General features: G+C 73.0%; 42 protein-coding genes and 1 pseudogene. 18 read left to right on the top strand and 25 right to left on the bottom strand.

Annotated elements, in window-relative coordinates; translation table 11 throughout:
- Positions 1 to 98 precede the first annotated feature (98 nt).
- Positions 99 to 863 carry an EF-hand domain-containing protein gene (locus LH62_RS13305; RefSeq protein ID WP_043361939.1) on the bottom strand — a complete coding sequence of 255 codons (765 nt, stop codon included), beginning with the start codon at positions 861 to 863 and terminating at the stop codon, positions 99 to 101.
- On the bottom strand, positions 848 to 1,402 hold the full coding sequence (locus LH62_RS13300) for a hypothetical protein (protein WP_144404474.1): 555 nt from the start codon (positions 1,400 to 1,402) through the stop codon (positions 848 to 850). Before LH62_RS13300 ends, LH62_RS13305 begins: the two co-directional genes overlap by 16 nt.
- Before the next feature lie 202 nt (positions 1,403 to 1,604).
- Here LH62_RS13300 and LH62_RS13295 point away from each other — a divergent pair, with 202 nt between their 5' ends.
- The 4 genes from LH62_RS13295 (at position 1,605) to LH62_RS13280 (ending at position 4,011) form a co-directional block, all read left to right on the top strand.
- Positions 1,605 to 2,312 carry an RluA family pseudouridine synthase gene (locus LH62_RS13295; RefSeq protein ID WP_082012554.1) on the top strand — a complete coding sequence of 236 codons (708 nt, stop codon included), beginning with the start codon at positions 1,605 to 1,607 and terminating at the stop codon, positions 2,310 to 2,312.
- The gene (locus tag LH62_RS13290) at positions 2,300 to 2,671 is read left to right on the top strand and encodes a hypothetical protein (protein ID WP_043361934.1); all 372 of its coding nucleotides are present in this window, start codon (positions 2,300 to 2,302) and stop codon (positions 2,669 to 2,671) included. The genes LH62_RS13295 and LH62_RS13290 overlap by 13 nt, the downstream gene beginning before the upstream one ends.
- A 213-nt stretch (positions 2,672 to 2,884) precedes the next feature.
- Positions 2,885 to 3,319 carry a GFA family protein gene (locus LH62_RS13285; RefSeq protein ID WP_043361932.1) on the top strand — a complete coding sequence of 145 codons (435 nt, stop codon included), beginning with the start codon at positions 2,885 to 2,887 and terminating at the stop codon, positions 3,317 to 3,319.
- Between the two features lie 419 nt (positions 3,320 to 3,738).
- Entirely contained in the window at positions 3,739 to 4,011 is a 273-nt protein-coding gene (locus LH62_RS13280) for a hypothetical protein (RefSeq protein WP_043361929.1), read from the top strand.
- Between the two features lies 1 nt (position 4,012).
- On the opposite strand, the gene LH62_RS13275 is transcribed toward LH62_RS13280, so the two are convergent.
- Genes LH62_RS13275 through LH62_RS13265 form a run of 3 tightly spaced genes read right to left on the bottom strand, consistent with a single transcriptional unit; the run spans position 4,013 to position 11,555 of the window.
- A complete protein-coding gene (locus LH62_RS13275; RefSeq protein ID WP_043361928.1) occupies positions 4,013 to 4,507 on the bottom strand; it encodes a YaiI/YqxD family protein in 495 nt (164 codons plus the stop codon).
- Positions 4,504 to 6,453, bottom strand: coding sequence for a penicillin-binding protein 1C (gene pbpC, locus LH62_RS13270; RefSeq protein ID WP_052214392.1), 1,950 nt, complete (start codon positions 6,451 to 6,453; stop codon positions 4,504 to 4,506). Before pbpC ends, LH62_RS13275 begins: the two co-directional genes overlap by 4 nt.
- Positions 6,453 to 11,555, bottom strand: coding sequence for an alpha-2-macroglobulin (locus LH62_RS13265; protein WP_043361926.1), 5,103 nt, complete (start codon positions 11,553 to 11,555; stop codon positions 6,453 to 6,455). Before LH62_RS13265 ends, pbpC begins: the two co-directional genes overlap by 1 nt.
- Before the next feature lie 295 nt (positions 11,556 to 11,850).
- Here LH62_RS13265 and LH62_RS13260 point away from each other — a divergent pair, with 295 nt between their 5' ends.
- The 3 genes from LH62_RS13260 to LH62_RS13250 are packed head-to-tail and all read left to right on the top strand — an operon-like array spanning position 11,851 to position 16,421.
- Positions 11,851 to 12,978: an efflux RND transporter periplasmic adaptor subunit gene (locus LH62_RS13260; protein WP_236552542.1), complete on the top strand. Its 1,128-nt coding sequence runs from the start codon at positions 11,851 to 11,853 to the stop codon at positions 12,976 to 12,978.
- 21 nt (positions 12,979 to 12,999) lie between these two features.
- A complete protein-coding gene (locus LH62_RS13255) occupies positions 13,000 to 16,092 on the top strand; it encodes an efflux RND transporter permease subunit (protein ID WP_043361924.1) in 3,093 nt (1,030 codons plus the stop codon).
- The gene (locus LH62_RS13250) at positions 16,089 to 16,421 is read left to right on the top strand and encodes a DHCW motif cupin fold protein (RefSeq protein WP_043361921.1); all 333 of its coding nucleotides are present in this window, start codon (positions 16,089 to 16,091) and stop codon (positions 16,419 to 16,421) included. Before LH62_RS13255 ends, LH62_RS13250 begins: the two co-directional genes overlap by 4 nt.
- Before the next feature lies 1 nt (position 16,422).
- Here the strand turns inward: LH62_RS13250 and LH62_RS13245 are convergent, their stop codons facing one another.
- The 3 genes from LH62_RS13245 to LH62_RS13235 are packed head-to-tail and all read right to left on the bottom strand — an operon-like array spanning position 16,423 to position 19,838.
- On the bottom strand, positions 16,423 to 17,862 hold the full coding sequence (locus LH62_RS13245) for an MDR family MFS transporter (RefSeq protein WP_043361918.1): 1,440 nt from the start codon (positions 17,860 to 17,862) through the stop codon (positions 16,423 to 16,425).
- Positions 17,863 to 17,871: 9 nt separating this feature from the next.
- A complete protein-coding gene (locus LH62_RS13240; RefSeq protein ID WP_043361916.1) occupies positions 17,872 to 18,876 on the bottom strand; it encodes an NADPH:quinone oxidoreductase family protein in 1,005 nt (334 codons plus the stop codon).
- Positions 18,876 to 19,838, bottom strand: coding sequence for a tripartite tricarboxylate transporter substrate binding protein (locus LH62_RS13235; protein WP_043361914.1), 963 nt, complete (start codon positions 19,836 to 19,838; stop codon positions 18,876 to 18,878). Before LH62_RS13235 ends, LH62_RS13240 begins: the two co-directional genes overlap by 1 nt.
- 65 nt (positions 19,839 to 19,903) lie before the next feature.
- On the opposite strand from LH62_RS13235, the gene LH62_RS13230 reads away from it, so the two are divergent.
- The 3 genes from LH62_RS13230 to LH62_RS13220 all read left to right on the top strand — a co-directional run bounded on the left by LH62_RS13230 (position 19,904) and on the right by LH62_RS13220 (position 23,710).
- The gene (locus LH62_RS13230) at positions 19,904 to 21,022 is read left to right on the top strand and encodes a CaiB/BaiF CoA-transferase family protein (RefSeq protein WP_043365774.1); all 1,119 of its coding nucleotides are present in this window, start codon (positions 19,904 to 19,906) and stop codon (positions 21,020 to 21,022) included.
- A complete protein-coding gene (locus LH62_RS13225; protein ID WP_043361913.1) occupies positions 21,019 to 22,254 on the top strand; it encodes a hydantoinase/carbamoylase family amidase in 1,236 nt (411 codons plus the stop codon). Before LH62_RS13230 ends, LH62_RS13225 begins: the two co-directional genes overlap by 4 nt.
- A 103-nt stretch (positions 22,255 to 22,357) precedes the next feature.
- Positions 22,358 to 23,710, top strand: a complete 1,353-nt coding sequence (locus LH62_RS13220; RefSeq protein WP_052214390.1) for a tetratricopeptide repeat protein — start codon at positions 22,358 to 22,360, stop codon at positions 23,708 to 23,710.
- On the opposite strand, the gene LH62_RS13215 is transcribed toward LH62_RS13220, so the two are convergent.
- The 10 genes and pseudogenes from LH62_RS13215 to LH62_RS13175 all read right to left on the bottom strand — a co-directional run bounded on the left by LH62_RS13215 (position 23,702) and on the right by LH62_RS13175 (position 38,471).
- Entirely contained in the window at positions 23,702 to 24,478 is a 777-nt protein-coding gene (locus LH62_RS13215) for a fumarylacetoacetate hydrolase family protein (RefSeq protein ID WP_043361911.1), read from the bottom strand. The genes LH62_RS13220 and LH62_RS13215 overlap by 9 nt on opposite strands.
- 12 nt (positions 24,479 to 24,490) lie before the next feature.
- Positions 24,491 to 25,426: an SMP-30/gluconolactonase/LRE family protein gene (locus tag LH62_RS13210; RefSeq protein WP_043361909.1), complete on the bottom strand. Its 936-nt coding sequence runs from the start codon at positions 25,424 to 25,426 to the stop codon at positions 24,491 to 24,493.
- Between the two features lie 68 nt (positions 25,427 to 25,494).
- Positions 25,495 to 27,036 (bottom strand): glycosyltransferase family 39 protein, encoded by a 1,542-nt coding sequence (locus tag LH62_RS13205; RefSeq protein WP_043361907.1) that lies wholly within the window; start codon positions 27,034 to 27,036, stop codon positions 25,495 to 25,497.
- Between the two features lie 48 nt (positions 27,037 to 27,084).
- Positions 27,085 to 27,555: a cellulose biosynthesis protein BcsD gene (gene bcsD, locus LH62_RS13200; protein ID WP_052214388.1), complete on the bottom strand. Its 471-nt coding sequence runs from the start codon at positions 27,553 to 27,555 to the stop codon at positions 27,085 to 27,087.
- 35 nt (positions 27,556 to 27,590) lie between these two features.
- Positions 27,591 to 31,382 carry a cellulose biosynthesis protein BcsC gene (locus LH62_RS13195; RefSeq protein ID WP_043361904.1) on the bottom strand — a complete coding sequence of 1,264 codons (3,792 nt, stop codon included), beginning with the start codon at positions 31,380 to 31,382 and terminating at the stop codon, positions 27,591 to 27,593.
- A pseudogene (gene bcsA / locus LH62_RS32715) lies at positions 31,382 to 35,548 on the bottom strand (UDP-forming cellulose synthase catalytic subunit); the annotation flags it as partial. The gene LH62_RS13195 and the pseudogene bcsA, both read right to left, overlap by 1 nt.
- A gap of 18 nt (positions 35,549 to 35,566) precedes the next feature.
- Complete coding sequence (locus LH62_RS28375; protein WP_052214383.1) at positions 35,567 to 35,845, bottom strand: hypothetical protein; 279 nt, start codon at positions 35,843 to 35,845, stop codon at positions 35,567 to 35,569.
- Entirely contained in the window at positions 35,842 to 36,651 is an 810-nt protein-coding gene (locus LH62_RS13185) for a cellulose synthase operon protein YhjQ/BcsQ (protein WP_043361902.1), read from the bottom strand. Before LH62_RS13185 ends, LH62_RS28375 begins: the two co-directional genes overlap by 4 nt.
- Before the next feature lie 110 nt (positions 36,652 to 36,761).
- Positions 36,762 to 37,190, bottom strand: coding sequence for a hypothetical protein (locus LH62_RS13180; protein WP_043361900.1), 429 nt, complete (start codon positions 37,188 to 37,190; stop codon positions 36,762 to 36,764).
- A gap of 201 nt (positions 37,191 to 37,391) precedes the next feature.
- Positions 37,392 to 38,471 carry a glycosyl hydrolase family 8 gene (locus tag LH62_RS13175; protein ID WP_052214381.1) on the bottom strand — a complete coding sequence of 360 codons (1,080 nt, stop codon included), beginning with the start codon at positions 38,469 to 38,471 and terminating at the stop codon, positions 37,392 to 37,394.
- 176 nt (positions 38,472 to 38,647) lie between these two features.
- On the opposite strand from LH62_RS13175, the gene LH62_RS13170 reads away from it, so the two are divergent.
- Positions 38,648 to 39,535 carry a fumarylacetoacetate hydrolase family protein gene (locus tag LH62_RS13170; protein ID WP_043361898.1) on the top strand — a complete coding sequence of 296 codons (888 nt, stop codon included), beginning with the start codon at positions 38,648 to 38,650 and terminating at the stop codon, positions 39,533 to 39,535.
- Positions 39,536 to 39,687: 152 nt separating this feature from the next.
- Here the strand turns inward: LH62_RS13170 and LH62_RS13165 are convergent, their stop codons facing one another.
- Entirely contained in the window at positions 39,688 to 40,578 is an 891-nt protein-coding gene (locus tag LH62_RS13165) for a LysR family transcriptional regulator (protein ID WP_043361896.1), read from the bottom strand.
- 153 nt (positions 40,579 to 40,731) lie between these two features.
- On the opposite strand from LH62_RS13165, the gene LH62_RS13160 reads away from it, so the two are divergent.
- The gene (locus tag LH62_RS13160; RefSeq protein ID WP_043361893.1) at positions 40,732 to 41,802 is read left to right on the top strand and encodes a nitronate monooxygenase family protein; all 1,071 of its coding nucleotides are present in this window, start codon (positions 40,732 to 40,734) and stop codon (positions 41,800 to 41,802) included.
- A gap of 15 nt (positions 41,803 to 41,817) precedes the next feature.
- Entirely contained in the window at positions 41,818 to 42,723 is a 906-nt protein-coding gene (locus tag LH62_RS13155) for a hypothetical protein (RefSeq protein ID WP_144404473.1), read from the top strand.
- On the opposite strand, the gene hemA is transcribed toward LH62_RS13155, so the two are convergent.
- Both hemA and LH62_RS13145 read right to left on the bottom strand, forming a co-directional pair.
- Positions 42,704 to 43,930, bottom strand: coding sequence for a 5-aminolevulinate synthase (gene hemA / locus LH62_RS13150; protein WP_043365768.1), 1,227 nt, complete (start codon positions 43,928 to 43,930; stop codon positions 42,704 to 42,706). The two genes, LH62_RS13155 and hemA, sit on opposite strands and share 20 nt — an antisense overlap.
- 101 nt (positions 43,931 to 44,031) lie before the next feature.
- The gene (locus LH62_RS13145; RefSeq protein ID WP_043361887.1) at positions 44,032 to 44,631 is read right to left on the bottom strand and encodes a hypothetical protein; all 600 of its coding nucleotides are present in this window, start codon (positions 44,629 to 44,631) and stop codon (positions 44,032 to 44,034) included.
- Positions 44,632 to 44,727: 96 nt separating this feature from the next.
- Here LH62_RS13145 and LH62_RS13140 point away from each other — a divergent pair, with 96 nt between their 5' ends.
- Both LH62_RS13140 and LH62_RS28370 read left to right on the top strand, forming a co-directional pair.
- A complete protein-coding gene (locus LH62_RS13140; RefSeq protein ID WP_043361886.1) occupies positions 44,728 to 46,203 on the top strand; it encodes an ATP-binding protein in 1,476 nt (491 codons plus the stop codon).
- A gap of 135 nt (positions 46,204 to 46,338) precedes the next feature.
- Positions 46,339 to 48,336 (top strand): HWE histidine kinase domain-containing protein, encoded by a 1,998-nt coding sequence (locus tag LH62_RS28370; protein WP_052214379.1) that lies wholly within the window; start codon positions 46,339 to 46,341, stop codon positions 48,334 to 48,336.
- Here the strand turns inward: LH62_RS28370 and map are convergent.
- Positions 48,317 to 49,093, bottom strand: a complete 777-nt coding sequence (gene map / locus LH62_RS13125) for a type I methionyl aminopeptidase (protein ID WP_043361883.1) — start codon at positions 49,091 to 49,093, stop codon at positions 48,317 to 48,319. The two genes, LH62_RS28370 and map, sit on opposite strands and share 20 nt — an antisense overlap.
- Positions 49,094 to 49,129: 36 nt before the next feature.
- Positions 49,130 to 49,702: a TetR/AcrR family transcriptional regulator gene (locus LH62_RS13120; RefSeq protein WP_160299835.1), complete on the bottom strand. Its 573-nt coding sequence runs from the start codon at positions 49,700 to 49,702 to the stop codon at positions 49,130 to 49,132.
- Positions 49,703 to 49,968: 266 nt separating this feature from the next.
- Here LH62_RS13120 and radC point away from each other — a divergent pair, with 266 nt between their 5' ends.
- Positions 49,969 to 50,688, top strand: a complete 720-nt coding sequence (radC, locus tag LH62_RS13115; protein ID WP_043365760.1) for a DNA repair protein RadC — start codon at positions 49,969 to 49,971, stop codon at positions 50,686 to 50,688.
- On the opposite strand, the gene LH62_RS28365 is transcribed toward radC, so the two are convergent.
- On the bottom strand, positions 50,660 to 52,114 hold the full coding sequence (locus tag LH62_RS28365; protein ID WP_052214377.1) for a CHASE3 domain-containing protein: 1,455 nt from the start codon (positions 52,112 to 52,114) through the stop codon (positions 50,660 to 50,662). The genes radC and LH62_RS28365 overlap by 29 nt on opposite strands.
- Before the next feature lie 118 nt (positions 52,115 to 52,232).
- Here LH62_RS28365 and LH62_RS13105 point away from each other — a divergent pair, with 118 nt between their 5' ends.
- Both LH62_RS13105 and LH62_RS13100 read left to right on the top strand, forming a co-directional pair.
- Positions 52,233 to 53,144 (top strand): sensor histidine kinase, encoded by a 912-nt coding sequence (locus LH62_RS13105; protein WP_043361878.1) that lies wholly within the window; start codon positions 52,233 to 52,235, stop codon positions 53,142 to 53,144.
- Positions 53,145 to 53,191: 47 nt separating this feature from the next.
- Entirely contained in the window at positions 53,192 to 53,590 is a 399-nt protein-coding gene (locus LH62_RS13100; RefSeq protein WP_052214375.1) for a response regulator, read from the top strand.
- Between the two features lie 40 nt (positions 53,591 to 53,630).
- Here LH62_RS13100 and LH62_RS13095 read toward each other — a convergent pair whose 3' ends face one another.
- Entirely contained in the window at positions 53,631 to 56,408 is a 2,778-nt protein-coding gene (locus tag LH62_RS13095; RefSeq protein ID WP_043361876.1) for a phosphoenolpyruvate carboxylase, read from the bottom strand.
- Between the last annotated feature and the right edge of the window lie 349 nt (positions 56,409 to 56,757).

Here is a 56,757-nt window from a genome sequence, read left to right as displayed (position 1 = left end):
CGCGCGGCGCGGCCCGTGGCTGTCCTCCGACGACATCCGTTCGCGCTGGCTCACGGACGCCGCTCCGGCCTGATGATCCCACCCGGCCGGCGGTTGCCCTAGCGAGGCCTTGTCGGGGCCGCCGGGCGCGATGGGGCTTGGCCGAGTTCCTGCCGGCTCAGCGTGCCGTCGCGGTCGAGGTCCCGGTTGCGAAACCAGGCCTCTGAGCCGGAGCGCAGCTCGCCTGCCGTCAGCCTGCCGTCGCGGTCGGTATCCATGGCGCGGAAATCCTCGGCACGGTCCGGGCGCACGCCGGACTCCGGCAGGGTCACCACGCCGTCCCGGTTCTGGTCATGCTGCCCCAGGCGCTGGCGCAGCCATTGCCAGACCTCGTCATGCGAGACGCGCTGGTCGCGGTCGAGATCGGCATCCATCGGGTCGCCGCCGAGGAGCCCGCCCGGGCTGTCCGGCCCGCCCCAGGGCGACCGCTGCGCCAGCAGGGACGCCGGTTGCAACAAGACGATAAACCCCAGCGCGGCCAAGATACGGGCCCCCATCCTTCCCCTCCGGACATGTCCGGCGCGACCCTTACCATGCCGCGTCCCGGCAGGAGAGCCCCGCACCCCGGCCATGAGGTCAGCCGGCGGCCTTCCGATGGCCAGCCGCGGCGAGTACGTGACGAAGCGCTGCGGCCCGACGCGATAGGCCGAGACCTCGAACCAGCGACCGCGGGCGGCGCCCTGGTGCTCGGCATGGACCGGCTCCCCGGCCTCGACAACCCGCGCGAAGCTTTTCGCCCCGAAGGGCTCGATGCCAGGCACCGCCTCGCTGATGAGGCGGCCGACGAGCCGGTCGGGGGTAAGGCCGGTCAGGCGCTCCACCACGGCATTGACCTCGACGTAGCGGCAATCGGGCGGGCAGCCCCCAGCGCCTCGACGATCTCGCCGATGAAGCAGCCCTCCTGCATGCGGTCGACGAGGTCGCGCCAGCGCGCCTCGCGCCGAATGCGGGCGAGAAACAACAGCAAGCTCTCGTCCCAGGTCGACTCGCCGGTCGAGAGGACGCGCTCGATCCGCGGGCCGATATCGGGCCAGATCCCTTCCCTGACCCGGTCGGACCGGGCGCCGAGCACCCAGTCACGCTTGGTGCCGACGGTGGGCGGGTAGGCGCCGTCGCAAAGGAAGGTCAGCTCCAAGCCCCAGGCCATCCACATGGCGTAGCGCGAGCCGAGCATCGTGCGGACGGTGGTGCGGAGCGCGACGGGCCAGCGCTCCGGCGGGCCGAAGGGGCTCGCCGCCCAGTCATGCGCGCATGCGCTCTGAGCGGGAGGCCGGCGACGGATGCCGCAGCACGTCACTGGTTTGGCCGAGATGGACATGCCAAGCCAGACCTGGCTGTCGCCACGGCCTCCATTCTTCGTCATGCCAGGGCGGCAAGGCGGGGCGAGGCGCTGCAGGACATTGGCGTCCGGGACCCCGGCGGCGCTCCGCGGCTTCCCAACGGGCTGGCGGCGTGGGAGGCATGTCGGCAGCGCCCGCGATCGCCACGGACCGGCCCAGCAGCCCGTCTGCGGCGACCGGGCGCCTGGCACCGAACCCACCGGCACCGAGCGGGACGCCTGACGGATGGACAGCAAGGACAAGCGCGGCCGTGGCCGCCCGTTGCCGGCCCTGCCGCCGGCGGGCCCGGCCGGGCTCGTCCTGCACCGGGACGAGGCCGTCCTCGTCCTCGACAAGCCGGCCGGGCTGCCGGTGCATGCTGGGCCGCGCGGCGGCGCCTCGGTGGAGGACTGGCTGCCGGGCCTCGCCTTCGGGAAGCGGCGGCCGCCGCAGCCGGCGCACCGGCTGGACCAGGACACCGCCGGGTGCCTGGTGCTCGGACGGACCAGGCCGGCGCTGGCGGCGCTCGGGGGTCTTTTCGCAGCGGGACGGGCGCGCAAGACCTATTGGGCGGTGGTGCGGGGCGGGCCGGCCGGCGAGGCCGGCGAGGTCGATGCGCCACTGCTGAAGCGCAGCACGGCGCGGGACGGCTGGTGGATGGCGGTCGATCCCGCCGGGCAGCCGGCGCGGACCGCCTGGCGGGTGATGGGGCGTGGGCCAGGGCTCGCCTGGCTGGAGTTGGCGCCGCGGACCGGGCGGACGCATCAGATCAGGGTTCATTGCGCGCATCTCGGCTGCCCGATCCTGGGCGATGGGCGGTATGGCGGCGGCGAGGGCGCGATGCATCTGCTGGCGCGGGCCATCGCCCTGCCGCTGGAGCCGCCGGTGGCGGCCACGGCGCCGGTGCCGGGGCATATGCGCAGGGCGATGGAGGCCTGCGGATGGCGGGGGTGATTCTGCTGGTTCTGCTGCTGGCGGGGCCGGCGGCGGCGCAACGTGGCGGCTGCGGGCTGGGGCTCGGGCTGGAAGCGCTGCGGGGGGCGGACGGGGCGTTGCGGGCGGGGGCGGAGGCGCCATCGCTGCTCGTGGGGCGGGAGGCGGCCGGACAGGCCGCCGACCGGCTGGCGGAGGCGGCGAGGCGGCTTGGCGGCTGCGGCTGCGCACGGGCAGCCGGGGAGGCGCAGGAGGCGGCCGGGCTTGCCGAGGAGTTGCGCGGGGCCGCGGAGCTGGAGCGGATTCGCCGCGGCATGGACCGGGCGCGCTTCTCCGCCCGGCTGGCGCGGGAACGGTTGGATCGGCAGGGCTGCTCTTAAGGCAAACTCCGCACAGGTGGCATCACCTGAGCGAAGGTATTTGCTTGCCGATGCAACAGGCTAGAGCGGCCTCGGTGAGCCAGCGCGATCGGAAACCGCTCCAGGGTGAAACCCAACCATAGAAGACGACAATGGTTGGGAAGCGGACCACCGCCGCTTGACCATCCAAGTCCCTGCGGATGGGATACGGCCCGCGCGAGGAGAAGTCGGGCCATGGAACTGCCATTGAAGGGCGGCTGCCTGTGCGGAGCGGTCCGCTACGAGATCACCTGCGAGCCCACCCGCGTCTATGCGTGCCACTGCACCGACTGCCAGCGAGCGACGACCAGCGCCTTCTCGATCGGCGTCGCGGTTCCGGCGGATGCGTTTCGGCTGTCGGGCAAGGAGCTGCGGGGCGTTCCCGGGGGCGTCACTGACAGCGGGCGGGCCAAGACGCGCTGGGTCTGCCCCGATTGCGGGATTTGCATCTACGGCGGCGTGAAGCCGGGAACCGAGCCGCCCGGCTCCGCGCGCGTGGTCCGGGGCGGCACGCTTGACGATTCATCGTGGCTACGGCCGACGACACACTTCTACGTGCGGAGCAAGCAGCCCTGGGTCGTCCTGCCGGAGGACGTCACGGTGTACGAGACGGCGCCGAACCGCGGCTGATGCCGCGGGGACATGTGCCGAAGTAGCGGGCGCGTCCCGGTGCAGCCGCTTCGGATCGAGAGCAGCCCTCCTGATCGGGTTTTCACCCAGCGTCCTACCCGTGAAGTTCGTGGGTTCACCCATGGGCTTCACGGATCAGCAGGCCACTGAACGCAACAGCGAGTGGTTTGAGACGGAAACCCGAAGCATTTCGAGATCAGGACATTAGAGCAAACTCCGCTCAGGTGGCGTCACCTGAGCGGAGGTATTTGCTCGCCGATGCAACAGGCTGGAGCAGGTCCGTGAGCCGGTGCGAACGGAGACCGCTCCAGCTTGGTGTTTGGTCGGGCAAGTCATCCCTCCCGGGCGCTTCCACCCGTCCGGGGTTCGCTCTGAACGCGGCGCCCGGAGCGGCGTTTTCGTTCCGAAGGAGCCCTGCGATGCGTCACGTCCTGATTCTCGGTGTCATCCTGCTGGCCGGCCCGGTGGCGGCGCAGGACCAGCCGCGAGCACAGCCCGACCGGGTGCCGAGCCTCGGCGGGCGGGTCTTTCCCTCGGGCCAGGTGGAGCGGGAGGTGCGGCCGCAGGAGGGTGCTGCCGCCGAGCGCGACCGGCAGCAGCTACGGGAGCTGAACGAGCTGTCGCGGCAGCTGACGCCGCCGGGCACGCCGGTGCCGGCGCCGCATGTCGAGCCGCCGCGGCGCCAGAACTGAGCTATTCGAAGGATACCCAAGGGCGGGGCGGCGGAGCGGCGGCCTCGCGCCGGGCGGCGGCGACCTCGGCATCGAGGGCGGCGAGGAAGCGGGAGCGGTCGGCCTTGGTCAGCGGCGCGGGGCCGCCGGTCATCTGGCCCATGTCGCGCATTCCCTGCGAGATAGTGCGGCCGACCAGGGCGCCGCCGATGTTGTCCGTCGTCCAGGGGCGGCCCTTGAAGGAGAGGGCGCGGGCGCCCTTGGCCAGGCAGCGAGCGGCGAGCGGGATGTCGGCGGTGATGCAGACATCGCCGCGGGTGGCGCGCTCGGCGATCCAGTCGTCGGCGGCGTCGGCGCCCTCGGGGACGAGGACCATCTCCACATTCGGCAGGCCGGGCGGGCGGACGGGGCGGCTGCCGTTGGAGACGACCTTCACCGGCAGGTTCAGGCGGGTGGCGACGCGGAAGGCCTCGTCCCGCACCGGGCAGGCATCGCCGTCGATATAGAGTGTCGTCACCGCACCCGCACCTCCGCCCGTGCCGCGCTGCCGGCGGCGTCCAGCACCGTCACGCGGTAGAAGCCGGGGCCTTCGGGGACCCAGGCGGCCTCCCGCTTGGCCGGCTCGGCGGGCAGAGGGCGGCCATCGACGAGGAAGGTCAAGGGGCGGCGGCCGCCGGAGGCGCGGAGGGTGACGTGGCCCTCGCCTTCCTCGAGCACGGCGCCGGGCGGGGGGAAGGTGAGGCGGAGGCGGTCGAGCATCTCCGCTATGGGGGGCGTGGCGGCGCGGACCGGCAAGCCCTGGCGGGGGGCGGGGGGCAGGCGCTCGAAGATGCGGGCGAGGATGGGGAGCGCGGTGCGGGCGCCGGTGGCGCCGGGGAGCGGCGTGCCGTCCGGGCGGCCGACCCAGATGCCGGCGACGTGGCGGGCATCGATCCCCATCGCCCAGGCGTCGCGGCCGCCCCAGCTGGTGCCGGTCTTCCAGGCGATGCCTTGGGGGCCGCCGCCCGGGAAGGGGTTGACCAGGATGGCGGCGGCGAGGCCGGCCGAGCGGGCATCGAGCACGCGGCGGGGGGTGGGGTCGGGGCCCGGTCGCAGGCGGAGGGGGACTGCCTCGCCGCCCTGGCCGAGCGTGGCGTAGAGGCCGGCCATCTCGCGGAGGGTGATGCCGAGGCCGCCCAGGGCGAGCGGGAGGGATGGGTCGGCGCCCGGCGGCAGGCGTGGCGGGGCGCCGGCGGCCTTCAGCGCAGTCGCGAAGCGGAGGGGCCCCAATTCGCTGAGGAGGGCGACGGCGGGGAGGTTCAACGAATGGCGGAGCGCATCGGCGACGGTGACGCGGCCGGCGAAGCCGCCGTCGAAATTCTCAGGGGCGTAGCTGCCGAAGCGGCGGGGCAGGTCGGCGAGCAGGGTCTCGGGGGCGCCGATGCCGGCCTCGAAGGCCAGCGCATAGAGCATCGGCTTCAGTGCCGAGCCGGGGGAGCGGGTGGCGCGGGTGAGGTCGAGGGCGCCGGCCCTTCCCTCCGCCCCGAAGGCGCCGCCGTACAAGGCACGGATTTCATGGGCCTCGGCATCGGCGACGAGGATGGCCAGCGAGGCGCGGTCGGGCAGGCCCGAGAGGGCGGTGGCGGCGACATCCTCCACGGCGCGCTGGAGGGAAAGGTCGATGGTGGTCGGGATGCGGCGGGCGGGGTCCGTGCGGGCCAGCTCGCGCGCCAGGTGCGGGGCGAGGCGGGGCATGGGCTGGCGGGCGACGGGGACCGGGGTGGCCAGGGCGTAGTCGGTATCGGCCGGGGTGATGCCGGGGGCGCCGGCGGCGCGGGCGGTCAGCAGGGCGTTGCGGGCGAGGCGCGCGCGCTCCGGGTGGCGGTCGGGGCGGGTCGCCTCCGGGCGGCGGGGGATGGCGACGAGGAGGGCGGCCTCGGCCGGGTCGAGCTGGCGCGAGGGGCGGCCGAACCAGGCGAGCGCGCCGGCGCGGACGCCCTCGATGTTGCCGCCCATGGGGGCGAGGGTCAGCCAGATGCCGAGGATCTCGTCCTTCGAGTAGCGGGCTTCCAGCTGCAGGGCGCGGAGGATCTCGATCGCCTTGCTGTGGAGGGTGCGCGGGCGCGGCTCCAGCAGGCGGGCGGCCTGCATGGTCAGCGTCGAGCCGCCGGAGAGGATGCGGCCGGCGCGGGCCCATTGCCAGGCGGCGCGGGCGAGGGCCAGGGGATCGACGCCCGGGTGCCAGCGGAAGCGGCGGTCCTCGGCAGTGATCAGCAGCTCGGTGAGGTGGGGCGGGACATCGGCGGTGGTGGTGGCGAGGCGCCAGGTGCCGCCGGGGGCCGGGAGGGTGGAGAGGGCGCGGCCGTCGCGGGCCAGCACCTCCTGCCCCACCGCCTCAAGCCGGGAGAGGTCGGGGGGGAAGGCGCGGTCGAGCGCCCACCCTGCCCCGGCCAGCAGCGCCAGCGCGGCGAGCAGGCGGCGCATCAGTCGGCCGGCAGCACCGCAATCCGCCCGGTGTTCTGCCGGGCGAAGACCTGCGGCCGGTACATGTCCTCGACCTGGGCGCCAGGCAGCTCGAACCGGCCGGCGGTGACGGCGCGCAGGCGGACGGCGATGCGGAAGTCGGGGGCTTCCGGCGTCAGGTCCAGCGCCGCGGCGAGGCGGTCGTCGAGGGCGGGGGTGGCCGTCGTCTCGCTCAGGGTGCCGAGCCAGGGCATGCCCGCCACCTCGCCGGCCGAGAGGCGGCCAACGATCTCCCAGCCGGCGGGCAGGCCCTGCTGGAGGATGGCGCGGTGGGCCTCCCGCGTCTCGGCCCGGCCTTCCAGCAGCAGGACAAAGACGGCGTTCTGCTTCAGCGTATCCAGGTTGAGCGGCTGGCCGCTGAGGTCGAAGAAGCGGCGGGCGATGCGCATGCCCGCGCGCCCGGCCGGGGCCGGCTGGGCCGGGATGCCGGTGACGGAGAGGCTGGCCCAGACCGGCGTGTCGGAGAGGTTGCGGGCGGTGCCCGGCGCCTGGAGGGCGACGGCGAGGATCGGCGCCGGCGCCTGCGGCGCGCCGTTGACCGCGACGCGGACGGGGCGGCCGTCGCGGCCGAGGGCGGCGGCGGCGGTAACGCCCCAGGCCTGTTCCTGGGTATTGGTGGATTGCGGCGTCAGCTCCGGGCCGGGCAGCGTCGCCTGCAAAGCCGAGAGGCGGTCGGGGAGCAGGCCGCTCTCCTTCAGCAGGGTGGCGACGGCGAGCGCGTCGCGGGCGGCGGTGCCGTAGTCGTAGATCCAGGCGCGGCGGGCCGGCGTCGCTAGGGCGGCGGCGAAGGCGGCCTCGGCGCGGGGGCGGTCGCCGGCCCTGGCGAAGGCGGCGGCGAGCTGGGCCTTGGCGAGCGGCGTCGGCAGCTGGTCGAGATCCTCCAGCAGGCGGCGGGCGGCACCGAGCCGGGGCCGGCCGGCCAGCGACAGGACGTAGAGGCGGTAGGCTTGGGCGGCGCGTTCCTCCGGGTTGCTGGTGGAGACGTCCTCGGCCTGCTCGGCGATGGCCTTCAGCGCATCCTCGAGCGCGGCCTCGGGCACGGCGGCGCCGGCGGCGCGGGCGCGCAGCAGGGCCTCGGTCGCGTAGGCGCCGGTCCAGTACTGGATCTCGCCCTGGGCGGACCAGAGGCCGAAGCCGCCGTCGTAGCGCTGCTTGTTCAGCACCCATTCGACGGCGCGCTGGAGGCGGGCGGCGCGTTCCTCGCCCGCTAGCCCGTCCACCTGGCCAACGCTGAAGGCGAGGAGCTGGGAGGAGGACTGCTCGAGGCAGGCGAAGGGGTAGTTCTCCAGGAGCTTCAGCATGCCTCCGGCGTCGTAGCGCGTCGGGCCGCCGAAGCTCGCCGCAGCGCGCCAGGTGCCGGCGAGCCAGCGGTCGGCGGCAAGCGTCAGCGGGCGTTCCTGGCCGGCGGGGATCTCCTGCGCCGTGACCTCGGTGGTGACGGGGCGGGAGGAGCGGATGGTGATGCGGGATTCGCGGCTGGCGGTGAAGCCGCCGGGGCCGGCGACGGTCAGGCGGAGCACGCCCTGGCCGGCGGCAGTGGCGCGGAGCGTGCTCGTCGGCAGGGCGCGGGCGTTGGGGGCAAGGCGGGCCGAGAGCCGCTCCGGGCCGGCGAGGGCGATGGCGCCCTCGGCGGAGAGGGTCGCCGTGATCTCGCCCTCGGGCAGGTCGAGGTTGCTGAAGAGGACAGGCAGCCGCGCCTCGTCGCCGGGGGCGAGGAAGCGGGGCAGCAGCGCCTCGGCGATCACCGGGTCGCGCACCGTCAGCGGCTTGCTGGCGGCGCCGATGCGGTTGCCGGCCCAGGCGACGGCCATCAGCCGCAGCTCGCCGGCGAAGTCGGGTATGTCGAGGGTGACGGTCGCGGTGCCGTCGGGCGCCACGGCGACGGGGCCGGAGAAGAGGGCGACGGTGCGCTGCGGGATCTCGATGGCGCCGACCGAGAACTCGTCGCCGCCCTGGCGGAGCACGGCAAGCTCGCCCTCGGCGGGCGGGATGAGGCGGCCGTAGTCGTCGCGGATGTCGACGGCGAGGCGGCGGCGGCCCATGAAATGCGGCACCGGGTCCGGGCTCTCGAAGCGCGTCAGGCGGAGGATGCCTTCATCGACGGCGGCGAGGGTCAGCATGGCCCCCTCCCCCGCATTCGCCAGCCTGATCGGGATGGCGAGGCTCTGGCGGGGGGTGATGCGGTCGGGCGTGCCGATCGAGACCTCGATGCGGCGGGAGCCGGGATCGGCCTGCACCCAGGCGAGGCCGAGGGCCCTCCCCGGCTGGCCCTGGCGGGTTTCGCCGGGGCGGAAGGCCGTCACCGTGACATAGGCGCCGGCGCCCCAGGCAGCATCCACCGGAACCTCGACCTCCGTGCCGCCCTCGGCGAGCTGGATCTCGCGGATGGAGACCAGGCGGTCGGTCAGGATGGCGAGGCTGGCGGGGCCGGAGAAGGGCGGGGTGATGCGGATGCGCGCCGTCTCGCCCGGGGCGTAGGCGCGGCGGTCGGCGGCGACATCGACCTTGTCGGGCACCTCGGGCGTCTCGCCGCCGGCCCAGCCGGAGCGGAAGCGGATGGAGGTGATGGCCATGCCGCCGGGTTCCGCCACTTCCAGCCGGTAGCGGCCGAAGGGCAGGCGGCGGGCGAAGCGGGCGGGGCCGGAGGCCGCGACGGCGAGGTCGGCGCCGTCCACCGGCTCGTCGCGCCAGACCGTCTCGTAGCGGGGGGTGCCGCCGCGGGTGACGATGCGCCAGTCCGGGCGCTCGCGCACCAGGCGGGCGCGGAGGCGGGCGGCGACGGGCCTGGCGTCGGGGGCGAGGGCGACGACCTCGAAACCCGCTTCCGAGCCGGCATCGATGGCGAGGTCGGCGAAGAGCGGCTTCACGCCGATCATCCGGCCGGGGCTGCGCACCGGCAGGGTGAGCGCGGTGCGGGAGGCGCGGCCGCCGGGCTCGTCGATGGAGATGGCGAGCTCGGCCTGGAGGGGGCGGGTGGTGTCGGGCGCGCGCGGCAGGGAGAGGGCGAGGCTGCCGCTTCCCTGGTCGTCCAGCGCCTCGATGTCGAAGGGGATGAGGTCGGGGGCGAATTGCTCGTCGACCAGGCCGAAGAGGTAGTCCTTGAACTGCGGGAAGGGCGAGCGGAGGGCCTGCAGGCGCAGCTCCGCACTGCCGGTGAGGCCGGCGGCGGGGGCGCCGTAGAGGAAGCGGGCGTTGATCGGGAGGTTCAGCACCTGTCCGGGGACCAGGGGGCCGGGGGCGGGGCCGGCCTTCACCTCAAGGCGCTCGGGGACGAAGGCGTCGACGCGGAACTCGGCGCGGCCGATGGGCGGGTCGTTGGGGTCGGCCAGGACCTCGAGCGTCCAGACGCCGGCGGGGGCGCTGGTGCCGATCGGGATCGGCCAGAGGATGGCGGAGCCTGGCGTGCGGGCGGGGACGGCCTCGGCATAGACGCTGCCGTTCGGGCGGCGGAGGCGGAAGCGGGCGGGGAGGTCGAGCGGGGCGCCGCCGGCATCACGGATGAGGGCCGCGGCCTGGACCGTCTCGCCGGGGCGGTAGATGCCGCGGTCGAGCCAGGCGAAGGCGTCGATGGCGCCGGGATGCGCGGCCCCCGTCGCGCCGCGGTCGGAGAGGTCGAAGGCGGCGGCCTCGAGGTCGAGCTGGACGAGGTCGTCGCCGAGTGCGGCTTGCAAAGCCTTCGGCGCCATCGGGCCGGTGCCGCGCAGCAAGGGGGCGGCGAAGCGGACGAGGCCGTCGGGGCCCGTCTCGGCCTCGGCGAGGATGTCGTTGTTGCCGGCGAGCAGGCGGAGCTGGGCACCCGGGCGCGGCTGGCCGGCGCCGAGGCCCCTCACCTGCGCCGCGAGGCCCTGCGGGCTGCGCCAGGCGGTGATGCCGAGATCGGTCACCATGATGGGCAGGCCGGCGGCGCGGGCGCGGGTGCCGTCGGCGGGCTTCACCACCAGGGTGTAGAGGCCGGGGCCGGCGGCGCGGAGGGCCTCCGGCAGGGGGATCACCTGGCGCTGGATGCGGTTGGCCTCGAAGCGGGGCAGCTCGATCCGGCCTTCCCAGATGGTGCGGCCCCAGGTGTCGGGGATGTCCTCCGCCGTCCAGCTGTCGAGGGCGGTGCCGGGGCTCCAGTTGCGGCCGAAGGGGACGAGGTTGCGCTCGGTCACCCGCACCACGCGGAGGCTGAGCGCGGAAAGGTTCATCGTGTTGAAGCCGATGCGCGGCGCTTGGCCGCGCGGCAGCAGGAAGCCGGTGGAATCGAAGAGGATGCTGGCCGCGCGGTTGGGCATGGCGATGCGCAGCTCGGCATCGCGCGTCAGGCGCTGGCCGTCCTCGCCGGGCAGGCCGGCGCGGAGCAGGACGCGGGTGGTGGCGCCATTCGGCAAGCCGAGGATGCAGAGGCGATCGCCCTCGCGCGTCACGGCGAGGCCGGGGATGGTGGGCTCGGTCCGCACCCAGTCGCCCGGCTGCCAGTCGGTGCGGCGGGCGGGGGGGAGGGTGAAGGCGAGGCAGGCGCGGGCCGGCTCCGCCTCGGGCTCGGTGTTGATGCGGGCGACGAGCAGGCCGGCGGCGCGGCGGGCATCGGCCAGCATCTGGCGGTAGCGGGGGTCGGCCGGGGCACGTTCGAGGACGGCGGCGAGGGCCTGGAGCTGCTGGGCCGGGCGGTCAAGCCGTTGCAGGGCCTCGGCCATGACGAGGAGGGAGGGAATCTCGGGCTCGCCGGCGGCGACCTGCTGGAAGTTCATCCACGCCGCCTGGAGGGCGCGAGCGGCGTCGGGCGGCGTCTTCTGCAGGTTGGCACGGGCGAGGGCGAGCCAGTGTTCCGGCCGCGGGTCGCCGCCGGCGATGCGCTCCTCCCAGGCCTGGGCGGCGGCGGGCCAGTTGCCGGTGCGCTCGGCCGCGGCGGCGCGCTGCTCGGCGGCGGCGCGCTGCTGCGGCGTCGCCCCGGCCGGAAAGCGGCGGGTGAGGTCGCGCTGCCAGGCCTCGGCATCGGCGGAGAGGCCGGGCAGGTCGAAGCCTTGGGCGCGCAGGCCGGGTGCGAGGCAAAGCAGGCCGAACAGCAGCAGAAGCAGGCGCATGCATGATCATCCCGGTAACGCGAAGCGGCGCGCAGCATGGCACGGCCCCGCCATTGGGGGGATGAAACTGTGCATGAAGAATGGCGCCATGACGCGTTGTGGCCCTCCCCGCACCACGGCATGGTCGTTTCTAAAGCAATAATTGATCGGTAGCGCCGCATTTCGTTCCAGGACCCGTCATCCATTTTCCGGCAGGATTTCGTGGGAGCGGAGGCGATACGGCGTATATGAGACGCCGTACTGCCCTGCTGGTCGGCTGCCGGCCGCGCTCGCGGCCCAGGGAGAACCGAGACGGATGACGCGACGCCTCCTGCCGTGCCTGCAGCGTTTCGCCTTCATGGCCCTGCTGGCCCTGCTGCCGGCGGGGGTTGCCCGGGCCCAGCAGGGCGGCAGCGTTCCCGTCACGACTGACCCGGTGCAGGTCGGGCCGGTGCCGGTGGAGATCCTGGCGAACGGCATCGTCGCCTCGGAATCGGTCGTCACCATCCGCACCCGGGTCGATGGGCAGATCGAGCGGGTGCATGTGACCGAAGGGCAGATGGTGCGGCGCGGCCAGCCGCTCTTCACCCTCGACTCGCGGCTCAACCAGGCGATCCTGGCGCAGCAGGAGGCGCAGCTCGCCAGTAACCGGGCGCAGGAGGCCCGCACCCAGGCCGATGCCAGGCGCTACCAGTCGCTGCGCGGCGAAAGCTTCGCCTCGCAGCAGCGCTTCGAGCAGGCCCAGGCCGATGCGCTGGCCGCCGCCGCCACGGCCAGGGCGACCGAGGCGCTGATCCAGCAGACGCGGCTCAGCATCGAATATGCGACGATCGTCGCGGAGATGGACGGCAGGCTCGGCGCCATCCCGCTGCGCGCCGGCAATTTCGTCCGCCAGGCGGAGAACACCGCCATCACCACGCTGACCCAGGTGGACCCGATCCTGGTGCAATTCGCCATCCCCGAGCGCTGGCTGCCGGAGGTGCAGGCGGCGATGCTGCGCGAGCCGCCGCGCGTCGCGGTGCGGACGGAGGGGGATACGGCGGCGCCGGCCGAGGGCCGGCTGGTCTTCGTCGACAGCGCGGTCGATACGACGACCGGGACGATCCTGCTGAAGGCACGCTTCGACAATGCCGGGTTCCGGCTCTGGCCGGGGCAGTACGTGCAGGTGCGGATCGCACCAAGGGTCGAGCCGGATGCCATCACCGTGGCGGGGCCGGCGGTGCAGACCGGGCAGAACGGGCGCTTCGTCTTCGTCCTCGCGCCCGACAACACGGCGCGGCGGCGGGAGGTGGTGCTGGTGCGGGTGGCGGGCGAGCGTGCCGTCGTCACCGGCGAGCTGCAGCCGGGCGAGCGGGTGATCGTGGACGGGGCGCAGCGCGTCACCGAGGGCACGCGGGCGATGGAGCGCAATGCGGCACCGCAGCGCGTCTCGAGCGTCCGATAGGCGGCAGGGGCACCGGGCAGGATGAACATCTCAGAACTCTGCATCCGCCGCCCGGTGATGACCGGGCTGCTGTCGCTGGCCGCCATCATCGCCGGCATCATCGCCTATACGAGGCTGCCGGTGGCCGCTGTGCCGCGGGTCGATTTTCCGGTCATCACCATCTTCGCCAATTTTCCCGGCGCCAGCCCGGAGACGATGGCGACCAGCGTGGCGCTGCCGATCGAGCGCGAATTGTCGACCATCGCCGGCGTCGATTCGATGAGCTCGATCAACGGGCAGGACACCTCGCAGATCACCGTGCAATTCGTGCTGTCGAAGAATATCGATGCGGCGGCGCAGGATGTGCAGGCGGCCCTCACGCGCGCCCAGCGGCGGCTGCCCGTCGACATGCTGGTGCCGCCGAACTACCGCAAGGTGAACCCAGCCGACGCGCCGGTGGTGCTGCTGACCGTCTCGGGCGGCGACAAGCCGCTCTACTACCTGAACGACCTCGTCAGCACGATCGTCAGCCCGGCACTCTCCCGCGTGCCGGGCGTGGCGCAGGTGCAGACCTATGGCGAGCAGCTCTATGCCGTGCGGGTGCGGCTCGACCCGGACCGGATCGCGGCCATGGGCCTCGCCTTCGACACGATGCAGCAGGCCATCGCCCAGGCCAACTCGGCGACGCCGGTCGGGCTGATGAACGGCGAGCGGCAGCAGCTGACGCTCCGCGCCAACGACCAGCCGCAGGATGCGGCGGCCTTCGGCAACCTCGTCGTCGCCGGCCGCCCGAACTCGCCGGTGCGGCTGAACGAGATCGCCTCGGTCGCGGACGGGGTCGCCAACAACCGCATCGCCGCCTGGCGGAACGACGACCGGGCGCTGGTGCTGGCCGTGCTGCGCCAGCCGGATGCCAACACCGTCGACGTGGTGGACGGGGTGAAGGCCAGCCTGCCGGCGCTGGAGGCGGCGCTGCCGCCGGGGGCCAAGATCAACGTCATGCTGGACCGCTCGCTCTCCATTCGCGCTGCGGTGCATGACGTGCAGGAGAGCCTCGCCATCGCCATCGGGCTGGTGGTGCTGGTCTGCTTCATCTTCCTGCGCAAGCTGAGCGCGACGCTGATCCCGACCATCGCGGTGCCGATCAGCCTCTGCGTCGCCTTCGGGCTGATGTACGTGATGGGCTACGGCATCGACAACGTTACGCTGCTGGGGCTGACCATCGCCGTCGGCCTCGTGGTGGACGACGCGATCGTCGTGCTGGAAGCCATCATGCGGCATATGGAGGAGGGGATGGCGCCCATCCCGGCCGCCATCAAGGGCTCGCGGGAGATCGGTTTCACCGTGCTCTCGATCACCCTCTCGCTGGTCGCGGTCTTCCTGCCGATCCTGCTGATGGGTGGCGTGGTGGGGCGCGTCTTCAACGCCTTCGCGGCCACCGTCTCGCTCGCGGTCATCGCCTCCTGCATCGTCTCGCTGACGCTGACGCCGCTGATGGCCTCCCGCCTGCCGGCGCACAGCAAGCCGGGGCTGGTGGAGCGGGTGCTGGAACGCTTCCTGAGCGCGATCGAGCGCGGCTATGCGGCGATGCTCGACTTCGCGCTGCGCTTCCGCTTCCTCGTCTGGATCGCCTTCTTCGCCTCGCTCGGGGCGGCGGGGTACATGGCCGTGGTCATCCCGAAGGGCTTCTTCCCGATCGAGGATACCGGGCTCCTGTCGATCAATACCGAGGGGCCGCGGGGGGCGTCCTATGCGGCGATGGTGGAGATGCAGGGCCAGCTCTCGCGGCAGCTGCGGCAGAATCCGGCGGTCGCCAACGTCGTCTCCAACATCGGCGCGGCGGGCGGCTCCATCTCGATCAACCAGGGGCGGATGTTCGTCGAGCTGAAGCCGGCGGCCGAACGGCCCGGCATCGTCCAGGTCATCCAGCAGCTCCGGCGGGAAACCAGCCAGGTCCCGGGGCTGCGCGTCTTCGTCCAGCCGATCCAGAACCTCAACTTCGGCTCGCGCCAAACGCGGACGCTATACCTCTACTCGCTCCAGGGGCTGCGGCTCGAGGAACTCTATGACTGGGCGCAGCGGATGGAGCAGCAGCTGCTGAAGATCCCGCAGCTGCAGGACGTGAACACCGACCTCCAGATCGACAGCCCGGTGGTGCAGGTGAACGTGAACAGGGACCGCGCGACCTCGCTCGGCGTCTCGGTCGATGCGGTGCGGCAGGCGCTGTTCTCGGCCTTCGGCACGCGGCAAATCTCGACGCTCTATGGGCAGGCCAATGCCTATCAGGTGATCCTGGAGGCGCTGCCGGAGGACCAGCGGGACGAGACGGGCCTCGCCAAGCTTTATATCCGCTCCAACACCGGACGGCTGGTGCCGCTCTCGGCCGTGGCCAGCATCGAGCGGAAGTCGGGGCCGCTGAACGTCTCCCACCAGGGGCAGCTGCCGGCCGTCGTCATCGGCTTCAACACGCCGCCGGGGGTGGCGCTGGGCGAGGCGGTGAACGCCATCCGCGCGGCGGAGCGGGAGGTGGGGATGCCGCCCACCATCGTCACCGGCTTCAGCGGCGCGGCGCAGGTCTTCCAGGAGGCGCTGGCGGGCCAGGGCGCCTTGGTGCTGGCGGCGATCGCCATCGTCTACCTGGTGCTGGGCGTGCTCTATGAAAGCCTGATCCACCCGCTGACCATCCTCTCCGGCCTGCCGGCGGCGGCGCTCGGGGCGTTCCTGACGCTCTATGCCTTCGGGCTCGACCTCTCCGTCATCGCGGTGATCGGCGTGCTGCTGCTGATAGGCCTGGTCAAGAAGAACGCCATCATGATCGTCGATGTCGCGCTGCAACGGCAGCGGGCGGGGGCGCCGGCCTTCGCCGCAGTGCGCGAGGCCTGCCTGTTGCGGTTCCGGCCGATCCTGATGACGACGCTGGCCGCCGGCGCGGGCGCGGTGCCCATCGCGGCCGGCTGGGGCGCGGCGGCGGAGCTGCGGCAGCCGCTCGGGCTTGCGGTGGTCGGCGGCCTCGCGGTATCGCAGGTCCTCACCCTGTTCGTCACACCGGTGCTCTACCTCGGCTTCGATGGCCTGGCGCGCCGCCTGACCTTCAAGCGGCGGCAGGCACCCATCTCGGCGGCCCCCGCGGAATGAAGATCCCTGCCCTTCCCTTCACCGTCACCGACTGGTCGGCCGTGGCGGAAACCCGCCACAAGGGCGAAACGGGCGAGGCGATCTGGCGGACCTTCCAGATCGGCGACCTGCGGGTGCGGCAGGTGGAGTACACGCCGGGCTATCTCGCCGATCACTGGTGCGACCGGGGGCATGTGCTTTACGTGCTGGAGGGCGAGCTGGAGACGGAGCTGAAGGACGGGCGGCGCTTCACCCTCCGCCCGGGCATGGGCTACGAGGTTTCCGATTTCGGCGATGCGGCGCATCGCTCCTCCACCCGCACCGGGGCGAAGCTCTTCATCGTGGACTGAGCTATTCGGCGGGCGCGCGCCGAGCAGCCAGCGGGCGGTGCCCGCTGACCTCGGCGCCGGCATCCGGGGCAAGGCGAAGGAAGAAGGGGCAGGAGGCGAGGACCACCAGCGCGGCGACGACAAAGGCCGCGGCGAAATCCGGCACTTCTGCCAGATGGTGGCCGCTGAGCGACTTGCTGACCTCGAGGCTGGTCGTCGCCAGGACGACGCCGAGGGCGGGCGCCAGCTGCTGCACCGTGCCGGAGAAGCTCGTCGCCGCCGAGAGCCGGGTGGCCGGGATGTCGGCGAAGGAGATGGTGTTCAGCGCAGTGAACTGCAGGCTGCGGAACAGCCCGCCTGCCGCCAGCAGCAGGAAGATCGCCGAGAGCGGCCAGGCCGGAGTGAAGAGCGCGGCAACCGCAATGCCGGCGGCGGACAGCACCGAGGTGGCGATCAGCACGCTGCGGAAGCCGAAGCGGCGGAGAATGGGCCGGGCCAGCGGCTTCATCGCCAGCGCGCCGAGGGCCGTGGCGAAGGAGACGAGGCCGGCCGCCGAGGCGGTCTTGCCGAAGCCGACCTGGAGCAGCATCGGCACCAGGAAGGGCGTCGCCCCGGCGCCGATGCGGAACAGGCTGCCAACGATCACCCCCTGGCTGAAGCTGCGGATCCGGAGAAGGGAAAGGTCGATGGCCGGGCGCTTCGCCCGGAGGCAATGGCGGATGGCGGCCCAGCCGAACATCAGGCCAAGGACCAGCGCGGCCTCGGGGATGCCCTCCGTCACCACATGGCGGCCGATGGTCTCGAGGCCGAACATGAAGAGGGCGAGCGCAAGGCCGATCAGCAGGAGGCCCACCACGTCGGGCGGGCCGGGGTCGCCGGGGGGGACATCCTCGATCTTCCAGGCGACGAGGGCGAGGCCGAGCAGGCCGATCGGGACGTTGATGAGGAAGACCGACTGCCAGCCGAAGGCGTCGGTCAGGAAGCCACCCAGGGGCGGGCCGCTGATCGGGCCGATCATCGCGGGCATGGTCAGCCAGGTCATGGCGCTCAGCATCTCCTCCTTGCGGACCTGGCGGAGCAGGAGGAGGCGGGCGACGGGGACCATCATCGCGCCGCCGACGCCTTGGAAGACGCGGGCGGCGATCATCTCCGGCACGCCCGTCGCGCGGCCGCAGAGGATGGAGGCGACGGTGAAGACGGCGATGGCGGCCATGAAGACGCGCTTCGCCCCGAACCGGTCGGCGACCCAGCCGGAGACGGGGATGAAGACGGTCAGCGAGACGAGATAGGCGGTGATGGCGACGCCGAGGCGGGCGGGCTCCACCCCCATATCGGCGGCCATGGAGGGCAGCGCCGTCGTCACCGCGGCGCTGTCGAGGTTCTGCATGAAGAGCGCGCTGGCGACGATGGCGGCGGTGAGGCGCGGGTCGGGCTTGGTGGTCGGCGCGCTGGTCTCGCTCATCCGGGCAGGCTACGCCTCGTGCGGTCGCAGCACCACCCGGCCGCTGGCGCGGCGGCCGCTGACCTCGGCCATGGCCTCGCGGAACTGGGCGAGGGGAAAGCCAGCATGGACCTCGGGGCGGAGGGCGCCCTCGCTCCACCATTGGACGAGTTGGCCCCAGAGGGCACGGGCGCGCGGGGCGTGGAGCTGGCGGTTGTCGCCGGGGGACCAGCCGACATAGGTGCCCCAATTGAGGCCGGCGACGGCGATGTTCTTGAGCAGCAGGAGGTTGACCGGCAGCTGCGGGATGCCGCCGGCGGCGAAGCCGATGGTGACCAGCGTGCCGCCGTCGCCGAGGCAGCGGAGGCTCTCATCGAAGACCGGGCCGCCGAGGGTGTCGAGCACGGCGGCGACGCCCGTGCCGCCGGTTGCCTCGCGGACGGCGTCGCGGAAGGGCGCGGCGCTGTCGAGGACGAGGTCGGCGCCGCGGGCGAGCGGGATGCCGCGCTTCGCCCCGCCGCAGCGGGCGATGACGCGGGCGCCCAAGGCCCGGGCGACCTCCACCCCGGCGAGGCCGACGCCGGCGGCGGCGCCGTGGACCAGCACCCATTGGCCGGGGGAGAGGCGGGTGCGCCAGAGCAGGGCACTGGCCGCGGTCGGGTAGCTGATCGGCATGGCGACGGCGGGCTCCAAGGGGAGGCCGTCGGGGATGGGGACGACGTGGATGGCATCCGCCACCGCCTCCTCGGCCATGCCGCCCCAGTCAAGCACGGCGAAGACGCGGGTGCCGGGGGGAAGTGGGTCGGGCACGTCGGGGGCGCTCTCGATCACGGTGCCGGCGATCTCGGTGCCCGGGGTGAAGGGCAAGGGGGGCTTCCGCTGGTACTTGCCGGCGACGACCAGCTGCGTGGCGAAGGAGACGCCGGCGGCCTCGACGCGGATGCGGACGCCGCCGGAGCGCATCGGCGGCGGGGGGATGTCCTTCAATTCCAGGGCGTCGAATTCGCGCCAGGATTCGCAGAGGACGGCGCGCATCAGTCGAGCCTCACATTCGCTTCGCGGACCAGGCGGCCCCAGCGGTCGTATTCGCGGCGGCAGAACTCGGCGAAATGCTCCGGGCTGTCCGCCACGGGGTCGGCGCCGAGGGTCGCCAGGCGCTCACGGACCTCGGACGCCTGGACGGCGGTGGCGACGGCACCTTGCAGGCGCTGCGCGATGGCGGGCGGCAGGCGGGGCGGACCCCAGATGGCGTACCAGGTGGCGATCTCGAAGCCGGGGACGCCGGCCTCGGCGACCGTCGGCAAATCCGGGTAGGCAGCGACGCGGCTCGCGGTCGTCACCGCCAGCGGGCGGAGCAGGCCGGAGCGGACGGCGGCGGCGCTGCTCGGGATGCTGTCGAAGATCAGCTGGATGTTGCCGGCGATGAGGTCCTGCACGGCGGGCCCGGCGCCGCGATAGGGGACGTGGACCATCTCCGTCCCGGTCATCAGCTTGAACATCTCGCCAGCTAGGTGGAGCGCGGAGCCGTTGCCGGAGGAGGCGTAGGAAACCTTCCCGGGGTTCGCCCTCAGGTAGGCGATCAGTTCAGGAATGGTCTTCACCGGCAGGGCGGGGTTCACCACGGCGACCAGCGGAACCATGGCGATGTTGGTGACGGGGGTGAAGTCGGCCACCGCGTCGAAGGGCATCGACGGGTTCAGGTGCGGGATGATGAGGTGGATGGAGGCGTTCACCAGGAAGGTGGCGCCGTCCGGGGCAGCGCGGGCCACCACCTCGGAGCCGATGACGCCGGAGGCGCCGGCGCGGTTCTCGACCACCATGGGCTGGCGGAGGTCCTGCGCCAGGCGGGTGGTGATGACGCGGCCGAGAATGTCGGTCGGGCCGCCGGGCGGATAGGGGATGACGAAGCGGACGGGGCGGGCGGGCCAGTCCTCGGCCTTAGCCAAGCCTGGTGCCGTGGCGATCAGGCCGAGCGCCGTCCTCCGGGTGATCCGCATCCCCTCCCCTTCCCTCATCCGTGGTTCCAGGCAGGATAGGGGGCGAAGACGCGGGAGGAAACGCCATGCAGCCGTATCAAGGGCTCTTCGTGCTGGATGCGAGCCAGGGCATCGCCGGACCCTATTGCGCGACGCTGCTCGCGGCCTGCGGGGCGGAGGTGCTCAAGGTGGAGCCGCCGGCGGGGGACTGGTCGCGGGGCCTCTCGACGCGCGAGGGCACGCAGAGCGCCATGCATGTCACCTTCAACCGGGGCAAGCGGAGCGTGATGCTCGACCTGCAGGAGGAGCGCGGGCGCACGGCCTTCAAGGCGCTGGCGGCGCGGGCGGATGTGATGCTGGAGGCCTTCCGGCCCGGTGTCGCGCGGCGGATCGGGGTGGTGCCGGAGGCGGGGAAGGCGGATGTCGTCTTCCTTTCCATCTCGGGCTTCGGGCAGCAGGGGCCGCATTCCGAGCGGCCCTGCACGGACAGCGTGGCGCAGGCCTATTCGGGGATGGTCTCGCTCAATATCGGCATGGATGGCGTGCCGCATCGCACCGGCAACCTGATGACGGTCGACATGGTCACTGGCATCTCGGCCTTCGCCGCCGTGCAGGCGGCGCTGGCGGGGCAGGCGCGGGACCGGGTGGCGGGGGCGGCGCCGCAGCGACGGGTACTCGACGTGTCGCTGATGCAGTCGGCGGCGGCGCTGATGGCCTTCAACGTCGCCGAGCAGGGGCTGCTCGGGCGGGTGCCGCCGCTCGCCAACGTGCCCTCCGGCACCTACCAGGGGAGCGACGGGCGCTGGTTCATGGTGGCGCTGCTCCGTGAGCCGGAATTCGCCACGCTCTGCGGCATCGCCGGGCTGCCGGAGCTGGTGGGGGATGCGCGCTTCGCCAGCTTCGCGGCGCGGGCGGAGCATCGGGAGGTGTTGCTGCCGCAGTTGCGGGAGGCCTTCGCCAAGGCGCCGGCTGCGGAATGGGTGACGCGGTACCAGGGTGCGCGGATGCTCTGCGATCTGGTGAATACGCCGCTCGACTGGCTGGCGGACCCGCATGTGCAGGCAGTCGGCGCGGCGGTGCCGCTGGAGCAGCCGGGGCTCGGCACCCTGCCCTTCCCCAAGCTGCCGGGGCTCGGGGCCTGGAGCGTGCCGGCGCCGGCTTTGGGCGAGCATACGAAGGCGGTGCTGGCGGAGCTTGGGCTTTGAGCCTCACCCAGGAACTGCTGGACCGGCTGGCGGCAATCGGCGCCGATCCACCGGGCATCACCCGCGAGGCCTTCGGGGCAGGCGAGAATGCCGCCATGGAGCTGATGGTGGAGACGGCGCGGGGGCTCGGGCTCGAGTGCACGGTGGATGCGGGGGCCAATCTCTCGATGCGCTGGGCGGGGAGCAACCCGTCGGCGGCGCCGGTGATCGTCGGCTCGCATCTCGACAGCGTGGTGCATGGCGGGAATTTCGACGGGGCGGCGGGGGTGGTGGCGGGGCTCGCGGCCATCGCGGCGTTGCAGGCGGAGGGGTTCCGGCCGCGCGCCACCATCGAGGTGCTGGCGCTGCGCTGCGAGGAGGCGGTGTGGTTCGGGCTCGGGCTGATCGGCAGCCGGAGCCTGCTGGGGCGGCTGCCGGAGGGGGCGCTCGACCTGCCGCATGCGCGCGGTGGACGGAGCCTGCGGGAGTGCATCGCGGGGTGTGGAGGCGACCCGGGGGCGCTCGGGCGGCCGTTGCGGGACCCGCGGCGGATCGGGGCCTATGTCGAAGTCCATATCGAGCAGGCGCCGCAACTGGTGGAGGCGGGGCAGCCCGTGGCGCTCTGCCTCGCCAATCCGGGCAATCTGCGGCATCCGCATATCCGCATCACCGGGGAGGATGCGCATACCGGCCTGCCGCATCGCTTCCGCCACGATGCGGCGCTTGCGGGGGCGGAGCTGGCGCTGGCGCTGGAGCGGCTCTGGCTCGACGAGGAGGCGGCGCGGCGGCCGATGGCCGTCACCATCGGGCGGTTCCATACCCTCGCTGAGCGGCATGCGATGACGGTGGTGCCGGGGGCCTTCGAGATGAGCCTCGACCTCCGCGCCTATGACGCGGCGCATCTGCAATCGCTGGAGGCCAAGCTGCATGGGCTGGTCGGGGCGGTAGCGGCAAGGCGGGGCGTCGCCGTCGATCTCGGGCCAAGGAGCGTGGCGGCGCCGGGGGTGATGGATGCGGCGATCCTCGAGGAGCTGGCGGCGGCGGCGCGGCAGCGCGGGCTGCGGGCGCCGCGGCTCAACAGCCCAGGGAGCCATGACGCCAACAATTTCGCCGCGGCGGGGGTGCCGACGGGGATGCTGCTCGTCCGCAACCGCAACGGCAGCCACAACCCGGACGAGGCGATGGAGACGGATGACCTGATGGCGGCGGTCGGCCTGCTCACGCTATGGCTGGCGGGCCGCGCCGGACATTGAGGCCGCCGACTCTCAACTCCTCGCAAGCCTTCCGCAGCAAAGCGGCGGAAGCACACCAGCTATGGGCCAGCTTCGACAAGACTTCCGAAGGATGAGGGAACGCATGCAGAAGGACGCGCAGGGCCTGCCGATGACGGTGGCCTCGGCCGAGGCGGCGGCGGGCTATGACCGGACGCTGGAGGGGTTCCTGCTCTACCGGGCGGATACCTCGCAGCGGCTGAAGGCGGCGATGAAGCTCGACCCGGAGAGCCCGATGCTGGTGCTGCTGAAGGGCACCTTCGCCATGCTGGCGGCCAATTCCGCCTTCGCCCCGGCGGCGCTGGAGGCGGCGGCCAGGGCGGGCGCGCTCGCCGAGCGCGGCACGGCGCGCGAGAGGGCGCATGTGGCGGCGCTGGCGGCCTGGGCGGATGGGGACATGGCCCGCGCGCTCGCGGCCTGGACGGGGATCATGGCCGAGCATCCGCACGACCTGCTGGCGCTCCGGCTGCATCACTACAACGCCTTCTGGCGCGGGCGGGCGGACATGATGCTGGCTGCCGTCAACGGCGTGCTGCCGCATTGGGGGCCGGACCAGCCGGGCTACCACAACGTGCTCGCCTGCCAGGCCTTCGCCAACGAGGAATGCGGCAACTACCTGGTCGGCGAATCCGCGGGGCGGGCGGCGGTCGGCATCAACCCCGCCGATCTCTGGGCGACGCATGCGGTCGCGCATGTGATGGAGATGCAGGGGCGGCGCGGCGAGGGCATCGCCTGGACCTCGGGGCTGGAGCAGCATTGGGAGGGGGGGAACAACCTCACCCATCACCTCTGGTGGCACCGGGCGCTCTTCCACTACGAGCGGGGCGAGCACGACAAGGTGCTGGCGCTCTACGACCGGAACTTCCGCAACCTCGAGAGCCAGGTGACGATGGCGATGCCGGACCTCGCCATCGACATGCAGAACGCCATCTCCATGCTCTACCGGCTACGGCTGCAGGGGGTGGATGGCGGCGCGCGCTGGGCGGAGCTGGCCGACAAGGCGGAGGCGCGGATCGGCGATTGCCAGCAGGGGTTCAACCTGCCGCACTTCATGATGGCGCTGGTGGTGACGGGGCGCTTCGGCGCGGCGGAGCGGATGCTGGAGGCGGTGCGCGACTATGCGCGCAGCCACAACGGCGGGAATGCCGCGATCATCGGCCAGTATGCGCTGCCGATCTGCGAGGCGGTGCTGCGCCATGGGCGGGGCGACTTCGCCGGGGCGGTCGCGGCGATGCGGCCGGCGCTGGGCGGGATGCATGCGCTCGGCGGGAGCCACGCGCAGCAGGACGTGCTGGAGCAGTTCTTCCTCGATGCCGCGATGCAGGCGGGGCTGGAGGAGGATGCGCGGCTGCTGCTGGAGCGCGTCGCCGGGCGGCATCCGGTGCCGCCGGAGCGGCGGGCGGGGTACCGGAAGGCTGCCGCTTCGATTCTACACTGAAGGCGCGTAGGGGTTCTCCAGGACGCCGATGCCCTCGATGGTGACGGCGACCTGCATCCCCGGCCGCATCGGCAGGGCGCCGAGCGAGGTGCCGCAGGCGATGACGTCGCCGGGATGCAGCGTCATCTCGCGGGAGATGAGCGAGACGATGCGCGCCGGCGGCAGGATCATGTCGGCGAGCGGGTAGTCCTGGCGGACGCGGCCGTTGAGGGCGACGGTCACGCGGGCCGATCGCCAGTCGAAGCCGGTGGCGATGGCGGGGCCGATGGGCCCGAATGTGTCGCAGCCCTTGGCGCGGGCCCATTGCGGAAAGGAGGCGTCGGCGGTCAGCAGGTCGAGCGCCGTCACGTCATTCACCGCGGTGTAGCCGAAGATGGCGGCTTCGGCCTCCGCTTCGTCGGCCGCGGAGACGCTGCGGCCGATGACGATGCCGAGCTCGCCCTCGTAGAGCACCTTGCCGTCATAGCCGGCGGGCGGGTGGATGGCGCCGCCCGGGCCGATGACGCAGCGAGGGTTCTTCAGGAAGTAGAGCGGGAATTCGGGGATGGTGTTGCCCTGCTTCGCTGCGGCGGCATGGAAATTGTTCCACAGGCCGATGAAGGCGCCGGGCTGCACGGGCGGCAGCAGGCGCACCGCCGAGAGCGGCAGGCGCCGGCCGGTCGGGGCTGGCATGCCAAAGAACTCGCCGGCATGGACGGCGATCTCCTCGCCCTCCAAGGTGCCGAAGCCTTCCGCGCCGTCGCGCTCGTAGCGGACCCAGAGCGTCATCCCCTTGCTCCCTTAGTTGTAGGGCAGATGGAGGCCGGGCTCGTCCCACTCCATCGCCGCCAGCTTGCCGGTGGTGGAGAGGGTGATGAAGGCGGTGCGCCGGTCCGGCCCGCCGAAGCAGAGATTGGTGGGCATCGGCTCCGGCATCTTTACCACGCGGGTGATCTCGCCGCTGGGGGAGACGGTGGTGATCTCGCCGCTCACCAGCGTTGCGACGCAGATGTTGCCGGCGGCCGTCGCGGCGACGCTGTCGAGGCGGCGGTAGCCGGGGAACTGGCAGAGCACGCGGCCGCCATTGGAGGAGGGCCAGGGGTCCTTGCGCACCACGCCGGGGCCTTCGACATCCCAGGCCCAGAGGCGGCCGGTCTCGGTCTCGGCGGCGTAGAGGGTGCGGCCGTCGGGCGAGAGGGCGATGCCGTTGGCGCCACCGAAGACCGGGTAGGCGGCCTCGACGATCTTCGAGCCATCCGAGGCGGCCCAGTAGACGCCGCCATGGTCGCGGTCCCGCGCGCGGACCTTGCCGAGGTCGCTGAACCAGAAGCCGCCTTCGCCGGGGCTGCCGGCAGGCGCGAAGACGATGTCGTTCGGGCCGCTCAGCCTGTGGTCGCTGCAGCGGTCGTAGAGGGTGCGGACCTCGCCCGATTGCGGGTCGATCACCTCGATCCGGCCGCCGCTGTAGTCGGGCGACTGGCCGATGGGGCGGATGAAGCCCGGCTCCTCGTGCCAGAGGAAGCCGCCATTGTTGCAGCAGAAGATCTTGCCGTCCGGGCCGAGGGCGATGCCGTTCGGGCCGCCGCCGGGGCGGGCGACGGTGCTCTTCGCCCCGTCCGGGGCGATGCGGGTCAGGGTGCCGGCGGCGATCTCGACCAGGATGATGCTGCCATCCGGCATGGCGACCGGACCCTCCGGAAACCGCAGCCCCTCGGCCAGGATGCGCAACTCGGCCATGCTTCTCTCCCCCATCGGTCTTGCCGGGGATCATGCGCCAGAAGGCAGGGCTTGCAACCCCACCGGCCCTATTTCGGCGCCCAGAGCTCGATCGGGCCGCGCTCCTCGGGCACCTCCCCGACCTGGGTGTAGTCGCTCTCGAGCGCCTCGGTGATGATGGCCGCCGCACTCTCGCGGAGCCGCGGCCACCAGCCGCGGTCGATGACGACGAAGCGCGGGCGCGTCGCCATGATGCGCGCCACCTCGGCATCGGTGTTGATGCCGGCGATGTCGGTGAACTCGCCGGTGAGCTGGGCGGGGAAGACGAAGCGCGTCGGCAGCGCCGCATCGGTCAGCGCGTAGATGACGGGATGGTAGTTGGCGACGAAGATGGTCTCGCCGGGCTTGAGCTCGGCGCGGATCAGGCGGGTGATCTCGATCACCGGGTCAGCCTCGAACAGGCCGATGCCGCGGTCGACGCGGGCGGTGGCGTCGGCGCGCCAGGAGCCGATCATCACCACCGCGACCAGCAGGGCGAAGCCGGGGGCACGGCGGCGCGCCGGCAGCCAGCGGGCGAGGCACCAGCAGCCGAAGGTCGCCATCAGCGCGAGGGAGGGCAGCCAGAGCAGGAAGTAGTGCGGGTAGAAATAGCCCGGCGAGGCGACGCCGACGCTGGCGGCGACGAACCAGATCAGCCCGACCCGCACCAGCATCCCGGCAATGCCGCCCCGCGGCAGCCAGCGCAGCAGGGCGATGGCGGCGAGCGCGATGGGCCAGAGCAGCGTCAGGATCTCGACCAGGATGCGGTGAAAGGATTCGACCCCGCCGAGCCGTCCCTCGGCATAGCGGAGCGGGCCGAGGAAGGTGCCGTCGAGAAAATCGGCAAGCGCCCCCTGCCACCAGTAGAGCAGGCCGAAGACCAGCGTCGGCAGGGCGCAGAGCCCGGCATAGGCGGCCGCCATCGCCAGCGCCCGGCGCCAGGGCAGCAGGCGCAGCCAGAGGGCGGGGAAGACCATCAGCGCGAAGCAGAGGCAGCCCTCGACCACCATCACCGGCTTGATGGCCAGCGCCGAGCCGATCAGCAGGCCCATGGCGACCAGCCCGGGCCAGCCGGGCGCCTCCCGCAGGCGGAGCGCCCCGGCCAGGCCGCGGATGCCGAGCGCCATGGCGGCGACGGTAAGCGGGGCGAAAAGGATCTCGGTATTGGTGGCGAGCCCGCCCATCCTGAGGCTGTGGGCGATGTAGATGAAACCCGCCGCCAGGGCGATGCCGCGCGGCCCGCCCGCCGCCCGCACGGCGCCATAGAGCGCCCAAGCGGCCAGCGCCACGCAAAGGCAGCCGAGCAGGCGGATGGTGGCGATGCTTTCGCCGAAGACGGCCATGGCGGCGGCGAAGACCGCGGGCGCGCCAACCGGGTGCATGTCCCAGACCGCGACCAGCGGCCAGTGCCCGCGCAGCCATTGCTGGGCCTGGACAAGGTAGAGCCCCTCATCCGTGTCGATCACCGCGACGGTGAAGCCGAGGGCGCGCAGCAGCAGCGAAGCCAGCAGCATCGCCAGCGGGACGACGAGGATGCCGAAGACGCGGTCGATGGCGGCGAAGGGGGCCCGCAGGCGCGGAGAGAGGCTCATCGGGCGCTTCGCATATCATGGACCGGGGGGTGGGGAACCCTCCCCCCCTCAGCCGCGGCCGTAGCGGAGGAGGATGACGCCCGGGCGGCTGCCCGTGCGGCGGGGAACGAGGCTCGGCTCGGCACCGGGTTGGGCGCCGAACCAGGTGCCGTAGAGCCCCTCCAGCACCGCGCCGACCCAGCCGCCGGAGGGGTCGGCGCCCGTCGCCACCACGGGGGCGGCGCAATGGGTGACGACCAGGGCGCGGTCGTTCGGGTCGAGGGCGATCTCGGCCCAGCCCCAGTCGGCCGCCGCCAGGGCCTCGTTCACCCGGGCCTCCAGCTCGGCGAGGCCGGCGCAGGCGGGAAGCGGGGTCAGGGCGGCGAAGCGGGCGCCGACCGCGCGCAGCAGGGCGTCGCGCGAGGCGGCATCGAGATTGGCGTCCAGCGTCTCGACCAGGGCACGGAGGAAGCCGCGCCACTGCGCCGCGACCCCGCGGCGGGCGAGATAGCTGAGGGCATTCGGCTCGGCTGCCGTCATGCGGGGGCCTTCCGGGGTGGGAAACAACGCGTCCATCACTTGTCGAACCGGTAGCGGGCGAAGAACATGCCGCGCGCCTCGTTCCAGTTCGCCGTGCGGTCGTAGCGCAGCAGGGCGCCGATGCGAAGATTGGGCGTCACGGCGTAGTCGATGTCGCCGCGCACGCCGCCGATGATGCCGGAGGCGCTGCGCGCCGCCTGGCTGGCCCTGGCGGTCGGGTCCGCCCCGAGGCTCGATTCGAGCGCGGCCTGCGCCCCGGCATCGGTCGGGAAGTAGCGGGCGGCGTCCTCGCGGTAGCTCTGGTAACCGATGGTGCCGCCGAGCCGCCAGGAGAGGTCGCCGTCGCGCCCGCGCCAGTCGACCGGGATGTTGGCGGCGAAGTAGCTCTGTGGGCTGAAATAGCCGCCATTGCCGGTGGTGAAGAGGCGCTGGTTGTTGTCATAGGCGAAGTAGACGAGGTCGAGCCCGGTCGTCAGCTCGTCACCCGGCCGCCGCCAGATGGCGTAGGAGGCGCCCGCCCCGGCCTCGAAGCGGTTGTTGCTGGCGGTATTGCGGCCGGTGAAGGTGGAGTAGCCGGCCCCGGCATACAGGCCGACCGGGCCGGCGCCGTATTCCAGCTGCGCCCGGCCGCCGGTGCGGACCACGCCGCCCCAGACCTGGCCGCTCACCGGGTCCCTCAGGCCGGACCAGGAGAGCAGGCTGTCCGTCACCGAGCGGCGCTCGGCGGTCAGCCGCAACTTGAGGGTCGGGCTCAGCTCGGGGGCGAATTCGACGCCGCCGAGGAAATTCTGCTCGCGGAAGCCGATGGGCGAGGTGCCGACATCGGCGCGGAAGCTTTCCCGCGCATAGCCGAGGCCGAGCCCGACGCCCGTCGCGGTGGTGTCGCGTGCGGTGAGGCGCTGGCGGTCGGCAGGGCTGGCCGAGGGCGTGGTGCCCTGCAGGCCGGGGGCGAGGGCGTTGCTCCCATAGGCACGCAGGCCCTCGACGTTGTCGGCATTCAGCTTGCCGGAGGCGATGCTGACCGGCGTCACCGTCGCGGTGATGCGGCCGCCGGGGGCGATGGAGGCTTCGATCGGGGCCGAGACCTCCTCCAGCCGGTCGCGGCCGCTGGTGCCGGAGCGGGTGCGGTAGGCGACGGCGCCCTGGAGGCGGGCGGCGGTTTCCTCACGCACCAGGCCGAGCTCGCGCTGGATCTCGGCATCGACCGGGTCGATGGCGGGGGCGAGGGACGCGGCGGTGCCGGGCAGGCCACCGCGGCGGAAGGGATTGTCGCGTCCGGCCTGGGCCAGCAGCGGGCCGTTGCCGGCGCCCGGGTCGCCCCCTTGGGCCGCCTGGGAGCGGCGCTGGGCGGCGGCCATCTCGAGCGCGCGTAGCGCCCGGCCGTTCTGGCCGGCGGCGCGGGCAAGGCGCGCCTCCGCCAGCGAAACGCGGAGGTCGCCGGGGCTGATGGCGCGGGCCTCGACCAGGAGCGCCTCGGCCCGGCCCCAGTCGCGCGCGGCGATGGCGGCATCCATGGCGGCGAAGCGGGCCTCGAGGCTGGTGGGGTCGGCCTGAAGCACGCCCTCGGCGATGCGGCCGGCGGCCCCGGGCTGGTTGGCACCCTGGTAGAGCCGGGCGAGCGCCAGGTTGGCCGGGGCGTTGGTCGGGTCGCGGGCCAGGACGGGGGCGAGCAGATCGTAGGCGCCGGCCTGGTCGCCCTGGTCGTTCAGCCGGTCCGCGGCGCGGATGGCAAGGCCGGATTGCAGGGCCGCGGCCTGGCGGCGCTCCTCGCCGGTGAGGTTCGGCAAGCCTTCCACCGCGCGGGCGAGGGCGATGGCATCGGCCTCCGCCCCGGCGCCGAGCAGGGCGGCGGCGATGTTGAGGCGGGCTGTGGCACTCGCCCGCGGATTGGCGGCGAGCGCGGCGCGGCCGGCCTCGGCGGCCCCCACCGGGTCGTTCAGCTGGCCGAGCTTGCGGATGGCGAGCTGGGCGCCGGTGCCGCTCGGGTCGGCACGGCGGGCGATGCCGATCAGCTGGAGGCGGCCCTGCACCTGCTGGCCGGAGCGCACCAGATTGGCCGCCGCCTGCACTTCGCCGGCGATGCGCGTGCGGGCGAGCAGGCCGTTCATGTCCGCATTGCGGAGCCGGACGGGGATGCGGTTGAGGTAGTCCACCGCATCGGCCGGGCGCGCATCCTCCTCGGCGAAGAGCGAGGCGGCGTGCAGCGAGTCCGGGTTGCCGGTGGCGGCGGCGGCCTCCATCAGCTGGCGGGCTTCGGCGCCGCTGCCCTGGCGCGCGAGCAGCCTGGCGAGGTCGAGGCGGATCCAGGGGCTCGACGGGTCGGTCTGGAGCGCCTGGCGGAGCATGGCGACGGCCGCCGCCGGGTCCGGGTTGCGCTGGGCCTCGGTGCGGATGGCGTTCGCCCGGCCGGACATGGCATCGCCGCCGGCGAGCGGACCGCGAGCGTTGCGCTGCAATTCCTCCGCCTCGGCGAAGCGGCCCCCCTGCTGGAGCACCTCGTAGAGGCCGCTCGCGGCGGGGCCGAGATTGGGGCGGCGGGCGAGCGCGGCGCGGTAGCGCGCCTCGGCGCCGGCCAGGTCGCCGCGGCGCAGCGCGAGGTCGCCGAGCAGCGCATCGGCATCGGCTTTGTCGCCGGCGCCACGGCCGGTGGCGCGGCGCAGCGTCTGCTCGGCGGCGTCGAGGTTGCCGGCCTGGAGCTGGCTGCGGGCAGTGGCGAGGTCGGCGGCATAGCCGGCGCCGTCCAGGGCGCGCTGCCACTGGTCGCGCTTCTCCGGGGCGAGGCGGATGGCGCGTTCGAGCAGGCTGCGCGCCTCGCCGTAGCGGCCCTCGCGGAGCCGGACCAGGCCGAGGCCGCCGGTCGCATCGGCATCCTCCGGGTTGCGGGCGACGGCGGCCTCGAAATCGCGCTGGGCGTCGCGCAGGCGGCCGGCATTCAGCTGCTCGAATCCGCGGATGCGGGTGAGGCTCGCCTCGTCCGGTGTGCCGGCGGGCGGGTTCTGCGCCTCGGCCAGCTTGCGGGCAATGTCGGCATCGTTGGGGAAGCGCTCGAGGAAGGATTGCAGCGCCGGGACCATGTCCCGGCTCGGCCCCTGCCAGAGCAGCGCCTGGCGCCAGGCGGCGGTGGCGGTGTTCGTCACCTCCGGGTTGGCGGCGAGCTGGCGGAGGCGGCCGATGCCGTCGTTGCGGGTGGCGTCCCGGTAGGTCAGCACCTGGGCATAGGCGAGCTGCAGGCGCATGTCGCTCGGCGAGCGGGCGGCGAGGCGGGCGAGGCCGTCACAGGCCTCCGGGTAGCCCTGCTCGGTGCCGGCGAGGGTCGCGTAGTATTCCTGGGCGTAGCCGTCGGGCGGCGCGGCACCGCGGAACAGCTCGCGGTAGCGCTGCACCGCCTCGGCGGCGCGGCCGGCCCCGGCGAGGCGCCGGGCCTCCGCCAGGGCGCCGGTATCGACGGTCGCGGCGCGGACGGTGATGTCGGTCTCGCCGAGCCGCGGGTCGCCGGGGGCCACCTGGCGCAGCCGGGCGAGGTAGCTTTCGGCCGGCTGGCGGTGGCCGAGCTGGGCATGCGCCTGGGCGGCGCCGGCCAGCGCTTCCACGTTGCGCGGATCGACAACCAGCAGCCGCTCCAGCGTACGGATGACGAGTTCCGGCCGGTTCTGCAGGCGCCAGTAATTCGCCTGGTCGAGCAGGGCGGCGATGGCGCCTTCCTGCCCGCCCTGGGCGGAAGTGGCGGCGGTGGGCTGGGCCGGGGCCGGCGTGGTGACCTGTCCCTGGGCGAGCGCCGCCCCGGGCAGGGCGAGCGCGGCGGCGATGAAAGGCGCGCGGCGGAGCATCAGCTTGTCCTCGTGCGCAGGCGGCGGATCGCGCGGCGCCGAAGCACCCAGTAGAAGGGCGCGGCGACCAGCAGAATGGCGAGGGCAAGCAGGCCGAGCAGCGCCGCCGGGCTTGCCGAGAGATAGACCTGCGGCCAGAGCCAGGGCGGCAGCACGCCGGTGTTGTAGGTCCGGCCGAGGCTGTAGCCCTGGATCTTGCCGGCGGTGAGCAGGGCGAGGTCACCCTGGACACGAGGCAGCTGCTCCGGGTCCTGCAAGGCGGCGACCATGTCCTCGAGCGCGGCGGGGGTGGTGCCGGTGAGCGCCAGGACCGAGCGGCCGGGCTTTAGTGGCGATTCGAAGCCGAAGACCGCGCCGAGCCCGTCGCCCGGCGCCGCGAGTTGGGCCGAGGCGCGCTCCGCCGCCGCCCCTCGCCCGCCGCCGCCGAAGATGTGACGGAAGCCGCCCAGCATGTCCGGCAGCGCGACGGTGAGGCGGTTGCCGTCGATCTGCACCGGCGCGTCCCCCATCAGCTGCGGCAGCGCCGGCTGGCGGCCGAGCGCGCCGATGACGATGAGGTCCTTCTCCATCGCCTGGGCCAGCGCCTGCGGCCGCACCACCTGCACGCCGGTCGCCGGGTAGCCGACCAGGGCCGAGATGCGGCCGATCAGGCCGAGGAAGGCGGAAAGCTCCTGCGCGCTCGGCCGGTCCGGCAGCACCACGGCCGTCGTCGAAAGGTCGGCGAGGCGGGTGAAGGGGAAGCCGGAGCTGGCGAAGTAGGCGAGGTTCGGCAGCCGGGTGAAGCGATGGGCCGAGGAAAGGTCGATGGTGCTGTCCGGATCGATGCCGGCGCGGATGTCGCCGGGAATGGCCACGCAGTCGTCACGCGAGAGCGGGCGCATGTCGAAGCGCAATTGCAGCTCGTTCTGGCCGAAGACGATCCAGGGCGGGATGCCGAGCCGCGCCTCCGAACGGTCGCCGCCACGGCCGAACCAGCCGGCGATGGCGGAGAGCGGCCAGGCCGGCTCCGACCCGCGCAGCGGGAAGCTCTTCAGGTAGAGGTCGTTGATGGTCGCATCGACACGGGAAACGGCGACGTCGACGATCGGGCCCGGGGGGGCGCGGAACTGGATATCGGCCTGGAGCGGCTGGTTGCGCCAGGTGAAGAGATCGGGCGCGGTGCGGAAGGGGATGGAGATGGCGCCCGGCGAATAGCCGGAAACCTGAAGCTCCGTCGGGTCCACCAGTTCGCCGAGCTTCACCGGGCGGTTGCTGCGGATCCAGCGCGGCGCGTCATAGGGCTGGCGCGCGGGCACGTCCGGCAGCTGGACGATGGCCGCCTCGCCCGACAACGCCTCGCGCCCGACGGCGAGCACGGAGGCGGCGGCTACCGCCTCCGCCCCGGTCCGGCCGCCGAGCAGCAGGAGCAGGCCGAACGGGTCGTTCGGGTTGGGCAGCAGGGCGACGGTCGGGCCGTCGAAGCGCGGCAGGGGAACGCCCTGGATGACGTCGCCGCTGGTGACGATCATCACCGCATGGCCACGCGCCGGCGGTGCGGCGGAAACCGGGAAGCGGGCGGTGCGGTAGTCGGCCTGCACCGCGAACCAGGAGGAGGCGATGGCGGCCGCGCGCAGCACGTCGTTGCCCGCGGCCTCGGCCAGGACGACCGGCAGGACGAGCGGCTCGCGCAGCAGGCGCGGGTCGAAGAAAGGCTCCGGCAGCCGGGCCAGATCGCGCGTCAGCGGCAGCTTCTCGAGGGTGAGGCTGAGCGTCGAGGTGTCGGAGACGACGGCCCAGAGCAGGCCGGAGAGCGGGTCGTTGCACTCCACCGCGTAGCGGCCGGAGAAGCGGAAATTCAGCCGGTTGTTGTCGGCGAAGAAGACCGGGTTCACCGGGAATTCGAGCGGGCCGAAATTCGGCCGGTTGCGGTCCGGCTGGATGGCGCCGACGAACTGCTCGTTGAGCGCGACGGAGATCTGGCTCAGCTCGGGGATGAGCTGGGGCGAGGTGGAGCCTTGCAGCACGAGGCGGGCATCCGTCACCACCTCGTCGCCGCGGATGCCGAAGAGCACGCCCTGGAGGTCCGAAGTGCCGCGGAGCTGCATCGGCGCGCGGAGGCCGAGCTGGCGCAGCGTATAGCTGATGCGCCGCGTGCCGAGCGTCGGGTCCTGCGCGCCGGGCGCGGCGAGCGCCGGGGCGGAGGCCGGGGCCTGGCCAAAGGCGCGCGGCTGCGCTGCGGCTTCGCCGGCGGCGGCGAGGCCGAGGGAGGCGAGCAGCCACAGCGCGGCGCGGCGCGTCACGGCCCGGGCGGGCGGTGCCGGCGGCCGCTGCGGCTCGGTGATGACGGGGGCCTGCTGGCCCCGCGCCGGGCCGCGGCGGCGCAGCGAGAATTGCGAGCCGCCCCGCACCAAGCCCGTGATGCTCACCATGACCTCCCGCAGCGAGCGCAGCGGCCGGTCGGTCCGCGTGTCGTCCCAGGCCACCCAGGCATCGGCCCGGCCGAGCACGGCCCGGACGATGCGCCCCTCGTCATGCAGGTCCTGCGGGGCGAAGCGCACCTGCAGCCGCCCCTCCGTCCAGCGCAGCACCTCGGCCGGCAGCGGGATCACCTCGTTGCCGCAATGCAGCTCGAGCGTCACCACCGCGTCGTCGAGCATGCCCTCGGGCCGGTCGGCATAGATTGCCGCGCCGCCGAGCGAGAGGTCGCGCGTGTCGCCCTCGACCGCCCGGCCGTCGGGCAGCAGGATGGTTGCCGGCACGTCGGCGCTGATGCGCGCCCGCTCGCGCAGCTGGCGCCGCTCGCGCCCGACCGCGAGGCCGGTCATCACCGTGATGAAGCAGAGCGAGGCCCAGACGAGGTTCAGCATGTAGGCCTGGAATTCGAGGCTCTGCGTCGGGTTGGTCAGCAGCCCCCAGACGCCGAAGCCGAGGCCGGCGGCGAGGAAGAGGGCGAGCACGACGTTCGGCCCGACCGCGCGCATGTCGAAATAGCCATCGGCCAGCGTGCCGCCCTTGTCGGTGACGTTGAACCTGCCGCGGCGCGGGTCGAGCAGCGTCGCCAGCGTGACCGGCAGCAGGTAGACGGCGAGCACGGCTTCGTAGATCTCCGACCAGAAGGAATGGCGGACGCGGCCCTGGATGCGGCTCGCCGTTACGATGGAATGGATGATGTGCGGCCCGGCATAGGCGACGATCGCCAGCGGCGAGGCGGCGATGAGGGTATGCCCGCCGAGCAGGTAGGCGAGCGGCGCGGTGAGGAAGACGAAGCGCGGCAGCGGGAAAAGGAAGTGGAACATCGCCATGAAGTAGCAAAGCCGCTCGGACCACCCGAGGCCGCTCGCCGTCAGCGGGTTCTCGATGCGGAGGATCTGGATCATCCCCCGCCCCCAGCGCATCCGCTGGCCGATATGCAGCATCAGCCGCTCGGTCGCGAGGCCGGCCGCGAGCGGCATGCGGAGGTAGGCGGTGCGCCAGCCGAGGCGCTGCATGCGCAGCGAGGCGTGGCAGTCCTCCGTCACCGTCTCGGTCGGGACGCCGCCGATCTCCTCCAGCGCCTCGCGCCGGATGACGGCGCAGGAGCCGCAGAAGAAGGTGCCGCCCCAGAAGTCGTTGCCCTGCTGGATGAGACCGTAGAAGAGCAGGTTCTCGTTCGGCACGCGTAAGCCGGAGACGAGGTTCCGCTCGAAGGGATCGGGCGAATAGAAGTGGTGCGGCGTCTGCACCATGCAGAGGTCGCGGTCGCGCAGCAGCCAGCCGAGGGTGAGCTGGAGGAAGGCGCGCGTCGGCACGTGGTCGCAGTCGAAGATGGCGATGAACTCGCCATCGGTGATGCCCATCGCGTGGTTGATGTTGCCGGCCTTGGCGCCCTTGTTGTCGGGGCGCGTGATGTAGTTGGCGCCGACCTCGGCGGCGAAGCGGCGGAACTCCTCGCGCCGGCCGTCGTCGAGCACGTGGACGCGCAGCTTCTCGGGCGGCCAGTCGATGGCGAGTGCGGCGAAGATGGTCGGCTTCACCACCTCCAGCGGCTCGTTGTAGGTCGGGATGAAGACATCGACGACCGGCCAGGCCGCGACATCCTCCGGCAGCGGCACCGGCTTCCGCTCGAGCGGCCAGAGCGTCTGGAAGTAGGAGAGGATGAGGGCGACGCCGGCATAGACCTCGGCCAGCACCAGGCCGGTCCCGAAGAAGGTCTGCCAGAAGCTCGCCTAGTCGAGCGTGTCGTTGAGCCGCCAGTAGAGGTAGCGCAGCGAGACGATGGAGGAGAGCGCCGCGAGGGCGAGCGTCACCACGCGGCCGCGGAAGACGTTGGCGACGAGGAAGAGCATCACCCCGCCGATGGCCAGGTAGGCCTGGTCCTCCGGCTCGAGCGGCGCGACGATCACCATCAGCGCCGCGAAGAGCCCGATGATGCTGGCGACCGCGCCGCCGATGCGGCTGCGCATGAAGGGCAGGCGGGCGAGACGCTCGCGCGTGCTGGTGCTCATGGCGCGACCGGCTCCATCGGCAAGGGCGTGGGCGGCAGGGGCAAGGGCGGCAGCAGGGCTGTGATGCCGCGGGCGATGTCCGCGATGTCGAGGGCGGCGGCGCTGCCGGGCGCCTCGGCGTGCAGCAGGCGTTGGGTGGCGAGTGCCTCGGCCACCGCCTCGTCGCGGCAAACGGCGCCGAGCAGGCGCGGGCCGAGATGGCGCGCCATCGCCCCGGCCACCGCACGGGAAAGTCGGGAGGTGGCCTCCACCTGGTTCAGCACGACGCGCACGCGCGCGGCATGCAGCGCGGCCAGCGCGCCGCTGCCGAGGAAGCGGCCGCTGTCGATCTCGGGCAGCAGGGCGGCGCTGGTCGCATCCGCCAGCAGCACGGTGACGACGAGGTCGGCGAGCGGCGCCAGCAGGTTCAGCATCTGCGAGGGGCCGGGCGGCAGATCGGCGACGAGGAGAAGGCCGGGCTCTGCCAGCATGGCCCGCACCGGGGCGAGCAGCAGTTCCGGCTCGCGCTCCAGCGCAGCGGCGAGGCGGAGGGCGGCGCGGATGTCGTTGGCCCCATGCGGCAGCAGGGCGACGCCGGATTCGGTGTCGCGCACCAGGCTGCGCCAGTCGGGGCGGAGGGGAAGCTGCATCAGGAAGCCGGCGCCGTCCCGCACCGGCAGGCCGAAATGCAGGCGGAGCGCGTTCTGCGGGTCGCAATCCATCGCCAGCACCGGCTGGCCGGCGCGATGCAACGTGCCGGCGAGGTTGGCGGCGAGCGTGGTCTTGCCGACGCCTCCCTTGGGTGCGGCGATGCAGATCAGCGGCATCCTTCCGTTCCCCTCGGGTCCTGGCTACCGTGCGCCGGACGGCCCGCCGGCGACGCGGAAGGCGGCGAAGGGCGAGGCCGGGTCGGGCATCGTGCCGCCGACGAGGCGCATCACCTCGGCAAGCGGGAGGGTGACCATGCCGGCGGGCAGCAGGCCTGCGGCATCGGCGCGGGCCAGCTCGGCCGGGAGACGCCCTGCGCCACGCCGTTCAGCAGGGCGGCGAGGGTGTCGGAAGGCGCCAACGGCTCGGCCGGGGGCGGCATTGGCCGGTAGGGACGTTCGGCGGCGGGCGGCGCCGATCGGCAGGGAATCTCGGCAGCCGGCGGCGGCGCGGCCGGACGGGTGGGCTCGGGCAGCGGGTAGCTGAGATCGACCGGGCCGGGCGAGGGCCGGCTGGCGAAATCGGCCGGCAGCGGGACGAAGCTCGGCGGCGGCACCGAGGCGTGTAGCTCGGCCGCGGGCGGGAACTGCTGGGTTTCCGCCGTCGCGGCCTCGATGGCGGCGCCGACCAGCGGGAACGAATCCAGAGAATTGTCCACGGATTGAGACGCAGCACCACGCACCGGCTCATTCCCGAAGCTCCGATAACGGAGTCCAGGAGACTTCAAGGCTGCCGCTACGCGCGCAACATCCGGGTCCCGTGCCATCTCGCAATTGTTCCCTTGCACCGGGTACAACATGCCGTGAAACGAGCGAAAACGGAATAGGATTTTAGCCGCAGTATCAAGATTGACGCAGGGTCACCGGCTTGCCATGCGCACCAGCATGCTGAGGGCTGCGGAATAGTAATCCGGCGCGTCGCTGACCGAGGGCTCGGTCCGTTGCGCCATGGGCCCGGCCGGCCGCTGCGCCCCGGCGAGGCGGGCGACCGCTGTCACCCCAGGCGAAGCCGCGTAGGGTGCGATGGCATCGGTGGTCAGGTCCGCCCAGGCCGGCATGGCCAGATGCGCGGGATCAGTCCAAAAATGACGAACACGCTCCAATGCCGGCTCGCCCCCGAGGCCTGCCCAGGATAGGTAGAGCGGCACCCGCACCGCATCGAAGGAGAAGCGTGGCGGCCAGTTCGCCGGCAGGGTCAGCCCGCCATCCGCCCGGCCGAGCACCACCCAGTCCGGCGGCAGCCCCCAGCGGCCGAAGCGGCAGGCACGCAGCAACACCAGCCCATCGGCCGCGACCCGCACCCAGGCCGGGTCCGGCACCGCCCGCGCCAGGGCCCCGAAGGCGGGGAAGACATAGTAGGAGGGGTTGATGATGGTGCCGTCGGCCAGTTCGAAGCCACGCGCGCCCGGCAACAGCACGCTGTAGGCGCCGACCCGGCGGACCAGCAGCCGCAGGATGTCCCGTGCGATCGCGGTGCCGACCAGGGTGTAGTCCGGCAGGCCCCAGCGCGCGCCGGCATCGAGCAGCGCCCATGCGATGCAGATGTCGCCATCCGTCGCATTGTTCGGATCCTCGACCGGCAGCGCCGCATCGGGCCGGAAGCGCCAGGCATGCAGGTTGTCGCCCGGCCGCCGCAACACCCGCCGCGTCCAACCGAAGATGCGCTCGAAGCCGGCCTGGTCATCCGCGGCGAGAGCGAAGAGCAGCCCCCAGCCCTGACCTTCTGAATGGGAGACGCCGCCATTGCCGGTATCGATCACCCGCCCTTCAGGCAGTAGGAAACGGGTCTGGAAGCGGAACCATTCGGTGCGGAAGGCGGCCGAGGCCTCCGCCGCGCGGGCAGGCCCGGCACCGGCAAGGGCGGCAAGGCCGGCCAGGATGCCGCGCCGGCTCGGCCCGGGGCCGATGACGGGGGCAGAGGGCTGGGATGGAATCGGCACCGGCCAGCTCTCGGACAGGGGTTATGGCGCCGGGCATATTACCGGCGGAGGCCACGCAAAGCAACCGAAGGTTGCTGAACTCTCCGCGAGTGCAACAAAAGCCGCCACATACCGGGGGCTTGCCACAGCCGCGCCCGCGGGCTCCCCTTCCGCCCCGACCTTCAGGAACGCCGTCCATGACCAAGCTTGCCACCTTCTCCGACCCGAAGGGACCGCGCCTCGGCGCCGTGCTGGAGGATGGCCGCATCCTCGACCTGGCCGCGGCCGGCAACGGGCCCGCCGACATGCTGGCGCTGATCGAGGCCGGGCCGGGGGCGCTGGCTGCCGCGCGCGCGCTGGCCGCCTCCCCTCCCCCGGCGGCGGTGCTGTCGGCCGGCAGCTACCGGCTGCTCGCGCCGATCCCCCGGCCGCGGCGCAATGTCTTCTGCGTCGGCCGCAACTACATGGACCATGTGGCCGAGGGCGACCGGACCCGCGGCATCAGCCAGTCCGAGCTGCCGAAGTACCCGCAATTCTTCACCAAGGCGCCGGAGGCGGTGATCGGGCCGGACGAGCTGGTGCCCGCCCATACCGGCGTCACCGAATGGCTCGACTACGAGGTGGAGCTGGCCTGCATCATCGGCCGCGAGGGCGTGAACATCAGCCGGGAGGATGCGCTCAGCCATGTCTTCGGCTGGAGCATCGGCAATGACGTGACGGGGCGCGAGCTGCAGCGGCGCTACGGGCAGTGGTTCAAGGGCAAGTCGCTCGACCGCTCCTGCCCGCTCGGCCCCTGGATCGTGCCGGCCGAGGAGCTGGACGCGCTCAACACCGGCATCCGCTGCTTCGTCAACGGCGAGAAGCGGCAGGACAGCCATACCTCGAAGATGATCTTCGATGTGAAGGAGATCATCCACCAGCTCTCGCTCGGCTTCACGCTGCGGCCGGGCGACGTGATCATCACCGGCACGCCGGAGGGCGTCGGCTATGCCATGCAGCCGCCGCGGACGCTGAAGCCGGGCGATGTCATCCGCTGCGAGATCGACGGCATCGGCTCGCTCACCAACACCGTGGCGGAGCATTGAGCATATCCGCGCTGCTTGGCCTCGACGGGCTGCTGCCGCAGGCGCCATGCGGGCGCGGCAAAGGACGGGTGGGCGCGGATGCTGGCCTGGTTCAAAAGCCATGGGGTGGGGTGAGGAGGGCCAGGGGCTGAAGGGCCCCTGGACCCTTCGGGTCAGGCTGCGTCGACGGCGCTCGCATCCCGGCGGCGCATCACTTCCAGAAATGCGCGGAGCGCACCCGAGGCATAGCAGTCGCGGCGGCGGGCAAAGACCGTCTCGACCCGGCCCTCGCCGCGCGGCAGCGCCTCCACCGAGAGCCGCCCGGGCTTCACCACCGGGCCGACCAAGGCCCGCGGCAGCAGAGTGATGCCAAGGCCGGCCGCGACACTGGCAAAAATCGCCTCCAGCGTGCCGAATTCCAGCAGGCGCGGCGCCGGGATGCCGCGCCGCGCCAGCACATCCTCCAGCCGCTGCCGGTAGGAGCAGCCGGCGCGCAGCACGATGATGCGGATATCCCCCTCCCCCGCCAGCAGCCGCGCCAGCGGGCGGATACCGGGGGCCGAAAGCAGCACCAGCTCCTCCTCCCAGACCGGCTCAACCTCCAGCGCCGGATGCGCCACCGGGCCGCAAAGGAAGGCGCCCTCCACCTCCTGCGCCAGCACCCGCTCCAGCAGCTCCGCCGTCGTGCCGGTGCGAAGGGTGAGGTCGACCGACGGATGGGCCGCGACGAAGTCATGCAGCGCAGGGCCGAGGCGGATCGCCGTCGTCGTTTCCAGCGCGCCGAGGCAGAGCGGCCCGCGCGGCGTCCCGTCATCCAGCACGGCGCGGCGGGCATCCTCCAGCGCGCGCAGCACCCGCCCGGCCTGGGGCAGCAGCCGCGCGCCGGCCGCCGTGAGCCGCACGCCGCGCCCGCCACGCTCGAACAGCGCCAGGCCGAGCCGCGCCTCCATCTGACGGATATGGGCGGTGACGTTGGACTGCACGGTGTTCAGCGCCAGCGCCGCCCGGCTCATGCTGCCGAGCCGCGCCACCGCCTCGAAGATCCGCAGATCAGCCGCATCCATGGCGGTGCGCTCCCTTGCCCCTGCCAGTAAGCCGCCCCTGCGCTGGGCAGGCAAGCAGCCATCTGCCGGAGCGATGGCGGCGATCGGCTATCATCGCTTGCGCCGAAGCCTCGGCGGCGGAACCCTTGGGGCACATGTCCGGAGACGACGACCATGACCTCGGCCCTCGCCCGCAGCGCGGCCTTCTGCGACCGCTTCGGCCTGCGCCTGCCGATCCTGCTCGCCCCGATGGCAGGGGCCTGCCCGCCAGCGCTCTCCATCGCCGTCGCCAATGCCGGCGGCATGGGCGCCTGCGGGGCGCTGCTGATGCCCCCTGAGGCGATCCTCGCCTGGGCGGCCGCTGTGCGGGGTGCCACCAACGGGCCCTTCAGCCTGAACCTTTGGGTTCCGGACCCGGCGCCCGTCCGCGATCCGGCGCGCGAGGCAGCGGTACGGCGTTTCCTCGGCGGCTGGGGACCGGAGGTGCCGGCGGAGGCGGGCGATGCCGCCACCCTCGACTTCGAGGCGCAATGCGAGGCGCTGCTGCAGGCGGCGCCGGCGGCCGTCTCCTCCATCATGGGGCTCTTCCCCGCCGCTTTCGTCGAGCGCCTGAAGGCGCGCGGCATCACTTGGATGGCCACCGTCTCGACCGTCGCCGAGGCCCGCGCGGCGGAGGCGGCGGGGGCCGATATCCTGGTGGCGCAGGGGGCGGAGGCCGGCGGGCATCGCGGCCGGTTCGACGCGGCGCGGGCGGAGGCGGAGATGGTGGGGCTGATGGCGCTCGTCCCGGCCGTGGTGGATGCGGTGCGCCTCCCCGTCGTGGCGACGGGCGGCATCGCCGATGCGCGGGGCGTGGCGGCGGCGCTCGCCCTCGGCGCCTCGGCGGCGCAGATCGGCACCGGCTTCCTCCGCGCGCCCGAGGCGGGAATCGCCCCGGCCTGGGCCGAGGCGCTGGGCGGGGCGGCGCCGGAGGGCACGCGGGTCAGCCGGGTCTTCAGCGGGCGGGCCGGGCGGAGCCTGGCCGCCGCCTATGTCGAGGCGGCGACGGCGCCGGATGCGCCGCCGCCCGCGCCCTACCCGGTGCAGCGCGGGCTCACCGGAGCGATGCGGGAGCAGGGAACCAGGGCGGGTGATATCGGGCGCATCCAGGCCTGGGCGGGGCAGTCGGCGGGGCTGGCGCGGGCGGAGCCGGCGGGGGAGATCGCCCGCTCGGTTTGGGAGGGGGCGCGGCGGCTGCTCGCCTGACCTATGCTCGGCGGCATGCCGACACGCCGCACCACGCTCTTCGCCCCGCTTGCGCTGGCCGCCTGCGCCTCGCCGCTGCCCGAGGCGAGAATCGCGGCCAGCACGCCCGAGGCGCATGCGTTGCTGGAGGAGAGCGCCGCGGCGCATGGGCTGGAGGCCTTCCGGCGCATCCGCGACGTCAGCGTCAGCTATGCCGGGGACTGGGCCCCCATCATCGGCCGGCTGCAGCCGGCGCTGGTTGATCGGGGCTTCCGCGGCACCTCCGAGGAGCGGCTGCTGCCGCGGGAGGGGATCGTCGCCCAGGCCCATGCGGGGCCGGCGGGGCGGAAGCAGGTGGTGCGGCGCTCCGGCGGCGGGACGACGGGCGAGGTGCGCGTCCGGTTCAACGGCGAGCCGGCGGAGGATGCGGAGCGCCGGGCCGCCGCCGCGCTGGTGGCGGATGGCTACGCGCTCTTCCTGCTCGGGCCGATGCTGCTGGCGGGTGGCTGGGGGACGCCGCGCATGGCCATCCTCGAGCGGGCCGAGGATGAGGCGGTCACGGTCGGCGGCCAGCACTGGCTTTGCGCGGTGCTGCGCGGGCGGATGATCCCCGGCCTCGGCTTCTCGGGCGCCGAGCGCATCGCTCTCTTCCTCGACCGGGAGGCGCGGCTGATGCGGCGCGTCCGCTTCGGGCTGGAAGGGATGGAGGGCACGCGCGGCGCCATCGCCGAAGTGGATGCCTGGGGGCATGTCGAGCGCCAGGGGGTGCGCTGGCCGACGCAGTTCCACGAGCGGCTGCTGCGGCCACTGCCACTCGCCGTGCATGACTGGCGGATGACCGGGCTCGACCTCGACCGCGGCCTCGCCGCGGCGGAGGTGGAGGGGCCGGCGTTCCTCGGCCGGGCGGCGGCGCCGGCGGCTGCTATTCCGCCGCCTGCCTGAGCCCCGTCGGCAGCACGGCGCGGAGCGCGGTGACGAGCGCGGCCATCATCGCATCGGTATGGAAAGGCGTGGCGCAGAGGCGAAGGCGCTCCGTCCCGCGCGGCACGGTCGGATAGTTGATCGGCGTGGCGTAGATGCCGTGCTCTTCCAGCAGGCGGCGCGCGACCTGGCGGCAGAGCTCCGCCTCGCCGACCCAGACGGGCACGATGTGGCTCGGCCCCGGGATGCGCGGCAGGCCGGCGGCATCGAGGGCGGCCTTGAGCGCGGCGGCGCGCTCGGCCAGCGCCGCGCGCCGGGCCCCGTCCCGCTTCAGCAGGCGGACGCTCTCGAGCGCGGCGGCGGCGACGGCGGGCGGCAGGGCGGTGGTGAAGATCAGCCCGCCCGCGGTGCTGCGGATGTAGTCCACCATGTCGGCATCGCCGGCGAGGTAGCCGCCGAAGACTCCGAAGCCCTTGGCCAGCGTGCCCTCGATCAGGTCGACGCGGTGCGCCACGCCGTCCCGCTCCGAGATGCCGCCGCCGGCAGCGCCGTAGAGGCCGACGGCATGGACCTCATCGAGATAGGTCATGGCGCCGTAGCGCTCGGCGAGGTCGCAGATGGCGCCGATCGGGGCGATGTCGCCATCCATGGAGTAGACGCTCTCGAAGGCTATCAGCTTCGGAGCGCCGGGGGGCGCGGCGGCGAGCTTCGCCTCGAGATCGGCGAGGTCGTTGTGCTGCCAGATCACCCGCCCGGCGCCCTTGGCGCCGCGCATGCCGGCGATCATCGAGGCGTGGTTCTTGGCGTCGGAGAAGACGATGAAGCCGGGCAGCGCCTCCAGCACCGCGGCGATGCCGGCCTGGTTGGCGATGTAGCCGCTGCCGAAGAGCAGCGCGGCGGGCTTGCCGTGCAGCGAGGCGAGCTCCGCCTCCAGCGCCACATGCAGCGGCGAGGTGCCGGAAATGTTGCGCGTGCCCCCGGCGCCTGCGCCATGCTCCTCGACCGCCCGGGCGGCGGCGGCCAGCACCTGCGGGTGCGCGCCCATGCCGAGATAGTCGTTGGAGGACCAGACGGTGACCTCCCGCACGCCCTGCGGCGCATGCCAGCGGTAGAGCGGGAAGCGCCCGGCCAGTTTCTCCAGATGGGCGAATTCCCGGTAGCGGCCCTCGCGGCGCAGTTCGGCGAGATTGGCGCGGCAATGGGCGAGGAAGGCTTGGCGCGTGTGCATCGGGTCCGGCATCGACGGTGTGATCCGCCATATGTCCGCATCGGCGGCAAATGCCAATTGATCCTGCGCAACCCTGCCATTCATGGAAAGGGCCCGGGCCGTCAGAAATCGTTCAGCAGGCGGTCGATCTCGGCCTGGGCGAGGTCGGGGCCGGCGGTCTCGGGCTCGGCGACGGTGTGCATCACCGCCTTGACCTCGACCGTCTCGACCGGGGCGGCGGTGCCGGGGATCATCCCTTCCAGCATCTGCTCGACCTGCTGGAGGTGCTGTATGGCACGGCGGATACGCTGGCCAGTGACGTCCTGGAAGGAGCAGGCCTCGAAGATGGAGCTGACCTTCTCCGAAACCAGGCGGAGCGAGGCCTCGTCTTTGCGGTCGCTGGCGAGCCAGTCCTGGATGGCCTCGGCGGCCTCCATGATGGTGTTGGCGGCCGCCTCCGTCGCCTGCACCACCGCCTCCAGCTCGACGCCGCTGTTGCGCGTGGTGGCGGCGGGGATGGCGATCAGCGTCGCGATCTGCTCGTGGATGCGGCCGAGCTGGCCGGAAAGGTTTTCCTCGGAGTAATCGACGAGTTGCACCGTGGCATGGACCTCGGCGCTCAGCTCGGCGATGCGGCGGTCGATGAAGCCGCGCAGCTCGGAGAACATGCCGCCCATCTCGGCGCGGAGCGCCAGCACCTCCCCGGCGGTTCCAGCCTGCATCGCCTCACTCTCCTGGCCCTGAGCACGGCCGGATCATGCCACCGGAAGAATGAAGACCCTGTTTATGGAAGCGCGCCGCTGCGCTACCACCGCGCCATGACGGTCCGCATCGATCTCGGCCAGACGGAAGCCGGCGCCCCCGCCCTGATGGACCTCGAGGAGCTGCTGGCCACCCGCCTGCTGGTCCAGGGCAATTCCGGCTCGGGCAAGTCCCACCTGCTGCGCCGGCTGTTGGAAGGGAGCGCCGCCTGGGTGCAGCAGGCGGTGATCGACCCGGAGGGGGATTTCGTCACGCTCGCCGACCGCTTCGGCCATCTCGTGATCGATGCGGCGGGCCATTCCGAGGCCGGCTTGCAGCTCGCGGCGGAGCGCATCCGGCAGCACCGGGTTTCCGTGATCCTCAACCTCGAGGGGTTGGACACCGAGGGGCAGATGCGGCGCGCCGCCGCCTTCCTCGGCGGGCTGTTCGATGCCGAGCGGGCACATTGGACGCCGATGCTGGTGGTGGTGGACGAGGCGCAGCTCTTCGCCCCCATGGCCGCCGGCGAGGTGGCGGACGAGGCGCGGAAGGTCTCGCTCGGCGCCATGACCAACCTGATGTGCCGCGGGCGGAAGCGGGGGCTGGCCGGGATCATCGCCACCCAGCGGCTGGCGAAGCTCGCCAAGAACGTGGCGGCCGAGGCCAGCAATTTCCTGATGGGGCGCACCTTCCTCGACATCGACATGGCGCGCGCGGCCGACCTGCTCGGGATGGAGAAGCGCCAGGCGGAGATGTTCCGCGACCTCCGGCAGGGGCATTTCGTGGCGCTCGGGCCGGCGCTTGCCCGGCGGCCGCTGCCGGTCAGGATCGGCGCGGTGGAGACGGAATCGCGCGGCGCGGCGCCGAAGCTGACGCCGCTGCCGAGCCAGCTGCCCGAGGATGCGCGGGCGCTGATCCTCCAGCCGCCGGCGCCCGAGGCGCCCCGGCCGCGCCGCGCTTCGCCACCCCCGCCGCCCGACATCCTGGCCCAGCTCGCCGCCGCCCGGCCGGCGCCGCCCCCCGCCCTGCCGCCGCCCTCGGCCGAGCAGGAGGCCGAGCGGCAAAGGCGGCTGGAGGCGGTGATGCGCCAGGTGCTGGCCGACCCCGACAGCGGCTATCGCCCGGCCGCGGTGCTCTACCAGGACTTCCTGGTGCGCTGCCGGATCGAGCAGATCGGCAGCAAGCTGCCCGACATGGCCGCCTTCCGCCGGCTGCTCGCCATCGGCAAGGCCGGGGTACCCGCCGAGATGGCCGAGGGCGAGGACTGGGCGGAGGCGGTGGCGCGGGCGGCGCCGCTGCCGGAGGACCTCCAGGGCGTCTTCCTGCTGCTGGCGCGGGCGGCGCTGGCGGCGGCGCCCTGCCCCTCGGATGCCGCCATCGCCCGGGCCTACGGCACGCGTTCGGCCAGCCGGGCAAGGCGGGCGCTGGCCTTCATCGAGGAGCGCGGGGCGATCGTCACCCGGCCGGACCTGACGGGGCGGCGCATCGTCACCATCGCCGGGCCGGGCTGGGAAACGGCACCGGGACACCCGGAGGAGGAAGCGGCGGCGTGAGTGCCGGCAGCAAAATGCCCATTGCCTTCGCCGCCGTCGCTCGGGCACATCGAAGCCGCGCGAACCTGTGAGCCGGTTGGGGGAATCGGCTGGCCTGACCCCGCCCCACCGTCAGCAGGATCCCGACCGGCCCCGATGCTGTCCGCCACGCGTTTCCAGCTGTTCGTCCTCATCGCCGCGGTATTGGTGCCGGCCACCGTCTTCGGCGTGGCCGCCTGGTGGAACCGCGGCGAGGTGCTGCGCGAGGGAACCGAGACGGTGGAGCGCACCACGGCGGTCATGCACGAGCATGTCGCCAAGGTGTTCGACACCGCCGACCTGGTGCTGGACCGGGTGCAGGACCGCATCGAGGGGATGGACGACGAGCGGATCGCCGGGCCGGAGGTCAGCGCCTTCCTCGCCGCGGTGAAGCAGCCGCTCGACCAGATCGTCTCGGTCTGGGTGGCGGATGCGCGGGGCTATGTGCTGGCAGGCAGCCAGGGCTGGGACCGCAGCACCAGCATCGGGGACCGCGACTTCTTCACCGCCCAGCGCGACGACGCCGGGGCCGGCAGCTATGTCAGCGCCGCCTTCCGCGGCCGGGCGACCACCGTCGCCTCCTTCGCGGTCAGCCGGCGGCGGCGGGGGCCGGAGGGGCGCTTCCTCGGCACCATCCATGTCTCGCTGAGCCCCGAGTACTTCACCCGTGTCTTTCGCGAGGCGGCACCGCCTTTTCGCCATGCGGCGCTGCTGATGCGGGCGGATGGCATCCGTCTCGCCCGCACCCCGGCGGGCGACGCCCCGGACCGGATGGCGCCGGGGAGCCCGCTGATGCAGGCCATCGGGCAACGGCCGGAGCGGGGGCTCGACCGCGATGCCTCGCCCGTCGACGGCAAGGACCGGATCTTCGCCTATCGCAAGGTCGGGCGCTGGCCAGCCTATGTCAGCTTCGGCGCCGATACCGAGGCGCTGCTCGGGCGGTGGCGGGTTAATCTGCGGGCCTATGGGCTGGTGGCGCTGGCGGCGGCGTTGACGTTGTTCGGCAGCGGCTGGCTGGCGCTGCGCCAGGCCCGGGCGGCGAAGGCGGCGGAGGCGGCTCTGGCCCGCGAGGCGGCGGCCCGCGCCGCGGCCGAGGCAAGGCAGGAGGCCGAGGCGCGGTTCCGCGGCGTCTTCGAGAGCCGGGCGGTCGGCATGTCGGTCTTCGACCTCGCCACCGGCGCGACGCAGCTCTGCAACGACCGGCTGCTGGAGATGACCGGCGGCAGCCGGGCCGAATTCGAGGCCGGAGGCTGGGACTGGCGGCACGTCACCCCGCCGGAGCACCTGGTCCGCGACGAGCAGGCCGTCGCCGAGGCCCGCACCCGCGGCTGGTGGAGCCCCTACGAGAAGGAATACGAACGGCCCGACGGCTCGCGCCTGCCGGTCCGCATCTCCTCCGCGCCCTTACCGGGCGAGGCGGGGCGGGTCGTCGTGCTGGTGGAGGACATCTCCGAGCAGCGCGAGGCGGAGATGCGGCGCGACCTGCTGATGCGCGAGGTCGATCACCGCGCCAAGAACGCGCTGGCCACCGCCCGCGCGGCGCTGCGGCTGACCCGGGCGCCCGACCTGCCGAGCTATGTCGAGCGGGTCGACGGGCGGATCACCGCCCTCGCCCAGGCGCTGGCGCTGCTGTCGCAGACGCAGTGGCAGGGCGTCGACCTCGCCACGCTGCTACGTGGGGAGTTGGCTCCCTTCCTCGACGGTAGCCGGGGGCAGGTGCGGCTGGAGGGTGCGACGCTCACCATCGGCGCCAATGCGGTGCAGGCGCTGGCCATGGCGGTGCATGAGCTGGCAACCAATGCGACCAAGTACGGCGCGCTGTCGCGGGCGGAGGGGCGGCTCCTGCTGCGCTGGGAGATCCTGGCCGGGCCGCCGGCGCGGCTGCGCATGATCTGGCGGGAGAGTGGTGGGCCGCCGGTCGTGGCCCCGCCGCAGGACAGCGGCTTCGGCACGCGCGTCCTGCAGGCGACGCTGGCGCGGCAGCTCGGCGGCAGCGTGGAGCAGCACTGGGAGCCAGGGGGGCTGCGCTGCGAGATCCTGCTGCCGGCCGCCCGGGTGCTGGCGGCGGCGGAGACGCCGGAGCGGGGGTTGCCCTTCAGCCCTCCGACAGGGTGAAGATCTCGCATCCCGCCTCGGTCACGCCGACGCTGTGCTCGAATTGCGCGGAAAGGCTCCGGTCCCGCGTCACGGCCGTCCAGCCGTCGCTCAGGACCTTCACCTCCGGCCGTCCCGCATTCACCATCGGCTCGACGGTCAGGAACATGCCGGGGCGCAGCCGGGCCCCCTCGCCCCGGCGGCCGTAGTTCAGGATGTTCGGCGCGTCGTGGTAGACGCGCCCCAGGCCGTGGCCGCAAAAGTCGCGGACGACGCTGAAGCGCTCCGCCTCCACATGGCGCTGGATGGCATGGCCGATATCCCCGACCGTGGCACCCGGGCGGATCGCCGCGATGCCGCGCATCATCGCCTCCCGCGCCACCTCCATGAGGCGGGCGGCGCGGTTGCCGACCTTGCCGACGCCGTACATGCGGCTGCTGTCGCCATGCCAGCCGTCGACCACCACCGCCAGGTCGATGTTGAGGATGTCGCCCTCCGCCAGCCGCCGCTCGCCGGGGATGCCGTGGCAGACGACATGGTTGAGCGAGATGCAGGTCGCATGGGCATAGCCGTTGTAGCCCAGCGAGGCGGGCCTGGCCCCGTGGTCCAGCACGAATTCATGGCAGAGGCGATCGAGCTCCGCCGTGGTGATGCCCGGCCGGACATGGGCGGCGATCATGTCGAGGGCGGCCGCGACAAGCCGCCCCGCCCGCCGCATCGGGGCGAAATCCTGCGCGGCGTGGAGCTTGATGCTGCGGCGCTGGGCGGGGTCGTCCATCGGCACTCCGTCAGGCATGGGAAAAGAAGGGCGCCCTTAGCCGATGGGCATCCCGGCATGGAGCTCGGCGATCATCCGCTCCGCGAAGGGCGGCAGCGGGCCGCCGCGCATGAGATGGGGGCGGAGGATGGCGATCGGGGCGTCGAAGATCAGGAATTTGGCCCGCGCCAGATCCTCCTCGCGGAGGGCGCCGTCGCCGCGGGTGGCGACGCAGGCGCGGAAGGCGCCGTCGAAACTCTCCTCCAGCCGCTCCAGCTCCGCCCGCAGCGGCGCCGGCGGCGGGGTGTCCTCGAACAGGGCAATGGGCTCGTGCAGGAGCAGGAAGCGGGCGCGGCGCTCGTGCTCCCGGGCCCAGGGCAGGATGGCCAGCGCCGCGTCGCGGGGACGGCCCGCCCGCAGCAACGGCGCCAGCGCGGCGGTGAAGGAGGCATAGGCGGCGTTCCAGGCCGCGCCGAGCATGGCTGCCCGTGACTCGAAGCGGTGGTAGATCGAGCCCGTGGGCGCCCCCACCCGGCGGGCGATGGCCTGCATCGTGGCCGCGGCGGGGCCGCCCTCGGCAACCAGCGCCATGGTCGCCTCGATGAAGTCGTCCTCGGAGAAGCGTGCCATCCTGACCATGGCAATTAGAATGCACGTTTTAGAATGGTCTGTCTACTTGCCGCCGCGCTATCATCCATAGCCATCAATAAACGTTTTACATTTGCATCGGTCTTGGCATGATCGCCCCACCCGGCGGGAGGCGGGGTGCGGTGTGGCTGAGGAAGTGGCTGCAAATTAGGGGCGATGACGCGCCGCCGCCTCGCGGCTTCCATGAGGGCGTCGCGCCGGTCGCCTTCGACCGGGCGCCGGCCGCCGAGACGCCGGTGCTCGAGCGGATGGAGGCACCCTTCCCCGCCCGCATCCCGGCCGAGCTGCCCTTCCCCAGCACCGGCCCGCATGGCCACCGCGCGCGGATGCGGGAGAAGCTGCTGGAGCGCGGGGCGGAGGCGCTGGCCGATTACGAGCTGTTGGAGATGTTGCTCTTCTTCGCCATGCCGAAGGGCGACACCAAGCCGCTGGCCAAGGCACTGATCAACCGCTTCGGCAGCTTCGGCGCCGTGCTCGCCGCGCCGCAGGACCAGCTGATGGCGACGCGCGGCCTCGGCCCGCACAGCGTCGCGGCGCTCAAGCTGGTGCAGGCCTCCTCCCTCCGCCTGGCGCGGGCCGAGGTAATGGACCGGCCCATCCTGAACAATTGGGAGCGGCTGATCGGCTACCTCACCGCCGTGCTGGCGGAGGAGAAGATCGAGCAGTTCCGCATCCTCTTCCTCGACACCCGCAACCGGCTGATCGCCGACGAGGCGCAGGCGCGCGGCACGGTGAACCACACGCCGGTCTATCCGCGCGAGGTGGTGAAGCGCGCGCTGGAGCTGCATGCGACGGCGCTGATCCTGGTGCACAACCACCCCTCGGGCGACCCGACGCCCTCGCGGGAGGACGTCGCCATGACGGCCGAGGTGAAGGCGGCGGTCGGCGTGCTCGGCATCGCGCTGCACGACCACCTCATCATCGGCCGCGGCCGGCACCTCAGCTTCCGCCGTGAGGGGCTGCTCTGACGGCCGCCTCGCCCGGCTCCGTCCAGCGCGGCAGGTCGATCCAGAAGCGGCTGCCCTCGCCCGATGCGGAGACGACGCCGCAGCGGCCGCCCAGCCGCTCCGCCACCCGCCGCACGATGGCGAGGCCGACGCCGGTGCCGGCGAAGGCTTCCCGCCCGTGCAGCCGCTCGAAGGGGCGGAAGATGCGCTCCTGGTGCTCCGGCGCGATGCCGATGCCGCGATCCTCGACCCAGAGGCGGACGAGGCCGCCCTCGCCTTCGGTGCAGCGGATCGTCACCTGCGGCGGCTCGCCGGGCGGGCGGAATTTCAGCGCATTGCCCACCAGGTTGCCGACCGCCTGGACCAGCACGCCGGCATGGCCGCTGACCGCCGGCATCGGCCGCAGCACCTCGACCCGTGCGTCCTTCAGCTCGGTGCGGGACTGGTCGAGCACCGCCTCCACCACCTCCTCGAGCGGCACCCGGCGCAGCGCGATGTCCTGCCGCGCCAGGCGGCTGTAGCCGAGGATGTCGTCGATCAACGCGTCCATCCTCTCGGCGGCGCCGGCGATGCGGGCGAGGTAGTCGCGCTCCTCCTCGCCGAGCCGGGGCCCTGCATCCTCCTCCAGCGCCGCGGCATAGCCGCCAATGGCCCGCGCCGGGGCGCGTAGGTCGTGGGAGATGGTGGCGGCGAAGGAGCGCAGCTCGTCATTCGCCTCCTCCAGCGTCGCCGTGCGCTCCTCCACCTGCTGCTCCAGCCGCTGGTTCTGCTCGACCAGTCGGCGCCCATCCCGCCGGCGGAGGATGCCAAGGGCGCTGAGCCCAGCCGAGGCCAGCGCCAGCGCACCGCAGCCGAGGGCAAGGAAGGTCGTCATCCGCGTGCGCTCGTCCTGCAGCGCGGTGCGCTCGCGCAGCAGGCGCCGCGCCTCGGTCTCGAAGGCGCCGAAGCCGATGCGGATGTGGTCCATCAGTTGGCGCCCGCGGTCGGTCCGCACCACGGCGAGCGCCGCCTCGGCCGCGTTCCGGCGAAGCGCGACCGTCTCCGCCAGCTCGGCGAGCTTGGCCTCGATCAGGGGACGCAGGGTCTCGAGCCGGGCCTGCTGCGCCGGCAGCATCACCATCGCGTCGAGCGAGGCGAAATCGGCCCAGATGCGGTCCACCGCCTGGCGGTAGGGGCCGAGATAGCTGTCCTCGCCGATGAGGAGGAAGCCGCGCTGGCCCGTCTCGGCGTCGAGTAGGTCGGCCACCACGGCGCGGGTGGCGTCGAGCACCACGACCGTGATCTCGGTCGAGCGGCGCGCCTCGGCCAGCCGGGCGAGGTTGAGCACCAGCAGCAGGCCGCCGAGCGCCAGGAGAAGGAAGGCTGCGGCTGCGGCGGCCCCGGCCAGGCCGCCGAGATCGCGCGTCCAGCGCCACCCCCGCCCCTGCTGCCGCGTCGCCTGAGGCATGTCACCCACCTGCCGCACAAGGCTTGGAATGGCCGGCGCCGCTTCGGGTTCCCGACGAATTCACCCCTTGTCATGCAAACGGAGCGATCCGGCGGGCCTCGGTCCTGTTGAAAACCATATGCGTATCCTGATCGCCGACGACGACCCCGATTTCCGCGGCCTGGCCAGCCGGGCCATGCGCCGCGAGTTCGACGGGAGCACCATCACCGAGATCGGCGACCGCGCCGGGCTCGACGCCGCCCTTGCCACGGCGCCGGGGCCGCAGCTGCTGATCTCCGACTTCAGCCTCAACTGGATCGACGGCTTTGCCGTCTTCGAGGAGGTGCGCGCGGCCTGGCCGGGCTGCGTCGCCATCATGTTCACCGGGACCGGCGACGAGGAGGTGGCGGTGCGCGCCATCAAGGCCGGCTTCGACGACTATGTGGTCAAGTCGCCGCGGCAGCTGCGCCGGCTGGCGGCGGCGGCGCGGGCCGCCCTCACCCGCGCCGAGACGCGCCGCGGCCTCGAGGAGAACCGCGACCTGCTGACGCAGGAACTCTACCACCGGCTGCACAACAACCTCCAGCTCGTGGTCGGGCTGATCGCCTTCACCGCCCGCAGCATCGAGGAGCCGGTGGCGCGGCGGCGGCTCGACGACCTCGGCCGGCGGGTGCAGTCGCTGTCGCTGTTGCAGGAGCGGCTTTATCGCGGCGGGGATTTCCGCCGGGTCGATTTCGCGGCCTTCCTGCGCCAGCTGGTGGAAGATCTCGTCGCGCTCGACGGGCGCGGCATCGCCACGCATCTGGACCTCCAGCCGGTGATGCTCCCGGTTGACCTCGCCGTGCCGCTGGCGCTGATTGCCAACGAATTGCTCACCAATGCGCTGAAGCATGCCGTGGGCGGGATGAAGCCGCTGGCGGTAATCGTCCGCTTTCGTACCGAAGCGGACGGAGCGCAGGCGCTGGAAGTGGACGACAACGGTTCCGGTCCGCCTTCGCCGCAGGCCGGGACGGGGCTCGGTGCCCGGCTGGTGCAGCGGCTTGCCCAGTAGATCGGCGGCGTGGTTGATATCGAGCCCAAGGAAGGCGGCGGGAGGTCATGTCGGATCACGGTGCGGAACCCGGCCAGGCCGGGCTGAAAGTGCTGGTCGTGGAGGACGAATTCCTCATCGCTGACTACCTGGTGGCGGTGCTGGAGGATGCCGGCCACAGCGTCGCCGGCACCGCGGCGACGGCGGAGGAGGCGCTGGCGATCCTCGGCAGCGGCCGGGCGATCGACGTGGTCAGCCTGGACGTGAAGCTGCCGGGCGCCCTGACCGGCATCGATGTGGCGGAGCGCCTGCGTGCCGGCTCCGGTCCGCCCTTCCTCTTCGTCACCGGCTCCGGCGACCCCGCATTCCGCGCCCGCTGCGAGGCAGCGCGGCCGCTCGCCATCCTGCAGAAGCCGATCGACCCCGATGTCCTGCTGCGCGTGCTCGCGCGGGTGCGGCCCGGCTGAGCCGTGTAGCCGGGCCCGGCCGTGACGGGCGCCGGCCGGGTCAGCCGAAGGCCCCGACCTCGTGGGTGATGGCGGCGCCGCATTCGCGGACCAGGGCGAAGAGCTTCGCCATCGGCCGGAACAGCGTGGCGTGCTCGGCGGCGTAGCTCAGACCTTCGCGCGGCGGCGCCGGCTCGCCGAATTCCAGGCCGATGACCGGGCCTGGGGCGGCGGGGAAAACCTCTTCCAGCAGCGCCAGCGCCGGCTCGACATCGAGCTGGAGGATGCGGGCGACGAGGGCCTCCCGCGTCGCGCCGTGGCGGGGCGAGAAGTCGGGCACGTCGACGGCGAGCAGCCAGATGCGATGGATCAGCGCGAGGCGCAGCGCGTGCAGCAGCACCAGCCGGTCCGGCATCTCCGGCAGGTCGGGCCAGGCATGGCGGAGGGCCAGGTGATCGGCCTGGAGGCGGCGGAAGAGGCGGCGCACCGGCGCGTCGAGGTCGAGCCCCTCGACCGCCCCCGCGACGCCGAGCAGCGCTTCGCGCCGCCCCGGCCGCCGGGTGAAGCCGGCGCGGTCGAGCCAGGGGCCGGGGTCGAGCGTATCGACCACGGCCCGCAGCACGCCGATATCGGAGCAGGCGGCGGCACGGGCGGCCAATGCAAGGGCGCGTGCGAAGCGGGGCGAATGGGTGCGTAGCTCGGTGAAGGCATCCGGGTTGGCGGAGGCGGCGGCGCCAAGCCCGTGCAGCGTGTTCGCCATCCAGCCGAGCTGCTGGAGGATGGCGTTGTTCGGGATGGCCCGGAGTTGCGAGGGGTGGCCGATGCGGATCGGCCCGCTCATGCCATCCGCCTGCCGCACGGCGGGGCGGGAGCCGGTGCGGTCGAGCAGGCCCGGGCCGAAGGCGCCGAGGAGCGCGGCATAGCCGGGATCGGCAACCAGCGCCTGCATCTCGCGCCGGACGGTTGCGAAGAAGTCGGCGACGTAGTCGGCTTCGGCATAGACCGGGTCCGTCACCTTCGCCGCAGGGGCGAAGGTGTGGCGGGCGATGCCGGCGATGGTGGCGCGGGCCAGGGCCGGCGTGCCGAAGAAGAGGTAGCCGTCGCCGCCTTGGAAAGCCGTCTCCTCGCGCAGCCGGAGCCCGGCGCGGTCGAGCGCCATGCGCGCCTGGGGCGGCGAGAGATAGGCGAGGCGGTCGGCGAGGCTGCCGGGATGGCCGCCGCGGCCGACGCTTTCGCCATGGGTGTCGAACAGCACGACCTCGATGCCGTCGAGCTTGTGGCGGCGCAGCATTTCGACGAGGCGGAGCTTCAGCCGCTCGGCGAGGTAGCTGCCGGCGAGCTGGCCGACATAGCGGCCGCTGTCGGAATAGCCGAATTGCAGGCAGATGCGGCCATGGGCGCGCAGGTAGTCGCGGTAGTGCGGGCTGCGCAGCGCCTCCTCCAGCACGCGCTCGCCGCGGTCGAGCGCTTCCGCCGTCTCGAACAGGGGTGAGAGCTCGACGGCCATCTCGGCGCCGAAGCGGCGGGCGAGCCAGAGGGCGGCGAGGAGCGTGTAGCCGGTCTCCGTCTCGGCGATGAGGAAGCGGATGGGGGCCGAGCCGTCCACATGCTTGGCGATCTGGGCGCAGACCAGCATGAGGCGCGCGGCGCTCGCCTGCTCGGCCAGCAACGCGCCGAAATCGACCGGCAGCGGCGCGACCTCGGCCAGCGCCTCGTTGATGGCGGCGAGCAGGCCGCGGCGCTGCGCCATGTCCTCGGCCGAGGAGGCGAGGCCGAGGCGCTGGCGGACGGCGTTGTGAAGCTGGGCGGCGTTCAGCCGGACATGGGTATGGGCCAGGGCGAGGCCATGCGTGGCGAGGCCGGCGCGGGCCACGGCGAGGGCGAGGCGCGCGGCATCGTCGGGTGCCGAGGCGATGGCGGCGGGGAAGAGCGCCATCAACGGCTCGAGGGTGGTCATCGCCGCCTCGCGGCGCTCGATCAGCAGATGCGCCATGGCGCGCACCGCCTCCGGCTCGGGCCGTTCGGGGACGGCGGCGAGCTGGGCCTCGGTCGCCTCCAGCGCCTCGGCGGTGCGGGCGGCGAGCGGGGCGGCAGGATCGCCAAGCGCGGCGAATTGGGCGGCGAGGCGCTCCAGCTGGAGGCGCTTCATCGTGAGGCGGAGGCGGAGCGTGTCCCACCAGCCGATATCGGTGCGGCCGTCGGTGTCGTAGCCGACCCAGCTCGCCAGCAGGACCGGGCGGGGGACGAGGGTGGCCCATCGGTCGGGCCAGACCGATCTGGCGGCACCCAGCAGCGCCTCGGTCAGGCCGTCGATGGCGTCGCGGCCGCGGGCGATGGCGGCGCCCGCTTGGCGGAATTCCTCGGCGAGGGTCGGGGCCGGGGGCCGGTGGGGGAGGCCCTCGGGGAAGCCAGCGCCGCTTGCCGCCTCGGCCAGCGCCGCGCCGGTTTCGGGAGGCAGGGAGAAGGTCGGGTGGGCGGTGAAGACCGCGGCGAAGCGCGGCGTCTCCAGCAGCGCCCGGTACTGGGCGAAGGGCACCGGGCTGTCATCCGGGTCCGGCCGCACCAGGCGAGCCGCGAGGGCGGCGAGGTCGGGCACGGCATCGGGCAGGCCGACATAGGCGGCTAGGCGCCGGGCCCGTTCGCCCGCCGCGGCATCGGCCAGGCGCTGCACTATCCCGGCGACGAGATCGAGGTCGAGGGCGCCATCGTCCAGCCGCCGGCTGATGGCCAGGGCGATCAGCAACACCGGGTCGCCGAAGGGGTCATGCGCCGCCGCGGCCCTTGCCTCGCGCAGGCGGGCGAGGAGGTCCTGGAGGGGGTCGGGGGCGATGTCCGGCATGGCGTCATGTTGCACCTGCGAAGGCGATGATGGCCAGCCCTTCCATCCGCGCCTTGGGGCCCATGGCTTGCCGTCTGCCGGGACGCATAGGGCGTTCCAGGTCAGGATGGGCAGGGACCCCCCGCGCATCCAGACCATGGCGCCTGGCTGCCGGGCCGCCTGGAGACGGCGCGGCATATGAGCATCGCCCGCACCGGGTGATGGCGGCTATCACGGCCAATCCTCGGCCCCGCCGGGGACGAGGCACAATAGCGGCGGCTGTCTCGGCGGCCTGCGCGGTGCTCTACGTCGTCATCGTGCAGGAGCCGTTCCCGCCGCTGCCCGGTCAGCCGGCGAGGGAGGCCATGAT

The sequence above is a fragment of the Belnapia sp. F-4-1 genome, assembly GCF_000802185.1.
Lineage (GTDB): Bacteria > Pseudomonadota > Alphaproteobacteria > Acetobacterales > Acetobacteraceae > Belnapia.
The sequence above is the reverse complement of the archived record's forward strand: the minus strand, read 5'-3'. Positions and strand labels throughout refer to the sequence as shown.

Coding starts and splice junctions, on each gene's coding strand:
- LH62_RS13300 (WP_144404474.1), bottom strand. CDS start 1,402: ATGACGAAGAATGGAGGCCGTGGCGACAGCCAGGTCTGGCTTGGCATG.
- LH62_RS13295 (WP_082012554.1), top strand. CDS start 1,605: ATGGACAGCAAGGACAAGCGCGGCCGTGGCCGCCCGTTGCCGGCCCTG.
- LH62_RS13290 (WP_043361934.1), top strand. CDS start 2,300: ATGGCGGGGGTGATTCTGCTGGTTCTGCTGCTGGCGGGGCCGGCGGCG.
- LH62_RS13285 (WP_043361932.1), top strand. CDS start 2,885: ATGGAACTGCCATTGAAGGGCGGCTGCCTGTGCGGAGCGGTCCGCTAC.
- LH62_RS13280 (WP_043361929.1), top strand. CDS start 3,739: ATGCGTCACGTCCTGATTCTCGGTGTCATCCTGCTGGCCGGCCCGGTG.
- pbpC (WP_052214392.1), bottom strand. CDS start 6,453: ATGCGCCGCCTGCTCGCCGCGCTGGCGCTGCTGGCCGGGGCAGGGTGG.
- LH62_RS13265 (WP_043361926.1), bottom strand. CDS start 11,555: ATGCGCCTGCTTCTGCTGCTGTTCGGCCTGCTTTGCCTCGCACCCGGC.
- LH62_RS13260 (WP_236552542.1), top strand. CDS start 11,851: ATGACGCGACGCCTCCTGCCGTGCCTGCAGCGTTTCGCCTTCATGGCC.
- LH62_RS13255 (WP_043361924.1), top strand. CDS start 13,000: ATGAACATCTCAGAACTCTGCATCCGCCGCCCGGTGATGACCGGGCTG.
- LH62_RS13250 (WP_043361921.1), top strand. CDS start 16,089: ATGAAGATCCCTGCCCTTCCCTTCACCGTCACCGACTGGTCGGCCGTG.
- LH62_RS13245 (WP_043361918.1), bottom strand. CDS start 17,862: ATGAGCGAGACCAGCGCGCCGACCACCAAGCCCGACCCGCGCCTCACC.
- LH62_RS13240 (WP_043361916.1), bottom strand. CDS start 18,876: ATGCGCGCCGTCCTCTGCGAATCCTGGCGCGAATTCGACGCCCTGGAA.
- LH62_RS13235 (WP_043361914.1), bottom strand. CDS start 19,838: ATGCGGATCACCCGGAGGACGGCGCTCGGCCTGATCGCCACGGCACCA.
- LH62_RS13230 (WP_043365774.1), top strand. CDS start 19,904: ATGCAGCCGTATCAAGGGCTCTTCGTGCTGGATGCGAGCCAGGGCATC.
- LH62_RS13220 (WP_052214390.1), top strand. CDS start 22,358: ATGCAGAAGGACGCGCAGGGCCTGCCGATGACGGTGGCCTCGGCCGAG.
- LH62_RS13215 (WP_043361911.1), bottom strand. CDS start 24,478: ATGACGCTCTGGGTCCGCTACGAGCGCGACGGCGCGGAAGGCTTCGGC.
- LH62_RS13210 (WP_043361909.1), bottom strand. CDS start 25,426: ATGGCCGAGTTGCGCATCCTGGCCGAGGGGCTGCGGTTTCCGGAGGGT.
- LH62_RS13205 (WP_043361907.1), bottom strand. CDS start 27,036: ATGAGCCTCTCTCCGCGCCTGCGGGCCCCCTTCGCCGCCATCGACCGC.
- bcsD (WP_052214388.1), bottom strand. CDS start 27,555: ATGACGGCAGCCGAGCCGAATGCCCTCAGCTATCTCGCCCGCCGCGGG.
- LH62_RS13195 (WP_043361904.1), bottom strand. CDS start 31,382: ATGCTCCGCCGCGCGCCTTTCATCGCCGCCGCGCTCGCCCTGCCCGGG.
- LH62_RS28375 (WP_052214383.1), bottom strand. CDS start 35,845: ATGAGCACCAGCACGCGCGAGCGTCTCGCCCGCCTGCCCTTCATGCGC.
- LH62_RS13185 (WP_043361902.1), bottom strand. CDS start 36,651: ATGCCGCTGATCTGCATCGCCGCACCCAAGGGAGGCGTCGGCAAGACC.
- LH62_RS13170 (WP_043361898.1), top strand. CDS start 38,648: ATGACCAAGCTTGCCACCTTCTCCGACCCGAAGGGACCGCGCCTCGGC.
- LH62_RS13165 (WP_043361896.1), bottom strand. CDS start 40,578: ATGGATGCGGCTGATCTGCGGATCTTCGAGGCGGTGGCGCGGCTCGGC.
- LH62_RS13160 (WP_043361893.1), top strand. CDS start 40,732: ATGACCTCGGCCCTCGCCCGCAGCGCGGCCTTCTGCGACCGCTTCGGC.
- LH62_RS13155 (WP_144404473.1), top strand. CDS start 41,818: ATGCCGACACGCCGCACCACGCTCTTCGCCCCGCTTGCGCTGGCCGCC.
- hemA (WP_043365768.1), bottom strand. CDS start 43,930: ATGCACACGCGCCAAGCCTTCCTCGCCCATTGCCGCGCCAATCTCGCC.
- LH62_RS13145 (WP_043361887.1), bottom strand. CDS start 44,631: ATGCAGGCTGGAACCGCCGGGGAGGTGCTGGCGCTCCGCGCCGAGATG.
- LH62_RS13140 (WP_043361886.1), top strand. CDS start 44,728: ATGACGGTCCGCATCGATCTCGGCCAGACGGAAGCCGGCGCCCCCGCC.
- LH62_RS28370 (WP_052214379.1), top strand. CDS start 46,339: ATGCTGTCCGCCACGCGTTTCCAGCTGTTCGTCCTCATCGCCGCGGTA.
- map (WP_043361883.1), bottom strand. CDS start 49,093: ATGGACGACCCCGCCCAGCGCCGCAGCATCAAGCTCCACGCCGCGCAG.
- LH62_RS13120 (WP_160299835.1), bottom strand. CDS start 49,702: ATGGCACGCTTCTCCGAGGACGACTTCATCGAGGCGACCATGGCGCTG.
- radC (WP_043365760.1), top strand. CDS start 49,969: ATGGAGGCACCCTTCCCCGCCCGCATCCCGGCCGAGCTGCCCTTCCCC.
- LH62_RS28365 (WP_052214377.1), bottom strand. CDS start 52,114: ATGCCTCAGGCGACGCGGCAGCAGGGGCGGGGGTGGCGCTGGACGCGC.
- LH62_RS13105 (WP_043361878.1), top strand. CDS start 52,233: ATGCGTATCCTGATCGCCGACGACGACCCCGATTTCCGCGGCCTGGCC.
- LH62_RS13100 (WP_052214375.1), top strand. CDS start 53,192: ATGTCGGATCACGGTGCGGAACCCGGCCAGGCCGGGCTGAAAGTGCTG.
- LH62_RS13095 (WP_043361876.1), bottom strand. CDS start 56,408: ATGCCGGACATCGCCCCCGACCCCCTCCAGGACCTCCTCGCCCGCCTG.